Source organism: Limnohabitans sp. Jir72 (assembly GCF_003063575.1).
GTDB lineage: Bacteria > Pseudomonadota > Gammaproteobacteria > Burkholderiales > Burkholderiaceae_C > Limnohabitans_A.
Genome location: NZ_NESC01000008.1, coordinates 1 through 56159, shown reverse-complemented (window position 1 = coordinate 56159; position 56159 = coordinate 1). Strand labels below are relative to the sequence as shown.

Sequence of the window (56159 nt, the reverse complement as noted above, 5' to 3'; positions counted from 1 at the left end):
AACGGCGAGCCTTTGCGCTTTTATGATGCGGTGCTGAGTGGTTTGTCTGTGGGTGTGCCCGGCGCCTTGCGCATGCTCGAAGCGGCGCACCGCCAGCATGGCCAACTTCCTTGGGTGCAGCTGTTCACGCCCGCCATCACTTTGGCCGAGCAGGGTTTCAAGGTCAGCCCGCGCCTGCACACGCTGCTGCAAACCGACCCGCATCTGAAAAAAGACCCGCTGGCGGCCCGTTTTTTTTACAACGCCGAGGGCCAAGCCTGGCCGATAGGCCATGTGCTGCGCAACCTCGAATACGCCCATGTGCTGCGCCGCATTGCCGCCGAAGGCAGCCGGGCCCTGCACGAAGGCGCTGTGGCCCAGGCCATCGTGCAACGGGTGCAATCGCCGCCTCGCCCGGGCAGCCTGAGTCTGCAAGACCTGCGTGACTACCGTCCCCGCGAGCGCGAGGCGCTGTGCTTTGACCACATGGCACAGGCGCGGGCTTACCGCATTTGCGGCTTCCCGCCGCCGTCTTCGGGGCAGATCGCCATAGGGCAGATCTTGGGCATGATTTCCTCCGCGACCGCCCAAGGTCCCGAACTGGCTGATGGCCTGCCCTCCCCCAACTTTTTGCACCGCTACACCGAGGCGTCGCGGCTGGCTTTTGCCGACCGAGCGCAATACGTGGCAGACCCGGACTTTGTGAATGCACCCGCTGGGGACTGGCGCAGCCTGCTGGCCCCCGCTTATTTGGCGCAGCGCAGCCAACTCATCGGTGCGCAATCCATGAAGCTGGCCACACCGGGTCAGCCTTCGGGCAGCTCCACGTCGTGGGCACCCATGCCCGCACAAACCGAATACGGCACCAGCCACATCAGCGTGGTTGATGCCCAAGGCCGCGCTGTGGCCATGACCACCACCATTGAAGCGGCCTTTGGCGCACGCCGCATGGTGACGACCGACACTGCGCGCCCGGGCGGCTTTTTGCTCAACAACCAGTTGACCGATTTCAGCTTTACCCCAGCCGATGCGCAAGGGCGGCCGATCGCCAACCGGGTTGAGCCCGGCAAACGGCCCCGCTCGTCTATGTCACCCACGCTGGTGTTCGACAAAACCACCGGCCAGCTGCTCATGAGCGGCGGCAGCCCTGGCGGGGCGCTGATCATCCACTACACGGCCAAACTGCTCACCGGCACCTTGCATTGGGGCCTGAACGCCCAACAAGCGGTGAGTCTGCCCAACTTTGGCTCGCTCAATGGCCCCACCCTGCTCGAATCCAAAGGCTTTCCAAGCAGCACTGTAGAAGCCCTCAAGGCGCGTGGCCATGAGGTACGCGAAATGGAGATGACCAGCGGCTTGCAAGCCATTGAACGCACATCCACAGGCTGGTTTGGCGGCGCTGACCCACGGCGTGAAGGCGTGGTGCTGGGCGACTGAGCGGATCGACCCGCATGAAAAACGGCAGCCAAGGCTGCCGTTTTGCTTGGCAGCGGGCATACGCCCGCGCAGATCAGTAAGCCTGGCCCAGCTGGCCCAAGATCGCAGGGTTCTCAAGGGTGGAGATGTCTTGCGTGATCTCTTCACCTTTGGCCAACGAACGCAGCAGGCGGCGCATGATCTTGCCCGAACGGGTCTTGGGCAGGTTCTCGCCAAAGCGAATGTCTTTGGGCTTGGCGATCGGACCGATTTCTTTGGCAATGTGGTCGCGCAATTGCTTGGCGATGGCTTTGCCTTCGTCTGTGTTGGGCAGTGAGCGCTTGAGCACCACGAATGCGCAGATGGCTTCGCCGGTGGTGTCGTCAGGGCGGCCCACCACGGCGGCTTCGGCCACCAGCTCGGTGCAGCTGACCAAGGCCGATTCGATTTCCATCGTGCCCATGCGGTGACCGGAGACGTTCAGCACGTCGTCGATGCGGCCAGTGATGGTGAAGTAACCGGTTTTCTCGTCGCGAATCGCGCCGTCGCCCGCCAAGTAGTACTTGCCCTTGAAGTCTTCAGGGTAGTAGCTCTTCTTGAAGCGCTCAGGGTCGCCCCAGATGTTGCGGATCATGGAAGGCCATGGTCGCTTGACGACCAAAATGCCGCCTTGGCCATTGGGCATGTCGTCACCGGTTTCGCTCACGATGGCGGCCTGGATGCCGGGGAACGGCAGTGTGCAAGAACCTGGGACCATGGGCGTGACGCCAGGCAGCGGCGTGATCATGTGGCCACCGGTTTCGGTTTGCCAGAAGGTGTCCACAATGGGGCAACGGCTGCCGCCGACATGCTCGTAGTACCACTCCCAAGCGGCTGGGTTGATCGGCTCGCCGACCGAGCCCAGCAGGCGCAGGCTCGACAAGTCGTAGCTCTTGGGGTGCACGGCATCGTTGGCTTCAGCGGCTTTGATGAGCGAGCGGATGGCGGTCGGCGCGGTGTAGAAGATCGTGGCTTTATGGTCCTGGATCATCTTCCAGAAGCGGCCAGCGTCTGGGTAGGTGGGCACACCTTCGAACACGATCTCGGTGCCACCCAAAGCCAAGGGGCCGTAGGTGATGTAGGTGTGGCCGGTGACCCAGCCGATGTCGGCGGTGCACCAGAACACGTCATCCTGCTTCAGGTCAAAGGTCCACTTGGTGGTCAAAGCGGCATGCAGCAGGTAGCCGCCGGTGCTGTGCTGCACGCCTTTGGGTTTGCCGGTGGAGCCCGAGGTGTAGAGCAAGAACAGGGGGTGTTCAGCGCTCACCCACTCTGGCTCGCAGGTGGTAGCTTGCTGGTCAGCCACATCCTGCATCCACAGGTCGCGGCCTGCGGTCATCGCGATGTCAGCGCCCGAGCGCTTGACGACCAACACGTTTTTGATGGAGCCGCAGCCGCCCAAACCAATGGCTTCGTCCACGATGGATTTGAGGGGCAGCAACTTGCCGCCGCGCACTTGGTTGTCAGCGGTGATGACGGCCACAGCGCCGGTGTCTTCGATGCGATCGCGCAGCGACTGGGCCGAGAAACCACCAAACACCACCGAATGGGTCGCGCCAATGCGGGCGCAGGCTTGCATGGCGGCCACGCCCTCGATGGACATGGAGATGTAGATGACCACGCGGTCACCTTTTTTGATGCCCAAGCTCTTCAATGCATTGGCGTATTGGCATGTCTTGGCCAGCAACTGGCTGTAGGTGACCTTGGTCACTTCGCCGCCGTCGGCTTCAAAAATGATGGCGGTCTTGTCGCCCAGGCCTTTTTCGACGTTGCGGTCCAGGCAGTTGTAAGACACGTTCAGGGTGCCGTCTTCAAACCACTTGAAGAAAGGGGCGTTTGACTCGTCGAGCACTTTGGTGAAAGGTGTCTTCCAGGTGATCAGCTCATTGGCCAAGCGGCCCCAAAAACCCTGGTAATCGGTTTCTGCTTCTTTGCACAAAGCTTCGTAAGCAGCCATACCGGAGACGTTGGCGTTTTTAACGAAGTCTGCGCTGGGTTGGTAAATGTTGGAACTCATCAGATTTGTCTCCTCAATGACATGGCGTTTTTCAAACTGGTGCAAATGTCTGCTTTCGCTCTTACAAAGCACTGACTGACAGCAGTCTTGCACGAACTGGGGCGTGAAACACGGTTCTACCGCCTAAAATCCGAATTTGCCCGAAGCCTGTGGCTTCTGGAAAAACCACTCAATCCAAGCATGTCCTCACGCCCTCCTGCACGAAAAAGTTCTTTGAGCGCCTTGAACAAATTCATTTTTGCAAGCCGTTGGTTGCAACTGCCTTTGTATCTGGGCCTGATCGCAGCGCAAGCGGTGTACGTTTTTCATTTCTGGGTCGAGCTGGTGCATTTGCTCGAAGCTGCTTTTGGCAGCCAGACCGCGTTACAAGCCTTGATCAACAGCATTGGGTACAAAACCGATGCGCCCATCACAAAGCTGAATGAAACCGTGATCATGCTTGTCGCGCTGGGCTTGATCGACGTGGTCATGATCTCCAACCTGATGATCATGGTGATCGTCGGCGGCTACGAAACCTTTGTCTCGCGCCTGAACTTGGAAGACCACCCGGATCAACCTGAATGGCTGGACCACGTCAACGCCTCGGTGCTCAAGGTCAAGTTGGGCACGGCCATCATAGGCATCAGCTCCATCCACCTGCTGAAAACCTTCATCAACGCCGCCAATTACGACGAGAAAGTACTCATGTGGCAAACCCTCATCCACATTGCTTTTTTGCTCAGTGCACTCGCGATTGCCTATGCCGACCGCCTGATGTCTCGCCACGAAAAACCTGACCACTGAAACACCTTTCCGATTTTTTGTCTCTCTCCAGGATCACATCACCATGACCACTCTGATCAAACAAGACGACCTGATCGAATCCGTTGCCGCCGCGCTGCAATACATCAGCTACTACCACCCGGCTGATTTCATCTCTCATCTGGCCAGCGCCTACGAGCGCGAGCAAAGCCCTGCCGCCAAGGACGCCATTGCGCAGATCCTGACCAACAGCAAGATGAGCGCTTTTGGCCACCGCCCGATTTGCCAGGACACGGGCATCGTGAACGTGTTCCTCGAAGTCGGCATGGACGTGAAATTTGACGGTTTCACCGGCAGCCTGGAAGACGCGGTCAACGAAGGCGTGCGCCGTGGCTACAACCATGCCGACAACATGTTGCGTGCATCGGTCGTGTCTGACCCGCACTTCAACCGCAAGAACACCAAGGACAACACGCCCGCCGTGATCTTCACCAAGATCGTGCCCGGTCACCATGTGCATGTGACGGTGGCGGCCAAAGGCGGCGGCAGCGAAAACAAGTCCAAGTTGATCATGCTCAACCCCGGCGACAGCATCGTCGACTGGGTGCTCAAAACGGTGCCCACCATGGGTGCGGGCTGGTGCCCGCCCGGCATGTTGGGCATCGGCATTGGCGGCACAGCCGAAAAAGCCGTGCTCTTGGCCAAAGAAAGCCTGATGGACGACCTGGACATGTACCAGCTGCTCGAAAAATCGAGCAAAGGCGAAAAGCTCGACCCCGTCGAAGAAATGCGCCTGGAGCTGTACCACAAGGTCAACGCCCTGGGCATTGGCGCGCAAGGCCTTGGGGGCCTGACCACCGTGCTGGACATCAAGATCAAGATGTACCCCACCCACGCGGCCAGCAAGCCCGTGGCCATGATCCCCAACTGCGCGGCCACCCGCCACGCGCACTTTGTGCTCGACGGCTCAGGCCCCACTTACCTGGAAGCGCCATCGCTCGATCTGTGGCCCAACGTGAACTGGACGGCCGACACCGAAAAGAGCCAACGCGTGGACCTGAACACCCTCACGCCCGAACAAGTGGCCGCCTGGAAACCCGGCCAGACCCTGCTGCTCAACGGCAAGATGCTGACGGGCCGTGACGCTGCGCACAAACGCATTCAAGACATGCTGGCCAAGGGCGAGCCGCTGCCCGTGGACTTTAAGAACCGCGTGATTTACTACGTGGGCCCGGTGGACCCCGTGGGCGACGAGGCTGTGGGTCCCGCAGGCCCCACCACCGCCACCCGCATGGACGGCTTCACCGAGATGATGCTGGCCAACACCGGTCTGATCGCCATGATCGGCAAGGCCGAGCGCGGCCCGGTCGCCATCGAAGCCATCAAAAAGCACAAGAGCGCTTACCTGATGGCCGTGGGCGGTGCGGCTTACCTCGTGTCCAAAGCCATCAAGCACGCCAAAGTGGTGGGCTTTGCCGACATGGGCATGGAAGCCATTTACGAATTCGACGTGGTCGACATGCCCGTGACAGTGGCGGTGGATGCGGGCGGCACCAGCGCCCACATCACCGGACCTGCCGAATGGCAAAAGCGCATCGCCACGGGTGAGTTCAAAGGCATTGGCGTGACCGCTGCCTGAATGTGATGCGGCGGTGACCCGCAAGTCACCGCCCTTCCCCGATTCATGACCGAATCCCCCATCGGCGTTTTTGACAGCGGCATCGGCGGCCTGAGCGTACTGCAGGCGCTGCAAGCCGAGTTGCCGCACGAGCACTTTGTGTATTGGGCCGACAGCGGTCATGCGCCGTATGGTGAAAAAGGGGATCTCTTCGTACGCCAGCGCAGCCTGGCCATTGCACAGCATCTGATTGATCGCCACCACATCAAAGCCCTGGTGGTGGCCTGCAACACCGCCACAGCAGCCGCCATTCACACCTTGCGAGCGCAGCACCCGCATTTGCCCTTGATCGGCGTCGAGCCCGCACTCAAACCGGCCATCGCGCTGAGCCAAACCAAACGCATCGGCGTCATCGGCACCAGGGGCACGCTGTCCAGCGAAAAATTCCATCGGCTCCTCGCCAGCTTGCAAGACCAGGCCGACTTCGTGGTTCAGCCCTGCAATGGTTTGGCCCTGGCCATTGAGCAAAGCACACACGCTGCATCGGCCACACACGACGCTGACCAGGTCAGCGCATTGCTGCGGAACTACACAGGACAGATGGGCCGATTTGGCAAAACACCGGGCGAGATGGACACTTTGGTGCTGGGCTGCACGCACTACGTTTTTGCAGAAGACGCATTGCGCAAATGGCTCGGTCCGGATGTGCAACTGGTCTCAACTGGCGAACCTGTGGCCCGTCAAACCCGCCGCTTGCTGGAAGCATCGGGGCAATTGCGCAGCGGACCTGCACCCCATGCGGGTTCTGAACGCATGCGTTTGATGACCAATGGTGATCTCGGCGCACTGCAAGCGGCTGCACACCGTTGGCTGCGGCTGCCCCACTCGGTTTGCCACGAATCCGATCCGCAGGTCTGATCAGTGGTCGGTCTGGCCAAGCGCCATGCGTCGACCGCGCTCGACGCTCACCGGCATCAGCAGGACCAAGCCCAAGACAAACAGCAGCGATGTCGAGCCAATGGCCAGGCGTTGGTTACCGCCACTGAGCCAAGTGATGAGGCCATAGCTCAAAGGCCCAAGGATGCTGGCCAAGCGGATCGCAAAGGTCCAGAGGCCAAAAAACTCACCCAGCCGCGAAGGCGGCACCATCAAGCCCGCCATGGCCCGACCTGATGACTGGCTAGAACCCATGCATACCCCGGCCAGGGCCGCCGCCCACCAAAACACCTCTTTCGTGCTCGACAAGGCCGCGATCACGCAGGTCAATATCCAGCCCAGCAAGGTCAGAGCCAAAGCCAATTTGTGCCCGATCCGGTCTTGCGCATAGCCCAACACGAAGGCCCCCACAAAGGCCGCGATATTCAACACAAAGATGAGCACCATGGTTTCTTGAGGTTGAAAGCCAATCACCTGCTCGGCGTAAATCGCCGCTAACGAAATCGCCACTGCAACCCCGCCTTGGTAGGCCACGGCGCAGGCCATCAAGCGTGTGAAGTCCTTGTAAGGCCGAGCATCCCTGAAGGTCTGCTTCAACTGGCGCAGGCTTTGCAGCATGCCTACCATCGGTGCGTCGGGCTGCGGCGGCGAATGCTCTTTCAGCAAGGCAAAGGTCACGCAAGCGGATGCACCATAAACCAGCGCTGTGATCAACATGGTGACAGGCACAAACTGGCTGCCGCTTTCACCCCGTGCCTGCGCGGCCAGCACATACGCCAAGCACACGCCCAAGGTCAACATGCCGCCGATGTAGCCCAAAGCCCAGCCCCAGCCGCTGACGCGCCCCATGGCCTCAGGCTTGGCGAGTTCGGGCAAAAAGGAAGCGGTCAAAGACTCGCCAAACGAAAAGAAGGTGTTGGAGACGATGAGCAGGCAAAGACCCAAGGCCACTTGGCCGGGGCCGACCCAGGCCAGCGCGGCGGTGCTGAGCACGCACGCTGCGGTCACGGTCATCAGCAAACGTTTTTTGCCTGCCGTTCGGTCGGCCCACGCCCCCAAACCCGGCATGCTCAGCATGACGATGACGTAGGAAATGCTCAGGCCTACCGTCCAGGCCAAGGTGGCCCAAGATGCGCCTTGGGCCACACCGCCTACAAAATATGCCGCAAACACCGCCGTGATGACCACCGTGGTGTAACCGGAATTGGCGAAGTCGTACATCGCCCAGCCAAACACCTCGCGAAGTCGAACACCGGGATTGAGTGCATCGCTTGAGAAGAGGGCCTTCATGGCAGCATCTTTCAGTGCAGGTGTCGGGGTCGGCGATTGCCACCGCCATGGCCATTGCCACCCGAGCCTTTGGGTGGCTTGCCAATGTCCAACGAGCTGACCAGGCTGTCAAAACGCTGGCTGAACAATTTGTCGATTTCTGCCACCACGCCGCCCAATTCAGCGCCGTCGAAATGGCGCTCCATCATGTTGATCACGTCATGCACCAGCAAATCACGCTGAGCTTGCATGATGGCACCAGGATCGGGTCCGACGAACAGCATCACGAAATCGTCGCGTGACTCGCCGCCGTTGGCCTCGTCTTCGTCGTCGAAATCGGTGTCATAGAAAGTGACCTCAATCTGGGTACCAGCGGCAGACAGTTCATTGAGGTTCATGCAAAGATCGTCCAGCACCATGCGGAAATCATCATCGCCGCGCACCGTCCAACACATGTGCAGGCGATGGGTGTTCACGTCAAAACGGATGCCGGGTTCTTCCTCGTACAGGCTGGGCGATCCCTCGCTCAAAGTGCGTGCACCGGCGTAATGCCAAAGCGGCTTGAGCGCTTCTTGCACAGCCTGGAGGTCGGTGCCGGGTTTGATCGGCACATCACCATGCACGTGGATCTCAAACGGTGCGTTGTCTTGGTTCATGATGATGTTTTTCTAACTGTGGTGCCTCGGGCCGGAATCGAACCGGCACGCCCCTGTTACGGAAGCAACGGATTTTAAGTCCGGTGTGTCTACCAGTTTCACCACCGAGGCTGGAGCTCTATTGTGCCCTGATATAGCGCATTTTCTGCGCTCAGCCGATCTGTAAATTCAGCATGGCCAAGACGTACAACGCCAGCACGGCGATGTATCCCACAAGCCAGAACAAGGATCGAAATCGAGCTTTGTCTTGAAGGTAGCAGGCCACATAAGCCACGCGTGCGGCCATGAACAGCACACACAGCGAATCCACAACCACTGGCTGCACGCCCGTCAACAAGGCGAGCACGACACCCACTGCAAAAAATGGAAATGCCTCCAAGCAATTGGCTTGCGCCGCATTCGCACGTGCGCGGTAGCCGGTTTGCTGAGCCATCCATTCACGCGGATTGTGGTTGTCATACCCCTTCGCACCAGCTTTGGAGATGCCTGCGCAGATCACAGGCATCAGACCTGCCACCAAAATCGCCACATAAGAAATCACCATGCTTGTCTCCTTTGAAGAACCTCAAAACGCCAACAAAAAAGCCACTGAAGGTTCAGTGGCTTGTGATCAAAATGGACTGATCGTCACATCTTGAACGATCAACCGCCTTTTTTGGAGCGTTTGCCGGGGTTTTTCTTGCTGCGAGTCGCCACGCCACGCTCCAAGCTCACGCGCTGGCCACGGCCATGTGTGCGCAATGTCACGCCGGGCAGTGCGGGCAGTGGTGCTGTGAATTTACGATCTGCTTCAGTAACGATTTTGTTGCCCATCTGTGGCTCCAGGAAAATAATGCAAACCGTTATTAAGCCACAAGAATGGGCCATTTTGGTGGTGTGCGTCGATCAAACTGCACAACTCGCCTGCTACCAGCTCGGCCATGCAGTCGCAGCCATGCTGGACAAAACAACACATGCTCGGCCAAGATGGGCTCTTTCAATCCCGCCATCACGTTCACAACGTAGCACGCACCATGAGCACACCGACATTTGACACCTTTTGCAAACAGGCCCTCGACGAAGGTTTCGATGAAATCATCACCAGGGAGTGGGCACCGCAACTGCACCTGGACACGCACACCCACCCTTTTGATGTCAGCGCGTATGTCGCCCGAGGTGAATACTGGTTGACCACCGGTGACGAAGTGCGACACCTGAAAACTGGTGACAATTTCCGTCTGGCCCGCAATGTGCCGCATGCCGAGTTGTATGGACCTGAAGGTGCCACTGTGTGGGTTGCTCGCGCCAACTGAACCACATTGGACACGCACCATAAAAAAAGCCACTTCAACATGCATTGAAGTGGCTTTTGGAGTGGAGGCGCGACCCAGAGTCGAACTGGGCTAAACGGATTTGCAATCCGTTGCATAACCGATTTGCTATCGCGCCAAATTTTTAAAATTCTACAAAAAAGGGAAGCAATTGCTTCCCTTTTTTGATGAAAGAGGTTGGCACTTCTTTCAATGTTTGGAGCGGGAAACGAGATTCGAACTCGCGACCTCAACCTTGGCAAGGTTGCGCTCTACCAACTGAGCTATTCCCGCGTTGAAGCCTCAAATTATACATCGACAAAACCTCTTTTTCAGCGCGCTCAGCTTGAATTCGGATTTTTTGTTGGCCAAGTACAGCAATGACCTTCTTCGTCCGTGGCAAGCGGGCTGTCAGTGGCTCAGTGTCAGCGGCTGCACGCAAGCTCAGTTGGGCAAAGTCGTGCGGTTTGGGGTGCAGATCGAGCCTGCGTCCGGCCTTGCGGTTCTGGCTTGGCACATCATGGCCAATGAGTGCCGTCAGTTGGCTGGCCGCAGCCAGCAAGCCTAACAAGGCTACGCCCGTGTCGTAACCCATCAGGGCCAGCGCATGCACAATGTCACAAAGCGTCACACCGTCGGCCCCAACTCCTCAACAAAGTGGCGGCACCATTCGAGCACCACGGGCACCGGCACGTCGCTTTCCATGGGGCAGCCAAAGGTGCAAGACAGCGACAAGTTGATGGTCACACCGGTGCCCTGCACTGCTTTGACAACCTCAGCCAGTCCTGCAAAGGACTGTTCGAGGGCGATCTTGTCTTCGGTCGGCACAAAAGCCGATTCGGCCTGCAGACCGTCTAGGGTGCCGACTTCTTGCATGTGGATGCACGCACCCTGCCCCTTGCCAAACGGCATTGTCCGTTTTCATGCGACCACCTTTTTGTCACGGAATTGGCGGATCTGTTCTGCGCTCATGCCCAGCTCGGTGAGCACAGCGTCGGTGTCATCGCCCAGCTTGGGGGCCGAGGACCTCACCCGACCGGGTGTACCCATCAGCTTGGGCACGATGCCGGGCACTTCGATGTTGTGCCCGTCGCGGGTCTGCTGCTGGAGGATCATGTCTCGGACGCGGTAGTGCGGATCTTCCACGATGTCCTTGGCGGTGTAAACCCGACCGGCGGGCACGCTGGCTTGGGCAAGGACCTCCAGCACGTCCACCACAGTGCGGCTTTGCGACCAGGCTTCGATGGCCGAGTCCAGTGCCTTGACACGGGCCACACGCCCAGCGTTGTCGGCCAACTCGGGATCATTGCCCAAGTCTTCACGACCGATGACCTGCATCAGCCGCTTGAAAATGCTGTCGCCATTGCCCGCGATCAACACCACCCCGTCAGCGCAGCGGTAAGCGTTGGACGGGGCGATGCCGGGCAATGCCGAACCCGCGGGTTCGCGGATGGTGCCGAATGCGCTGTATTCGGGCACCAGACTCTCCATCACATTGAGGACCGCCTCGTTGAGCGCCACGTCAATGACCTGCCCCTGGCCCTCGTTGACTTTGCGATGGTAGAGCGCCATCAGCACACCGATGGTGCCGTGCAATGCGGCCAGTGTGTCGCCAATGGAGATGCCGCAACGCACTGGCACGCGGTCGGGCTCGCCCGTCAGGTGGCGCAGGCCGCCCATGGCCTCACCGATCACACCAAAGCCAGGCAAGTCGCGGTATGGCCCCGTCTGACCGTAGCCAGAGATGCGCAGCATCACCAAGCCCGGGTTGGTATGAGACAGCGTCTCGTAGTCCATGCCCCAGCCTTCGAGCGTGCCGGGACGGAAATTTTCAATCAGCACATCGGCCTGGGCGATCAACTGCCGCGCGATGTCTTGCCCTTCGGCGCTGCGCAGGTCAATCGCAATGGAGCGTTTGTTGCGCGACTGCACTTGCCACCAGACGGAAGTGCCGTCTTGCAACATGCGCCAGTTGCGCAGCGGGTCGCCCGCACCAGGGGGCTCGATCTTGATGATGTCGGCACCAAAGTCACCCAGCGTCTTGGCTGAAAAGGGACCAGCAATCAGCTGGCCCATCTCGACCACGCGCAGGCCTTTGAGTGCACCGGGTGTGAGTTGCGGCATGTTCATGGAGATGTTCCTCAGTCGATGGTTGCACCGGATTCTTTGACGGCCTTGGCCAATAAGCGCACCACCCCCATCAAGCCTTTGGCGTGACCGGACAAATCATCGCTCATCTGGTCCACATTGCTCTGGATGCGATGCACATGGCGGTGCAATGTCTCGCCAGCCAAAGTCAGCTTAACCCCCCGCGAGTGTCGCGCCTGCAAAGCCACACCAAAGGCCTGCTCCAAGTCGGTCATCCGTTTGCTGGCCGCGCCCACAGCCAACTTGGCCAACTCAGCCCCTTGGCTGATGCTGCCGGTGCGGGCCGCCAGTTGAAACAAATACAGAGATACAAGATCAATACGATGCAGGTTCATGAATCTGGTAGAGGTTGAACGCTGGAACGCGTGCCATCAAAGCATAAGGCATCGGTCGCAAAAAAGCCCGCTGACAGCGGGCCAAGTGATGTGGGAGGTTTAAAGAATTCTGGAGGCGCGGGCCGGAGTCGAACCGACCTACACGGATTTGCAATCCGGTGCATAACCGCTTTGCTACCGCGCCCAGTTCCAAGACGCGAGCCCTGGAAAATTCCGACAAAAAAGGGAAGCAGTTGCTTCCCTTTTTGATGAAAGAGGTTGGCACTTCTTTCAATGTTTGGAGCGGGAAACGAGATTCGAACTCGCGACCTCAACCTTGGCAAGGTTGCGCTCTACCAACTGAGCTATTCCCGCACATCAGTGAATTCAGCATTATATGCTTTGTTCGCTGCGATAGAAGAATTATAGCGCCATTTCCGGGGCATTTCGAGAGGACCCCGGAAATTTTGCATCAATGTTTCACGGCCTCGACCTTGGGCGTCGCCGTGACAGCCGTGACCGCAGCGGCGGCCATTTCTTCTTCGCTCAACGGCACCGGCTTGGCTTCCAACGCCACATCCAACACCTGGTCGATCCACTTGACAGGCACGATCTCGAGCCCGTTTTTGACGTTCTCAGGAATGTCCTGCAAATCCTTGACGTTGTCTTCAGGGATGAGCACTGTCTTGATGCCACCACGCAAAGCGGCAAGCAGCTTTTCCTTCAAACCCCCAATGGCCGTGACCTCACCGCGCAAGGTGATCTCGCCGGTCATGGCCACATCGGCACGCACCGGGATACCGGTCATGGCCGAGACCATCGCGGTGGTCATGGCTGCGCCTGCACTGGGACCGTCTTTAGGGGTGGCGCCGTCAGGCACGTGGATGTGCAGGTCTTTCTTTTCAAAGACCTCATCCTTGATGCCCAACAAGCGTGAACGGCTGCGCACCACCGTGCGCGCAGCTTCTACCGACTCTTTCATCACATCGCCCAACGAGCCAGTGCGGGTGATGACACCCTTGCCGGGCATCAAGGCCGCCTCAATGGTCAGCAGATCGCCGCCCACTTCGGTCCACGCCAGACCCACCACTTGACCGACCTGGTTCTTTTGCTCAGCACGGCCATAGCTGTACTTGCGCACGCCCAGAAATTCATTGAGGTTGTCCACCGTCACCTGCACCTGTGGCTTCATTTGCTTGAGCAACAAGGCCTTGACGACTTTGCGGCAAATCTTGCCCAGTTCGCGCTCGAGCGATCGCACACCGGCTTCGCGGGTGTAGTAACGCACCACATCGCGCACGGCATCTTCGGTCACATTCAGCTCTTCGGGTTTGACGCCGTTGTTGGCCAATTGCTTGGGCAACAGGTACTTCATGGCGATGCTGGTTTTTTCGTCTTCGGTGTACCCCGACAAACGAATGACCTCCATCCGGTCCAGCAATGCCGAAGGGATGTTCATCGAGTTGGATGTGGCCACAAACATCACATCGCTCAGGTCGAAATCGACCTCCACGTAGTGGTCACCAAAGGTGTGGTTCTGCTCGGGGTCGAGCACTTCCAGCAAGGCGCTCGATGGGTCGCCACGAAAATCGGTACCCAGCTTGTCGATCTCGTCGAGCAAGAACAAAGGATTCTTGGTACCCACCTTGTTCAGGTTTTGCAGGACTTTGCCCGGCAAAGCGCCAATGTAAGTGCGGCGGTGACCGCGGATCTCAGCCTCGTCACGCATGCCGCCCAAGGCCATGCGCACGTACTTGCGGCCCGTGGCCTTGGCAATCGATTGACCCAGCGAGGTCTTGCCCACACCGGGTGGGCCAACCAGACACAGGATCGGTGCCTTGACCTTGTCCACGCGTTGCTGCACAGCAAGATATTCCAGAATACGGTCTTTGACTTTGTCCAAGCCGAAATGGTCCTGGTTCAGCACCTCTTCGGCATTGCCCAAATCGTGTTTGAGCTTGGTCTTTTTGCTCCATGGCAGACCCGTCAAGACTTCGAGGTAGTTGCGCACCACCGAGGCTTCGGCCGACATGGGGGACATCAGCTTGAGCTTCTTGAGCTCACCGTCGGCCTTTTTGCGGGCCTCGGCCGACATCTTGGCGGACTTGATCTTTTTCTCGATCTCTTCAATGTCTGCGCCTTCTTCGCCCTCGCCCAATTCTTTTTGGATGGCTTTGACCTGTTCGTTCAAATAGAAGTCGCGCTGGTTCTTTTCCATCTGACGTTTGACACGGCCACGGATGCGCTTATCAACGTTGAGGATCTCAACCTCGTGCTCCAGCTGGGCAAACAGGTTTTCCAAGCGCGCCTTGATGCTGGCCAAGTCAAGCACTTGCTGCTTGTTTTCGAGCTTGAGGGGCAAGTGAGCCGCGATCGTGTCGGCCAAGCGCCCCGCATCATCGATGCTGGAAATCGAGGTCAGGATTTCGGGCGGAATCTTCTTGTTGAGTTTGACGTACTGGTCAAACTGCTGCATGACAGCACGGCGCAGGGCCTCGATCTCGCTGCTGGGCTCAGACTGCTCAGCGGCGGTATCCACGGGCGTGACGCTGGCCACAAAGTGGGCTTCGCCATCTGCGATGGATTGAACCGTCGCACGCTGCTGGCCTTCGACCAGCACCTTGACGGTGCCATCGGGCAGCTTGAGCATTTGCAAGATGGTCGAGACGCAGCCCACATCGAACATGTCATCGATGGCAGGTTCGTCTTTTGCGGCTGTTTTCTGAGCCACCAGCATGATGCGGCGCTCGGCCGCCATGGCCGACTCCAAGGCCTTGATGCTCTTGGGGCGTCCCACAAACAACGGAATCACCATGTGAGGGAACACGACCACATCGCGCAAAGGCAACATGGGCAGTTCAATCGGGGTGGGCGGCAAAGGTATGTGTCCAGACATGGTGTGTCCCTTGGTTCAATTCAGCTTCACATGGATGCTGCACCGGCGATTTCAACCCAACGATGAGAAGGATTATTGATCGCCGGGCCACACATGGGGGTCAGGCCTGTTTGGCCGACTCGCGGTAAACCAGCAGCGGCGGCTTGTTGTCATCGATGGCGGACTCGTCCACCACCACTTTCTCAACGTTGACCGCATTGGGCAATTCGAACATCGTATCGATCAAAGCTTGCTCCATGATGGAACGCAAGCCACGGGCTCCGGTCTTGCGGGCCAGGGCCTTTCGGGCAATGGCCGTCAGGGCATTGGGGCGCACTTCCAGCTCCACGCCTTCCATGGCCAGCAGTTTGGTGAACTGCTTGACCACGGCGTTCTTGGGCTCGGTCAGGATTTGCACCAAAGCGTCTTCGGTCAGCTCTGCCAACGTGGCGACCACGGGCAGACGACCGACCAACTCGGGGATCAAACCAAACTTGATCAGATCTTCCGGCTCGACTTCATTGAAAACATCCGTGAGAGAGCGCTGCTTCTTGCTCTTGACCGTGGCACCGAAACCAATGCCGCCCGACTCTGTGCGGCTTTCAATGACCTTTTCGAGGCCTGCAAAAGCCCCACCGCAGATGAACAGAATGTTGGTCGTGTCGATCTGCAGGAAATCCTGGTTGGGGTGCTTGCGCCCGCCTTGTGGCGGCACGCTGGCCATGGTGCCTTCGACCAGCTTGAGCAGCGCTTGCTGCACGCCCTCGCCCGACACATCTCGGGTGATGGACGGGTTGTCTGACTTGCGCGTGATCTTGTCGATCTCGTCGATGTAGACGATGCCGCGCTGGGCACGCTCCACGTCGTAATTGCAGGTCTGCAACAACTTGGCGACGATGTTTTCCACGTCTTCACCCACATAACCGGCTTCGGTCAAGGTGGTGGCATCGGCCATGACAAAAGGCACATCGAGCATGCGGGCCATGGTTTGGGCCAGCAATGTCTTGCCCGATCCTGTGGGGCCAATCAGCAAAATATTGCTCTTGGCCAGCTCAACATCGTCTTTTTTGGCACCGTCTTTGTGCTTGAGACGTTTGTAGTGGTTGTACACCGCCACAGCCAGACTGCGCTTGGCTTTTTCCTGGCCAATCACGTAATTGTCGAGGTTGTTTTTGATGTCCAGCGGCGTTGGCAAACCATCTTTGGCGGCATCGGCCACGGTGGTTGTGGCCAGCTCGTCACGCACGATGTCATTGCACAAGTCAATGCACTCATCGCAAATGAAAACCGATGGACCTGCAATCAGCTTTTTGACCTCGTGCTGACTCTTCCCGCAAAAGGAGCAGTACAGGTTTTTCTCAGTGGTGGAGCCTTTTTTGTCGGCCATAAAAGTTGCCTCGGAATCCGGATATTCGTCAATGATAGCGAAAGAAAAACGGCGCTCACCTCGGGAGGTAAACGCCGTCAGATATTGGGCCGGTTGAACCGGCTTGCATCAGCTGCGCTTGGCGATCACCTGATCGACCAAACCATAGTCTTTGGCCTCATCGGCAGACAGGTAATAGTCGCGCTCAGTGTCGCGCTCAATCTTCTCCAGCGGCTGGCCCGTGTTTTCTGCCAGGATGCGGTTCAGGTGCGCACGTGTCTTGATGATCTCGCGGGCCGCGATCTCGATCTCGGTGGCCTGACCACGCGCACCGCCCAGAGGCTGGTGAATCATGATCTTGGAGTTGGGCAGCGAAAAACGCTTGCCCTTGGCGCCCGAAGACAGCAAGAAAGCGCCCATGCTGGCGGCCATGCCGTTGCACAGCGTGGACACGTCGGGCTTGATGAAGTTCATGGTGTCGTAAATCGCCATGCCAGCGCTGACAGAACCGCCGGGCGAATTGATGTACAGCGAGATGTCCTTTTCAGGGTTTTCGCTCTCCAGAAACAGCAGCTGGGCCACGATCAGGTTGGCCATGTGGTCATTGACCTCGCCCACCAAAAAAATCACGCGCTCCTTGAGCAGACGCGAATAGATGTCATAGGCGCGCTCGCCACGGCCCGATTGCTCGACGACCATGGGCACCATGCCCAAATTTGTGATGTCCAGTGCGCTCATCTTTTCTCCAAGAATTTCTAAGGTGACTTTAACCCGAGTTTCAAACCCACCAATGAGATGGGGCTTGTCTGCCAGACTGCAAGCCCGGCACAAGCCCCATTCTTCAGGGATTCAAAGATCCGATCAGCCTTGTTGGCCCATCAGCTCTTCGAAAGAGATGGCTTTTTCCGTGACTTTGGCTTGCGCCAGCACGAAATCGGACACATTGCTCTCGATGACCACGGCTTCCACTTCGGCCAAACGCTGGTTGTCGCTGTTGTACCAACGCACCACGTCCTCAGGACGCTCGTAGCTGGCAGCCAGCTCTTCGATGTGGGCCTTGATCTGCTCAGGCTTGGCGTGCAAGGTGTTGCCACGCACGACTTCGGCCACCACCAGCCCTAAGCGCACGCGCTGCTCGGCTTGAGGACGGAAGATGTCATCAGGGATCGGAGCCTTGTCAGCGTCCTTGATACCGCGTTGCTTCAAGTCGGCACGGGCACCTTCTTTCAGACGCTCGATCTCGGACTGGATGATGGCCTGGGGCAGGTCCAGCTCGGCCTTGGCCACCAGGGCGTCCATGGCGGCTTGCTTGTTGCGGGCCAGCAAGCGGAATTTCACTTCGCGCTCGAGGTTTTTGCGGATGTCAGCGCGCAGGCCTTCCACGGTGCCGTCGGCGATGCCCAAGGACTTGGCCAAGGCATCGTTGACTTCGGGCAGGTTGGCCGCTTCGAGCTTCTTCACGGTGACCAAGAAGTCAGCGGTTTTGCCAGCCACGTCTTGACCGTGGTAGTCGGCAGGGAAAGCCAGGGGGAACGTCTTGCTTTCGCCCGACTTCATGCCTCGCACGGCGTCTTCGAACTCTTTGAGCATTTGGCCGTCGCCCAGAATGAACTGGAAGTCTTCGGCTTTGCCGCCAGAGAACACTTCACCGTCGATCTTGCCTTCGAAGTCGATGGTGGCGCGGTCGCCGTCTTGGGCAGCAAGGTCTTGTGCGCGTTGCGCGAAGGTGCGGCGCTGCTTGCGCAGGATGTCCAGGGTCTTGTCGATGGCGGCATCGGAGACTTCAGCAGTCAACTTCTCGACTTCGGTGTCAGCCAGATTGCCCAGCTTGACTTCAGGGTACACCTCGAAGATGGCTTCGAAGTTCAGCTCGCCTTCAGGCGCACCTTCTTTTTCAGAAATGCGGGGCTGACCGGCCACGCGCACTTGGGCTTCGTTGGCAGCCACAGCGAAAGCTTCGCCGACTTTGTCGTTGAGCACTTCGTACTGCACCGAGTAGCCATAGCGCTGGGCCACGACGTTCATGGGCACTTTGCCGGGACGGAAACCGTCCATCTTGACCGTGCGGGCCATTTTCTTCAGGCGTGCATCGACCTCGGACTGGATGGCCGTCACAGGCACAGTCAGGGTGATCTTGCGTTCCAGCTTTTCAAGGGTTTCAACAGTCACAGTCATCGTCGTTCTCGGTTAAATGAATTTCTCTCATGCCGCAGGGTTGCCCCATTGGCCCAAAGTCGGTTGGTGCGCGGGGCGGGACTCGAACCCGCACAGTGTTGCCACCGTCAGGACCTAAACCTGGTGCGTCTACCAATTTCGCCACCCGCGCGGGTCCAAACAAAAAGGGCGAACAGGCCGTGATGGGAGCCATCCACAGGCCTGACCGCCCGTTTGAAATCGGTCAACTTTCTATTTTAGCTGCTCCGGACCCCGTTTTCGGGTCCGGGCGGTGCTGGTTTTCCCGTCTGCGACGCTGGTTTTCAAGCCGCCTGAGCAGCATGTGTCGGGCGCGGCACGCGGAACCAGGCGGCATACATGGCAGGCAAAGCGAGCAAAGTCAGCGCGGTGGCGACGATCAATCCCCCCATGATGGCCACGGCCATCGGCCCCCAGAACACACTGCGCGACAGCGGGATCATGGCCAACACCGCAGCGGCCGCCGTCAGCACAATGGGCCGTAAGCGACGAACCGCCGACTCGACAATCGCGATCCAAGGCTCGACCCCGGCAGCGCGGTCCTGCTCGATCTGGTCGATCAAGATGACCGAGTTGCGCTGGATCATGCCCATGAGCGCGATCACGCCGAGCAAGGCCACGAAGCCGAAAGGCCGGTTGAGCGCCAGCAAAGCGGCTGCCACACCGGCCATGCCCAAAGGCCCGGTCAGGAACACCAAAACCGAACGGCTGAAGCTTTGCAACTGCAGCATCAACAAAGTGAAGGTGATGAACAGCATGATCGGCACGCCCGCCGCAATCGATGCCGAACCCTTGGAGCTTTGCTCCACAGCGCCCGCCACTTCAATGCGGTAATCGGATTGCCCCTGAGCCAACCATTGCGTCTGCAGCTTTTTAAGCTCAGGCTGCAACTGCGCCGTCACCGTCGCACCCTGCACGCCTTCGGAAATGTCCGACTGCACCGTGATGGCGTATTGGCGACCTTCGCGCCACATCACGCCCGGCTCCCACCCCAACACAGGCTTGGCAATTTGCAACAGGGGGATGGACTTGCCCGAAGCGGTCGGCACATAGGCTTGGCCCAAGTCCGACAAAGCGTCCCGTTCATTGAGCGGCTGGCGCAAGACGATGTCGATCAATTTGTCGCCATCGCGGTACTGCCCCACCGGCGCGCCAGAGAGCAAAGTGCGCGACGCTTGCGCGATCGACTGGCTGGTCACGCCCAAGGCACGGGCCTTGGCTTGATCCACTTCCAAGCGAACGGTTTTGACCGACTCGTTCCAGTTGTCGTTGACACCCCGCGTGCTGTCGCTCTGGCGCATCACGGCCTTGACCTCTTCGGCCTTTTGGCGCAGCACCGCAGGTTCGGTGCCCACCACGCGGAACTGCACCGGATAAGGCACAGGTGGCCCGTTGGGGAGCAACTTGACGCGGCCACGGATCTCCGGGAATTCTTGCGCCAGCAAAGCAGGCAGTTTGACCCGCAGGCTCTCACGCGTCTTCAAGTCCTTGGGCAAGACGATCAGCTGCGAGACGTTGGTTTGCGGAAAGACCTGATCGAGCGGCAGGTAAAAACGCGGCACGCCCGAGCCCACCCAGGTCGTCACCGAGCTCACGCCCTCTTCTTGCGCCAGGCGCTTTTCCACCCGCTTGGCCACTTCTTCGCTGGCCGCAAAAGGCGCGCCCTCGGGCAGCCACAGGTCCACCAGGATTTCCGGGCGGCTCGAATCGGGGAAGAACTGCTGCTGCACCTTGCCCATGCCCACAATGCCCAAAGCGAACAAGGCGATGGTGATGCCGATCGTCTTCCAGCGGTGGGTGACGCACCAAGTCACCCACTGGCGAAAGTGGCGGTAAAACGGCGTGTCGAACATCTCGGCCGAATCGTGGTGAGCACCGGCCACCGCATGCGCTGGCGGCTTGAGCAACCAGGCCCCCAGATAAGGCACAAAGTAAACCGAGGCCACCCAGCTGACGATCAAGGCGATCACCGTCACCGCAAAAATGGCGAAGGTGTATTCACCCGTGACCGACTTGGCGATGCCAATCGGCAAAAAGCCTGCAGCCGTGATCAGCGTGCCCGTGAGCATGGGCATGGCCGTCAGCTCGTAAGCGAAGGTGGCCGCGCGGAATTTGTCGTAGCCCTCTTCCATCTTGCGCACCATCATCTCGACCGCGATGATGGCGTCGTCCACCAGCAAGCCCAGCGCGATGATGAGCGAACCCAGCGAAATCTTGTGCAGGCCGATGCCAAAGTAGTTCATGGCCAAAAAGGTCACTGCCAGCACCAGCGGGATGGTGATGCCCACCACGAGCCCAGGGCGGATGTCCAGCGTCCAGCGCTTCCACAGGGGGTGGTGTCCGGGGCGCTTGTGCAAGCCCAGCGCCAAAAAGCTCACCGCCAGCACAATCACCACCGCCTCGATCAGCACCTTGATGAACTCGTTGACGGATTTGGACACCGCAGAGGGTTGGTCCTGAATCTGGGACAGCTTCAAGCCGACCGGCAAACCCACTTCGATCTCTTTGACGCTGGCTTGCAAGGCATGGCCCAAGGCGATGATGTCGCCGCCCTTGGCCATGCTCACGCCCAAGCCAATGACCTCTTGCCCCTCATGGCGGACCTTGACCGATGGCGGATCCACATAGCCACGGCTGACCTGGGCGATGTCCGACAAGCGCAGTTGTGCGCCCGAAGCCCCGCGGATCGGCATGGCGCGCAGATCGTCCAAATTTTGGAACTGCCCACCCACACGCACCTGCACCACATCGTGGGGTGACTGCAAACTGCCGGCCGACTCCACCGCGTTTTGCTGGCCCAGCTGCGCGAGCACAGCGCCCATGTCCAGACTCATCTGCGCGAGCTTTTTCTGCGAAATGTCGATGAAGACTTTTTCATCTTGCACCCCGAACAGCTCCACCTTGGCCACATCGCGCACACGCAACAGCGTTTGGCGCACGCGATCGGCCTGGAACTTGACCTCGGCCGAGCTGAAGCCATCGCCGCTCAGTGCATAGATCACCCCGTACACATCGCCAAAATCGTCGTTAAAGAACGGACCCTGCACGCTCTGTGGCAAGGTGGCGCGCATGTCGCCGACCTTCTTGCGCACGGTGTACCAAACCTGCGGCACCTCGCCAGGCTTGGAATAGTCTTTCAGCTCCAAAATGATTTGCGACTCGCCGGGCTTGGAGTAGCTGCGGATTTTGTCGGCGTAAGGCACCTCTTGCAGGGTGCGTTCGAGCTTGTCGGTCACCTGCTCGGCCACCTGTTGCGCCGTGGCACCGGGCCAATAGGTGCGCACCACCATGGCCCGGAAGGTGAACGGCGGGTCTTCATCCTGTCCCAATTGAAAGTAAGACGCCATGCCCAGCACCATCAGCGCCACCATCAGGTAGCGGGTCAGGGCCGGGTGCTCCAGCGCCCAGCGCGAGAGGTTGAAACGGGTGTTGTCGGTCTCTTGCATGGCCATCACCGCTGCGCTGCGTTGGCTACTGCAGGTGCTGCAGGCTTGGCATTGGCACCGTATTCAGAGACTTTCTGGCCTGCCGTCAACACATGTACACCGGCACTGACCACCTTCTGCCCGGCTTTCAGGCCCGAGGCAATGACCACCTGGTTGCCATCGATGGGCCCGATCTGAACGGTTTGCGAGCGCACCGTCATGCTGGCCTCGTCCAGCACCCACACCGCCGTGGCTGCACCGTCCTGGCGCAAAGCGCTGGTGGGCAATTTGATCGCTGCGGCCTGACTGCCCGGCAGATGCCCTGCCAGCACATTCACCGTGGCCCCCAAAGGCCATTGCTCGGCTTTTTCCAGCGCCAGCTTGACCAGATAAGTGCGCGTCACCGGATCGGCACTGGCGCCCACTTCGCGCACACGGCCCTTGAAGCCTTGACCGGTGCTGCCCAGCTGGGCCTGCATTTCCTGCCCCACCTTGAAAACCAAAACCGCCTGCTCGGACACCGAGAACACCGCATCGCGTGGCCCATCGTGCGCCAAACGCACCACCGGTTGCCCGGCCGAAACGACCTGACCGATTTCGGCTTCCACCGCAGTCACCACACCTTGCGCGGTCGCGTTCAACCGGGTGTATGCCGCCTGGTTGGCCTGGGCCTGGGCTTGTGCCTTGGCTTGGGTCAAAGCAGCCTCTGCGGCTTTGAGTGTGGTTTCGCGGCGCTCCAGTTCAGCGCCGCTGATGAAGTTTTGCGCCTTGAGTGACTCGTAGCGCTTGAAGTCAGACCCAGCCAGATCGCGCTGGGTTTGCGCTGCTGCCACTTGGGCCACCGCGGCTTGAGCCCCCAATTGGTAATCCTGCGCGTCGATTTGGGCAAGGGCCTGGCCGGCACTCACCCTTTGGCCCACTTCGGCCTGGCGCTGAACCAGCTTGCCGCCCACCCGAAAACCCAGGCGCGATTCCACGCGGGCACGCACTTCGGCCGAATACTCGCCCTGCAAATTCAAATCCGAACCACCCACCGTCAACACCTTGACCGCGCGCACCGGCTCCTGAACAGCCTCTTGGCGGGAGCAGCCCGACAGCACCAGCGCTGCGGTGACGGCCGAAACGGCACTCAGGCGAAACGCCCAGCGCCCTGCCTCTGCGGGCAAACTGAAATGGAACATGGAAAGGATCCCTGAAATTAATGACTGACTGGTTAGTAATCTAAGCAAAGCCATGACATCTGTCAAGCGACAATAGCGATGACCATGCCCGAAAACGCCCTTTTGCCCCCCATCTACATGCCTGTTTTGACAGCGGCGCAGCTGCGGCTGTTGCGCGGGGTGTCGCGTTCTTTTTACCTGTCGATCCGGCTGCTGCCCGGCCCCTTGCGTGGCCCCATCGCCATCGGCTACCTGCTGGCCCGCGCCACCGACACGGTGGCCGACACCACCGCACTGGCCCGCGCCGAACGGCAAGCCCTGCTGGCCCAACTGCTGGCCGCCATCGAAACGCCGCAGACCGCCACCCAAGAATTGAAAGCCGCGCTCACCCGCTTTGCCGCCCAGCAAAGCGATCCTCACGAACGCGCCTTGATGCTGGCACTGCCCGAGGGGCTGAGTCTGCTGCAAACCCTGTCGCCTGCCGACCAGACCAGCGTGCGCTGGGTGCTGGGCCACATCACCCAAGGCCAAACGCTGGACGTGAGCCGCTTTGGCAGTGGCCCGCAGGCCTTGGACAACGAAGCCGAGCTGGAGGACTACACCTGGCTCGTGGCAGGCTGCGTGGGCGAGTTCTGGACCGCGCTGTGCGCACGCCACCTGCCCGGCTTCGCCACCTTGCCCAACGAAGAGATGCATGCGCTGGGCCGCGCTTACGGCATGGGCCTGCAGCGCCTGAACATCGTGCGCGATGCCGGAGCCGACTTGGCCCAAGGCCGCTGCTACTGGCCAGCGCAGCAGCTCCATACTTGGGGGCTGAGCCCTGAAAGCCTGAGCCAAGCCGTCCTTGAGGGCCAGGCCCACACACTGGCACAGCTGACACCGCTGTACCAAAGCTACCTGCAACAGATCCAGACACAACTGGCCGCCGGCCTGCGCTACAGCTGCGCCGTGCAAAGCCGCCGCTTGCGGCTGGCCAGCGCCTTGCCCGCCTTGATCGGGGCACGCACCGTGGCCCTGCTCTTGCAAGCCGGACCGGCATCACTGACCCAACGCGTCAAAATGCCCCGCCGAGAAGTGCAAGGCCTGCTGTGGCGCTTGCTGCTGCGCGGGGTGTCCGTGCAAGCGCTGAGCCACGAATTTGAAAGGCTGTCTGCGCAGACAGCCCATTCAAGTCGCTGAACACCAATGCGAGAATCCCAACCCATGAGCCCGCAAGACTACGTCCAGCAAAAAGCCGCCGCCTCGGGCAGCAGCTTTTATTACGCCTTCCTCTTTCTGCCCGCAGAGCGTCGCGCAGCGATCACGGCCTTTTACGCGTTTTGCCGCGAAGTGGACGATGTGGTCGACGAAATCAAAGACCCCAGCGTGGCCGCCGCCAAATTGGGCTGGTGGCAAAAAGAAGTGCTGCAAGCCTATGCAGGCCAGCCGACCCACCCGGTCATGCACGCGCTGATGCCCTTGGCTCCTACCTACGGCATCGAAAGCCACCACCTGATGGCCGTGATCGAAGGCTGCCAGATGGACCTGAACCAGACCCGCTACCTGGACTTTGCGGGCCTGACCCAATACTGCCACCTGGTGGCCGGCGTGGTGGGCGAAGTCGCCGCCCGCATCTTTGGCCAGACAGACGAGGCCACCACCCAATATGCGCACAAGCTGGGCCTAGCCTTTCAGATGACCAACATCATCCGCGACGTGGGCGAAGACGCCATGCGCGGACGCATCTACCTGCCGCTGGATGAACAGCAACGCTTTGGCGTCAAAGCGCAAGACCTGATGCAGCGCACGTATTCAGACAACTTCACAGCGCTGATGAAGTTCCAGACCGAACGCGCCCACGCCCTGTACGACGAAGCCCTGGCCCTGCTGCCTGCGGCCGACCGCCGCGCCCAAAAACCCGGCCTCATGATGGCCAGCATCTACCGCACCTTGCTGCGCGAGATAGAAGCCTCGGGCTTTCAGGTGCTGCACCAGCGCATAGCGCTCACGCCGCTGCGCAAGCTGTGGCTGGCGTGGAAGATGCAGGCGCTGGGGCGGTTTTGAACTACTCCTATCACTCTCTATTACGATAAAAATTTAATACAAAACAATAAATTTTTATTGATTAAATTTTATTTTTGAGTTCCAATGCACTCCTTTCACAAGGAGGCATTGCATGAACACATCGATCACCCCATCCACAGAGCGTCACGCCCAACTGCGGCGCAAAGTCGCCACGGTCATCTGGACCCTGAGAGTCCTGGGCAGCATCTACACACTCTGGGTGCTGCTTCACATTCTTCACCCCTTGCGAGACCCCTCGGAATTTCTGCACAAGGTCGGCAGTTATTGGCAACGCGATCTCAACGCTGGTGCGAGTTGGCAACTGGGCAGCGCCGTTGGCCTCAATCTGTCCCTGTGGTTCCTGTTGTTGGCCGCTGTCATTTGTTTGTGGCAAGCCACACAACATTTGCTGCGCGACATGGGCTTGAGCACCATCACCAGCAGCTGGCTGCAACGCGGTGCCTGGGCAGGCTTGGGTTGTGCCGTGCTGGGCATCGTGACCCGCCCACTCTGGAGTTATCTGGTCACCCTGCACCTGCCCCCTCAATCTCAGCTCTGGAATTGGGAAATACACCCCAGCGACTTGCTGGGCCTGTTGATTTGCGGCGTCTTACTCATGCTGTCTTACCTCATGGCCTGGATGACGGAAATCGCCGAAGAAAACAAAGCGTTTGTCTGATGCCCATCGTCGTCCACCTCGACCTGATGCTGGCCCGCCGCAAGATGCGCTCACGCGACCTGGCCGCCGCCGTCGGCATCACCGAAGTCAACATCTCCCTGCTCAAGTCCGGCAAGGTCAAAGGCGTGCGCTTTGACACGCTTGAGCGCATTTGCGAAGTCTTGCAATGCCAACCGGGGGATTTGTTGGTACATGAACCTGAAGCTCCGAAGACCACATGATCCGACTGCGCACCCTCACACTCCTTTTAAGCTTGGCCCTCTTAAGTGGCTGCGGCATGCTGCACAGCGTGGCGCAAAGCGGCAAATTGCTCGCCCCTGAAAGTTTTGGCCTGATCCCCATTGCACCCCATCTGTATGTCGAGGCCGGAACCGATGAAGCCACCCGGGACCGACTGCGCTCAGACATGGCCCGGGCCAAAGCGGCCATTAACAAGGCCTACGGCAGCGTCAGCGCACGCCCCATCGTGCACGCCTGCATCACCGAAAAATGCTATGCCGCCTTCGGCGGGCGAAGCGACGCTGCCAAGGTTTTCGGCCAACGCATCTTGCTGTCGCCGCGTGGATTGAACTGGCACTTTCTGGCGCACGAATGGTCACACGCCGAAATGAGTACCCGCCTGAAACTACTGGCCTGGAAACGCATGCCCCAGTGGTTTGACGAAGGTCTGGCCGCGACCATCAGCGAAGCGCCCGAGCACTCAGAAAACCAATGGCAATTTCTGATCCACGCCCACATCCCCCGGCCCACACGCGATGAGTTGCTGACCTATCAATCCTTGCAGCAATGGCAGGCTGGCGTTCACCGCTTCGGTGACGACAAGAACTTTGAACGCGTGGCCCAAGGCCAGCCCTCCCTCAGCCCCGTGTATGCCGCTGCTGGGCACGAAGTGCGCCCCTGGTTGGCCAAAGTGGGCAGCACTGGCTTGCTGCACTTGATTCAGCGGATGAATGAGGGCGCGGATTTTGAATCTGCATATGCACACCAAACGCAAATCCCATAAACACCGACATTAAAATCGTATCCCAATTGATACAATCAGCCATGAAGACGATTTACACCACCGAAGTCTTTGATGTGTGGTTTGAGTCCTTGAAGGACCGACAAACGGCCAGACGAATTCAGGCTCGCATCGATCGAGCCGAAGAAGGCAACTTCGGTGACCACAAGGCTGTGGGTGAAGGCGTGGAAGAAATGCGAATTCACTTTGGCCCGGGCTTTCGCGTGTATTTCACACAGCGCGGGATGCAAATCGTGATTCTTTTGGCGGGGGGCGACAAATCCAGTCAAACCCAAGACATTGCAACGGCGCACGCACTCGCGCGCCAATTGAAGGAGTAAGCACATGGGCACACTCAAGCTCCGAAAATGGGACAGCGCCGAACACCTCAAAACCGAGGAAGACATGGCGCTTTATCTGGAGGCCTGTCTTCAAGAAGCTGGTGACGATGCGGCATTTATTGCCAAGGCGCTGGGCCACATTGCCCGCGCCAAGGGCATGTCTCAACTTTCGCGGGACACGGGCCTTGGCCGAGAAAGCCTTTACAAAGCCCTGTCGGGCGAAGGCAATCCCAGCTTTGCAACGATTTTGAAAGTCACCTCGGCCTTGGGCATCCGGCTGCACGCTCAAGCAATTCAAGCTGCGTGATCATTGACGAGGCCCAAGCCTCGGTCAGTTTGATGAAGGGCCTTACTTCATCCCCCGCGCCTGAGCCTGCGCAGGCCGGTCCACACAGGCTTTGAGCCAAGCGGCCACCGCCGGGTATTGCGCCAGCAGCGCAGCCGCTGGGCGCACCCAGCTGGCGACGCTGGCCACGCAGACGTCGGCCACGGTGAAGCGGTTAGCGGCCAGGTAGGCTTCGCCTTGGGCATGTTGGGCTTGCAGGTGGGCTTCCAGCACGGCCAGTGGCACTTTCAGGCGGCTTTCGGCTTTGTCGGCCAACTCGGGTTTGCGCTGGTCTTCGGGCATGGCCATGCGGTGCATCAGCACGGTGAGCGCGTCACTCTCCAGCTCGGACACGGTCCAAAAGCTCCAGCGCAGCGCCTCGGCTTCTTCGCGGGGCGTGGCAGGCGCAATCGTTTGGCCATCGGCTTGGCCGTGCACGCGGGCGATGTACAGGGCACAAGCCATGCTTTCCCACACGGTGATTGCACCATCGGCCCGCTCGTCGATCAGCACCGGAATGTGCCCGTTGGGGTTGATGGCCAAAAACTCGGGCGTGCGCGTCGCGCCACCGGCGTAGGGTGTGGAAATAAGTTCAAACGGCACCCCCAGCTCCAACGCCGTCCACAAGGGGCGTTGTGCACGGGATGCGCCAATGCCGTAAATTTTCAAGGTCATTTCGATCTCCTCAAGGTTTGTATTCAGGCCAGCGGGCACACAGCGCGTGCAAGTCTCGCACCTCCAAGTGCGGGCGCGTGTCGCCATGGGTCCACTCGTGGCCTTCGCGGTTGAGCCAGGCCACTTGCATGCCAGCGGCCAGCGCCCCCACACAGTCGGCGTGGGCGTCGTCGCCAATGTGCAGCACCTCGTGCGGGGCCACACCTGCGGCCTCGGCACCGGCCACAAAAATGCGCAAATCCGGCTTGGCCACCCCCAGCGACTGGGCGCTCACGCTGGCGTGAAAGTGCTGGCCAATGCCCACGCGGTGCACATCGGCGTTGCCATTCGACAAGGCCACCACCGGGTAGCGCTGGCTCCAAAAGGCCAAGGCGGGCAGCGCATCGTCAAACAAGTCCACCCGCTGGCGTTCGGCAAAAAAGGCCTCAAACGCAGGCTCGGCCAAGTGCACCGGGTCCCCGGCTTGCTGCAACAAGGCGCGAATCGACTGCAAGCGCAAAAACGACAAATCGTGCGCCCGGTCGGCATGGCGGGCGTTGATCTCGGCGCGAACGGCTTTTTTGAGCTCGGCATCGGCCGACAGCGCCGCCGTGCTGGGGGCATGCGCGGTCAGCCATGCGGTCAACACGGCCTCGGCCCGGCCAATGGTGGGCCAGACGGGCCACAAAGTGTCGTCCAGATCGAGGGTAATGGCTTTGATTCGGGGAATGTCAATCATGGTGAGGGAGAATACCCCACATGGCATTTCAAAAAGAACCCTCCTTCCAGCATGGTCAGGCCGCCAAAACGGCTGTTCTGTACTGCAACCTCGGCACCCCCAGTGCCCCCACCGCCCCTGCCCTGCGCAAGTACTTGGCCGAGTTTTTGGGCGACAGCCGCGTGGTCGAGATCCCCAAACCCATCTGGTGGCTGATCCTGCACGGCATCATCTTGCGCGTGCGCCCGGCCAAATCAGCCGCCAAATACGCCAGCATCTGGACCGAGCAGGGCTCGCCCCTGAAAGCCTTCACAGAACAACAAGCCCAGTCACTGGGCACCGCCATGCAAGAGCGCGGCCACCAAGTGGCCGTGCGCTACGCCATGCGCTACGGCCAGCCGTCCATCCCGGCCCAGCTGGACGCCTTCAAAGCCGAGGGCGTGCAGCGCGTGCTGATCGTGCCTGCCTACCCCCAATACAGTGGTACCACCACGGCCAGCGTGTTCGACGCCGTTTACCGCTGGGGCCTGAAAACCCGGCTCATCCCCGAGATGCGCTTTGTCAACCGCTACCACGACGACCCGCGCTACATCGCCGCGCTGGCGCGCACGGTGCGTGAACACTGGGCGGCCAACGGCCAGGCCGAGAAGTTGGTGATGAGCTTTCACGGCGTGCCAGAACGCACCCTGCAACTGGGCGACCCCTACCACTGCGAATGCATGAAAACCGGCCGCCTGCTGGCCGAGGCACTGGGCCTGTCCAAAGACCAATACAAACTCACCTTCCAGTCACGCTTTGGCAAAGCCAAATGGCTGGAGCCCTACACCGAGCCCACGCTGATCGCCATGGCGCAGCAAGGCGTGAAAAAAGTCGACGTGATCTGCCCGGGCTTTACCAGCGACTGCCTGGAAACGCTGGAAGAAATCCAGCAAGAAGCGCAAGAAGCGTTTTTGCACGCAGGCGGCGAAAGCTTCAGTTACATCCCCTGCCTGAACAACCATGCACAGTGGATCGAAGCGCTGGCCGATATCAGCCTGGGGCACATGCAGGGCTGGGATTTGTCAGCGCCAGATGCCAAGGCCCTGGCCGCCAGCCGGGAGCGGGCTTTGGCGCATGGGGCGAAAACTTAATCTGACGCAGGTCGAAACTGACAATCGGCCTTTCAGAGGTCAAACCGCCAACCACCCCCGCCCCACCAAGTCCCCCCTCACCTGCTCCGGCGTCTCAAAGCGGATGCCCTGCCAGCCGTGCCGCTCGGCGGCATCAATATTGTGTTGCACGTCATCAATGAACACTGGCTGACCACGCAGGGGCCAACGCGCCTGAGCGGTGGCAAAGATGTCGGGCAGCGGTTTGATCTGCTGCACATGGGCTGAAAAAATGCCATCTTCAAACTGCGCAAAAAAATCGTTGACGCGCACCAAGTGGTCGGCATAGCCCGCAGGCATGTTGGACAAGAAATACAAACGGTGGCCATGCGCCTTGAGCGCATGGATCAAATCCACCGTGCCCGGGATGGGCTGCAGGTGCGCGGGGATGTGGGCAATCAAGTGCCGCAAATCGGCCTCGGCCAAACCGGTGCGGGCGGCGATGCGTTGGGCCAGCGGCTCGGGCTCGATGCGGCCCAGGTCAAACAGCGCCCAGTCGGCCTCGGGGTGAAAGGTTTCAAAAATCTGGCTGGCCCATTGGCGGGCCTCGGCCTCGCTGCGCACTTGCGTGGGAAACAGCTCTTGCAGCAGCATCAGCGGCTGCCAGCGGAACACCACACCGCCCAAATCAAACACCACGTCTTGGCTCATGGCATGTCTTTCTTTTCTGTGTCATGTCGGGTTGGACCCCAACTTCAAATCATTGTGGCGTGTTGAACAGCAAACATCGCCCGCAGGAGTGGGCTCCTACAAGTCATTTCGGGCGCGGCATCTCTGGGACATTCACACCGCAACCGCTGCGATGCTGCGGCCGGGCAGGCTCAGGGCCAGCAATTGGCCGATGCGCCAGTCGCGGCCCACCTCGGGGGACACCACAAACACCGGACCCAGTTCGGTCTCGAATGTCAGCTCCATGAAGCTGCCCAAATAGGCACACTGCTTGAGCAATCCACGCAAAACCTGCTGAGGCTGTTCGCCCCCCGCCAGCTCACGCCCCACCAACCAAGCCTCGGGGCGCACCGCTGCACGCACCGCACCGGGGGCGACCAGGTGGCGCGGCACCAGCCGCAGTGGCCCCAGCTGCACCATGCCATCGCTGAGCGATTGGCCGTCAAACAACACCGCCTCGCCCATGAACCCGGCCACAAAAGCCGATGCGGGCCGTTCGTACAGGTCTTGCGGCGTGCCCGCTTGGGCGATGCGCCCGGCCTCCATGACGATGATCTGGTCGCTCACGGCCAGGGCTTCGCTTTGGTCGTGCGTGACATAGGCCACCGTCAGGCCCAGGCGCTGCTGCAGGTGGCGGATTTCGTCGCGCATGGACCGGCGCAGGCGGGCGTCCAGGTTGGACAATGGTTCGTCAAACAGCAAGACCGAGGGCTCCAGCACCAGCGCACGAGCCAGCGCCACACGCTGCTGCTGACCGCCCGACAGTTCGCTGGGCAGGCGCTCTTCGTAGCCCGCCAGCCCCACCAGAGCCAGGCTTTTGTGGGCACGCTCCAAGGCTTCGGCTTTGTGCACACCGCTCACGTCCAGCCCGTAGCGCACGTTGCCGATCACGTTCATGTGAGGGAACAGCGCATAGCTTTGGAACACCATGCTCACATTGCGCTCGGACGGGCCCAGGTGCGTCACGTCCACGCCGTCGATCAAAATCTGCCCGCCCGTGGGGGCTTCCAGCCCCGCGATCATGCGCAAGGTGGTGGTTTTGCCGCAGCCCGACGGCCCGAGGATGGTGGTCAGGCTGCCCTTGGGCACAGCAAAGTCGATGCCCTTGACCACCAACGGCGAATCTGCCCCGCCATAGCGTTTGGTGACTTGTTTGAATTGAATACCCATACTGTTGAATCCTTGTCTCAAGCCGGTGTGACCACAGTGGCCCGCCGCCCCAACTGCCGCTGGCCCACCAGCTTTTGAATGCCCCAGGTGATGGCCGACATGAGCACCATGAGCACCGTGCAATACGCCAGCGCCACGCCATAGTCGCCATTGCCCACGCGGCCAATGATGTAGGTGGTGGCCAGCTCGTATTGCGCCGTGACCAGAAAGATCACCGCCGACACCGTCGTCATGGAGCGCACAAAGCTGTACACCAACGCCGCCACCAGCGCGGGCTTGAGCAGCGGCAACACCACCCGGCGCAGCGTGGTCAGCGTGCTGGCCCGCAGCATTTGAGAGGCTTCGTCGAGAGACCGGTCCAGCTGCTTGAAGGCCGCCGTGCCCGCCCGCACGCCCACCGGCAAGTTGCGGAACACGAAACACAACACGATGACCAAGCCAGTGCCGGTCAGCTCTACCGGCGGCACATTGAAGGCCAAGATGTAGCTCACGCCCAGCACCGTGCCCGGAATGGCGAAGGTCAGCAGTGCAGAAAACTCGAACGCTGCCTTACCCCGAAACTCGGTGCGGGCCAGCAGCCAGGCCATGAGCAAGCCCACGCCCGCGCAAATGGGTGCGGCCATGGCCGAGAGGCTGAGCGTGGTGAAGAGTGACTTCCAGGCCGTGCCGGCAAACACCCAGCCAAACTCGCCCATCTGCACATCGAACGCGGTTTTGAAGTGCGCCAGTGTGAAGGTGAAGTCACGCCCCCAGGTCTGCACAAAGCCGCCTGCAAAGGCAAACAGGTACACCACCACGGTGAACAAGAGCCACGGCCCCGCCACGCTGCGGCACACGCGCAGCACCGCAGGCGGCAAGGCCATGGCCACGCCCGCATCGCCCTTGCCAGAGACGGTGGTAAAGCTGCTGCCCGAGAGCACCTGGCGCTGCACCAAAAACACCGCCAGCGCAAAGGCCGTGAGCACCAGAGCCAAAGCTGCGGCCATGCCCGGGTCCAGTGCTGCGCCCACGATGGCAAAGAAGATTTCGGTGGACAGCACCGCGTACTGCCCACCCAAAATGATCGGGTTGCCAAAGTCGGCCATGCTCTCGATGAAGCCCACCAAAAACGCATTGGCCAGACCGGGCTTGAGCAGGGGCAGCGTCACCGTCCAGAAGGTTTGCATGCGGCTGGCGCGCAGGGTTTGTGCGGCCTCCTCCATGCTCGGGCTCACGCCCTGCACCACGCCGCGCATGATCATGAAGGCGATGGGCGTGAAGGCGAACATCTGCGCCAGCCAGATGCCAAACACGCCATAAAACCAGCGCCCGGGCTCGATCCCGAAGGCCCACTCCAAGCCTTGGTTGAACAGGCCGGCACGACCAAACAACAGAATCAAGCCCAGCCCCACCACAAAGGGCGGCGTGATGATGGGCAGCATGGCCAAAATATTGAGCGGTTTGGACAATCGCGTGCCGCCCCGTTCAGCCCACAAGGCCAGCAAAGTGCCCATGACGGTGGTGCCGGTGGCGGTGATGAAGGCCAGCCACAAGGTGTTCCAGGCCACGCCACAGCGCCCCTCGCCCTGCACGCAGCCCAGGCCCCACACGCGTTCGGTGGCCACGCGGTCCAGCAGGTGCACCCAGGCATAAGCGCCCGCATCGTCCACCCAAGCGGCCACCAAGGAGCGCAGCACCGGGTAGACCACAAACAGCGCCAGCAGCGCCGTGCAGCCGACCACCGCCACGGCCACAAACACATCGCCCCGAAAACCGCCCAAACGCGCCAGCGCAGCACCAAAAAGCACCAACAAACTGAGCAGGACCACGGCAGCGCCCCAGCCCATGCCGTATTGGCCGGTGGGCAAGGCGCCCCAAACGGATTCCAGCGATGCAAAGGCCCAGCCTGTAGCCCCAATGGCAAAGCCACTGGCCAGCAGGCCCAACAGGCCGATCAAGCTGCCGACCAGCAGCAGACGGCCTTGTGCGCGGGCAGGCCAAGGCCGCGCCACGGCCGCACCGCACACCAACAAGCCCGCCAGACCCGACCACAACCAGGGGCGGCCATGCTGCAGCGCTTGCGCGGCGGCGCTGGCCGTTTCAGCGCCCGCCCAGATGCCGGGCAGTGCCTCGGCCAAAGACATTTGTTGCAGGAAATACCAAGGCAGCAGCGCAAAGCCGAGCAGGCCGAACACGACCCACCCTTGCAAAGCCCGCTGCAAACGCAACGCAGGATTCATCTCAGGCTTTCACTCAACGGGGCAGCGAATTGACGTCTTTTTCCCAGCGCTGGATCAGGCGTTTGCGCTCGGCCGTCTGCCCGTATTTGGCGTAGTCGTAGTTGATCATCTTGATCTTGCGGAAGTCCGGCACACGCGGGTCCACCTTGGCCTCTTTGTGCGAAGGCAGCTGAAACTGCAAGGTGGCCGCAGCCAGTTCTTGTGCCGCCGGGGTCAAGGCCCACTCGTAAAACTTCTTGGCTGCCTCTAAGTTACGGCTGCCGCGCACGATGGACATGGAGCCTATCTCGGCTCCCGTGCCGTCGGCCGGGGTGATGGTTTCAATGGGAAAGCCCTGGGCTTTTTCTCCGGGGCCGTCGTGCACAAAGCTGATGGACACTGCCGTCTCGCCCCGCGCCACAGCCTTGATGGGGCCGGTGCCCGAGCGGGTGTAGGTGCCAATGTTTTTGTGCAAACCCTTGAGGTACTCAAAGGCTTTGTCTTCACCCATCAGCTGCACCAAGGTGGCGATCATGGTGTAAGCCGTGCCACTCGACGCCGGGTTGGCCGACTGGATCTCGCCTTTGTATTCGGGCTTGAGCAAGTCCCCCCAAGTCTTGGGCACGGGCAGTTTTTTCTTCGCCAGCAGCTCGGTGTTGTAGCCAAAGCCCAGCGGGCCGGAATAAATGCCCACTGTTTTATAGCCCGACTGCGCGGCTTGCTTTTGAGCCCAGTCGTGCAGCTTGGGCAGCGTGGGCGATTTGTATTCGAGACTCAGATTTTGTTCGGCCGCTTGCAAGTGCGGATCGCCCGTGCCACCAAACCAGATGTCGGTCTTGGGGTTGGCTTTTTCAGCGGCCAACTGGGCAATCGCTTCGCCCGAGCCTTTGGCCGTCATGTTGACCTTGATGCCCTGGCTTTTCTCGAACGTGACGGCGATCATGCTGCACCAAGCCGCCTGGGCCGAGCAGATGATGTTCACTTCGCGGTTTTGGGCTTGTGCACCTGTGGTCAACAAGACCAAAACAGGCGCAAATTTCAGAATATTCATGGGTCAAGTTCCACTGATGGTTTGAGCCATTTTCTCTGCAAAACCGCAGCTCAGACAGCGTGAAAACCCATGTTCAAAGAGCGCCAATGAACTCGGTCACCCATTCCAACTGCTGCAACACATTCAGGGCGGGCGCATGACCGCATCCGGGCACTTCAATGATTTTGAGCAAGCCCAGGGCACCCGGTCCACGGCGGCGCATCTCGTTGACGGTTTCGGGCAACACCAGATCGGATTCCGCCCCGCGCAACAGCAAGACGGGCAATTTCAAAGCATCGTAGTGCGGCCAGATCAAATAGTCGTTGGGGTGCGCCGTGAACTGGGCCACCATGGCCGGGTCGTAGTGCGGCGTGACGCGGCCGTCGGGCAAGCGGCGGGTGGACGTTTCGGCCAGGCGTCGCCATTGCGCGTCGCTCAGCCAACCATAGGGTTTGTAGACCTGGCGCAAAAACGCTTCGAGTTCGGTCACGGTGGCAAAAGCCGGGGGCGTGCCCGCATAGGCCTTGATGCGGTCGATGGCCGCTTGCGCCAGTTCAGGGGCGTTGTCGTTGAGCGTGAGGCTCAGGATGCGGTGCTTCAAAGTCGGCTCAACCAGACCCGCCGCGCACAGCGTGCCGATCGCACCGCCCATGGACGTGCCCACCCAGTGCACGGCGCGCAGTTGCAGACCGTCCATCAGTTCGCGGGCGATGCGGGCATAAAAGGCCAGGCAATACTCCTGCTCAGGGGCGCTGCTCCACTGCGACAGACCACGGCCCACCGTGTCGGGGCAGATCACGCGCCAGCCCCGAGCGCTCAAGTGCGCGGCCAGCTCGTCCATGTCGCGGCCTGTGCGGGCCAGGCCGTGCCAGGCGATGACCGTGCCTTTTTCGGCCTTGCCCCAGTCTGTGTAGTGGATTTCAAGCCCAGCGCAGGTGATGTAGTTCGATGTGAAAGTCATATCCACCTCAAGCCTGTTTCGTCGAAGCCAATGCCCGCAGTGCGGCCCGGCTGCGCAAGCGCCCCACCACCCCGGTCGGGAAGTAATAGACCGACAGCACAAAGAGCAGTCCCAGCCACAGCAGCCAACGGTCGGGCGAGAGCAGCGACGACAGCAAAGGCACGGCAGCCGTGGCCTCGCTGGTCAGTCGCAGCAAATCTTGCAAATAGCTTTGCGCCAACAAGAACAGCACCGAGCCGATGGCCGCACCATAGATGGTGCCCATGCCGCCAATCACCACGATCAACAACACGTCCATCATGATTTCAAAGCTCAGCGAGGTGTCCGGCCCGTTGTAGCGCAACCAAAGCGCCAGCATGGCACCGGCCACACAGGCGTAGAGCGCAGACAGCACGCTCGACAGCGTGCGGTACACCACCACGCGGTAGCCAATGGCCTCTGCGCGAAACTCGTTTTCGCGAATGGCTTGCAGCACGCGGCCAAAGGGCGAGTTGACGATGCGCAGCAGCGACAAGAGCATGCCCACGGCCAAAAAAAACAACAGGTAGTAACAAAGCAGGCGGCCATCCAGCGACACGCCCAGGAAAGGCTCTTCGCTGAACTCGGTGCTGGGCAAAAGCAGCTCAGGCAGCTTGAAGCTCAGGCCGTCTTCACCACCAGTGAAGTCTGAAAGCTGAGACGCCAAGGTTTGAAAGGCCGCCGCCACGGCCAACGTGATCATGGCGAAAAAGATCGCCCGCACGCGCAGCGAAAACAAACCAATGGCCAGTGACAGCACCAGCGTGAGCGCCAATGACAGCGCAAAGCCAGCGGCCAATGCGCCCCAGGTCGGTCCCCAGGTGTTGGACGAGATGGCGATGCCATAGGCCCCGATGCCAAAGAACATGGTGTGCGCAAAGCTCACGATGCCGGTGTAGCCCAAGAGCAGGTCAAAGCCCGCCACCAGCACCACAAAAATCAGCACCTTGGCCGCAACCGACAAGGCCTTGACACCCGGGAACAGGAAAGGCGCAAAAGCCAAACCCAGCAAGGTGAGGACCAGCAAGACGGCCAGCAGTCGGCTGCGGGGCTGGTCATTGGAAATCAAACGATTGAGCATGTCCTGACTTTCAACGGTTGGCCACGGGATAGACACCCTGCGGACGCCACAACAACACACCCGCCATCAGCGCGATGTTGGAAAACAGCGCCAGCTTGGGCGCCAGAAAGCCGGTGTAGTTGGCCATCAGACCCACCAGCAAGGCACCGATCAGCGCACCACCCGTGGAGCCCAGCCCGCCGATGATGATGACGATGAAGATCAACACGTTGACCTGCGCCCCCATCTGCGGCACCACGTTTTGCTGGTACAGGCCCCACATGACACCGCCCAGCCCGGCCAGCGCGCTGCCCACCACAAACACGCCCACAAACAGGCGGCGGATGCGGTAGCCCAGCGACTCGACCATCTCGCGGTCTTGCACACCCGCGCGAATGAGCAGGCCGATCTTGGTGCGGCCCAGCACCCACATTTGCGCGGCGAAGACGGCCAGGCCCACAGCCACGGCCAGCAAGCGGTACTTTTCTATCGCAGCGTCCCCCCAGAGCACCGAGCCACGCATGGCTTCGGGCAAAGGCAAGGCAATCTGCAGCGGGCCCCAAATCACCTTGATGAGTTCTTCGCCAATGATCATGCCGCCCATGGTGATCAGGATCTGCTTGAGGTGCTGGCCATACACAGGCCGCACGATGAAACGCTCAAACGCCAAGCCCACCGCGGCGGCCACGGCCATCGCGATCAACATGGCAGGCAGCACCGCCACCATGTTGCGCCACCACTCGCCCGAGCCGGTCCAGTCGCCCATGGCGCCCAGCACGCTGGTGGCTACAAAAGCGCCCAGCGCAATGAACAGTCCGTGGCCAAAATTCAGCACGTCCATCAGGCCAAACACCAGCGTCAGGCCCGAGGCCATGATGAAGATGATCATGCCCATGGCCAGGCCCGCCACGGTGAGGGTGAGCCAGGTCGAACCTGAGCCGATCAGCGGAAATGCCAGCAAAGCCAGCACCGGCACCAGCAGCAAGGGGCGCACATCCAGATCGCCGAAGAGTTTGTTCATGGTGCTCATAAAGCCAGTCCCAACAAGGATTGCTGCAAAGCCGTGTCTTCGGCCAGCGCCTGCATGTGGCCCGCGTGCACCACGCGGCCGTTGTCCATCACGGCCACGGTATCGCCCAGTTGTTGGGCGAAGTGGATGTTTTGCTCCACCAGCAAGATGGTCACGCCGCTGGCCTTGAGCTGCTGAAAGGCCTCGATCATGTTTTGGATGATGGCCGGGGCCAAGCCCTTGCTGGGCTCGTCGATGATCAGCAAATCACGTGGCTCCACAATAGCCCGCGAGACGGCCAGCATCTGCTTTTGTCCGCCAGACAATTTGCCCGCCGGGTGGTTCCAAAACTTTTCCACCGCCGGAAAGAGTTTAAAAATCCACTGCAGCCGCGCCTCGTCCATCTGCGATGCATTCTGTGCGCTGCGAGCGGCCAGCAGCATGTTTTCTTTCACGGTCAGGTCCGAGAAGATGCCCATGTTTTCCGGCACATAGGCGATGTTTTTTTGGGCAATGGCGGGCGTGTTGAGTGCCGTGATGTCTTCACCGCCAAAGGTGATTCGCCCTTGCGAGGCTTGCCACAGGCCCATGATGGTGCGCAGCGTGGTGGTCTTGCCGGCGCCGTTGCGCCCCAGCAGCATGGTCAGCTCGCCACGCGGCACGACCAGGTCGACCCCGTGCAGGATGTGGTAAGCCCCAATGTGCGTGTGCACGCCGTCGAGGGTCAGCAAATTTGTGTTCATGTCAGGCTTGTTCATGCGGCCACCTTCGCTTTGCCCAAATAAGCCTCTTGCACGATGGGCGAAGCAATCACCTCGTTCGGCTCGCCATCGGCCACCAACTGGCCGTTGTGCAGCACGATGATGCGATCGGCCAGCTCGCGCACCACGTCCATCTTGTGTTCGACCAGCAAGATGGTTTTGGTTTTGTCTTTTTTGAGCTGGCGAATCAGGTCGAGGATCACCGGTGCTTCGTCATGGCTCATGCCTGCGGTGGGCTCGTCGAACATGTAAACCGAAGGCTCCAGCGCCATCAACAACGCCACCTCCAGCTTGCGCTGGTCGCCGTGCGGCAGGCTGGCCACCGGAGCGTCTTGCTGTGCGGTCATCGACACGGATTGCAAAATCTCCAAAGCGCGATTCGTCAAAGCCGCGTGGTCGCTCCAGATGCTCCACAGGTTCAGGCCCCGGCGGTGTGCGCCCTCTTTGGTGGCCTGCACGGCCAGGCGCACGTTTTCCAGCACCGACAAATTAGGAAACAAATTGGTCAACTGAAACGCCCGGCCCAAACCTGCGCGGGTGCGTGCGGATGCGGGCAAACCCGTCAGCTCGCGCCCGTTCAGGTGTACCGTGCCATCGGTCGCAGGCAGCTGCCCCGAGATCAGGTTGAAGTACGTCGTTTTGCCCGCCCCGTTGGGGCCAACGATGGCCGTGAGCGTGCCGGGTTCAAAGCGGCACGAGACCGCATTCACGGCCACATGACCGCCAAACCGCACGGTCAGGTTTTGGGTTTCAAGCATGAGATCAGTTCAAAAAATGGGCGAACCCGTCAATGCAAAAGAACGTGATTTTTTGTAGGTCGGAGCTTCAGCTCCGACACAGACCTTTGCTCAACCTGCATGTCGGGGCTGAAGCCACCGACCTACATTGAGACCATCAACGTTTGTTGCGGATCGGCACATTCATCTCTTCGGGCTTGATCTCGCGGATCAGCTCGGGCACGCCCCAGGCAAAAGCGGGGTCGATCTTGATCTTGAAGTGGTACATGCTCTGCATGGCCTGGTGGTCTTCCTTGCGGAAGGTCATCTTGCCCTTGGGCGTGTCAAAGCTCATGCCTTCCAGGGTGCTGATGAGCTTGTTGGTGTTGGTGTCACCGTTGGTCTTTTTGAGGGCTGTGACCAAGGCCATGGCCGACGAGAAGCCGCCAGCGGTGAAGAAGTCTGGCGGTGTCTTGAACTGTTGGTAGTGCGAGGCCACCATGGCGTCGTTGACCGGGTTCTTGGGCATGCCGAAGTAATAGTAGGCCGCGCCTTCCATGCCGGGGAACTGCTTGTAAGCCACCATGGCGGGCAGGATGTTGCCACCTGTGGCGATCTCGATGCCGTAGCGCTTCAAGTCCATGTCGGCAATCTTGAAGGGGTTGCCACCGGCCCAGATGATGAAAATGATTTTGCGGCCGGGCAAACCCTTGAGCTTGTCGATCATGCGCTGCGCACCGGCCGTGAAGTCGGTGGTGGCGGGCGGCAGGTACTCTTCGTGCACCAGCCTGGATTTTTTCAACGCCTCCTTGAAGGCCTTGACCCCGTCACGGCCAAAAGCCGAGTCTTGCGCCATGGTGACAATGCTCACGCCCTCTTTGTCCACCGCCACGGCGTTGGCAATCGCGTCCTGGCTGCTGTTGCGGCCGGTGCGGAAGATGTATTTGTTCCACTTGTCACCGGTGATGGAGTCGGCCACAGCGGGCTCGACCAGCAAAATCTTTTTGTACTCTTCGGCCACGGGCAGCATGGCCAGGGCCACGGGCGAGGCGGTCGGGCCGACAGCCAGGTCCACTTTGTCGTCGCCATAAGCGGCGGCCAACAGGTTTTTGCCCAGGTCTGGCTTGCCCTGGTCGTCTTTTTCGATCACCACAATATTGCGGCCAGCCACTTCCATGGTGCCGCCGGTGGCATAGCTCAGGCCCATCATCAAACCGGTCTGGGTCTGTTTGCCGTAGGCCTCCAGCGGACCGGTCTTGCTGTAGATGTGGGCGATCTTGATGTCTTTGCCCTGGGCCATGGCGGCGGGGGCCAGCAAGGCACAAGTGCTCAATGCGGCCAGAGAAATGAGGTGTCGACGGATCATGCGGGGCTCCTGATGAATGGTGTTGCCCATCATCTTTGCACAAGCCATGCCAGACTGGTAGTCCCCAACGCGATGGCCGAAAGTCCCTGCGCCACAGCCTTGTCGCAGGACAGGCCACCATCGCAGCGCAACGGCTTCAGCGCATGACCGCGCCAAAGTTGGGCGCTCTTAAATCATTGATAAAAAAGCACCCAAAGATAGATTCTTTAGAATTAACTTAAAGAAACCATTATCATATTGCGTACTCCAACTGGCGTACGTGTAGCAACACGCCATCAAACACCGTACTTTATGAATTTCGATGATTTCAGAGGCCATATTTACCTGATCGATGATGATCCATCCATTTGCAGAAGTCTTGCATTCAGTCTCAGCTCGTCTCACTATTCTGTTCAAACTTTTGACGGGCCTCGCGCCTTTTTGAAAGACTCTCTGCCCATCTCTCCTGCCGTGATTTTGTTGGACATGCGCATGCCTGAGATGACTGGCATTGAGCTGCAAAACAAGCTTTTGCTCAGTGGACGAGAAACTCCCATCATTTTCATCAGTGGAGAGAGTCTGGCAACCGAGATCATCGAAGCGATGAAACGTGGTGCCATTGACTTCTTGCTGAAACCGTTCAGCATGGGTGCACTCATCGTTACCATTGAGAATGGTCTGAAAAGAGACCGTGATCGCCAAAACAACTTGGTCAGGCACATGGACGTCAGCCAACGCTTTAATAGATTGACCGATAAGGAACAAGAAATATGCCGCCTGATCATCAAGGGCTACGGGAACAAGGAAATTGCGGAGCTCAATGGCTCAGCACCTTCAACTGTGAAACTGCATCGCAGCCGCGTATTGGACAAAATGGGCTGCGCAAATCTGCCAGAGTTGATCCAACTGACGGTAGATGACAAACACAAACTGATTGAAATTTTCAACTAGACATGGCATGACCCATGCGTGCACGACTCACGTCGTAACCAAACCATTTCTCTGAAATCACCTTGAATGAACCATCGCCAAGCATGGTTTTGACGGCGTCTGACAACTTCGCTTGCATGTCTCGCTGTCCTTTGCGAACCGCCAGACCCACGGGGATCGGCGAAGCAAATGGTGCGGTCACTTTGACAGGCAGGGTGTCACGCTCGATGTAATACTCTGCGATCAAGTTTTCTTCAAGAACCACATCCAGTTTTTTATCTGCCAAATCCTTCAACGCGTCTTCAATGCGCGCGTAAGCCATAACCGACTTGCCCAAGGCACCTCGAGCCTGGTCTTCTATGCCAGTTTTGGCCAAGACACCCAGCTTCTTGCCAACCAAATCATCCAAACTCAAAAAGTCACGGTTGTCGTCCTCATGCTGGATGCTTGTTAACTGAATGGATGCGTAAGAAGGCCGCACAAAGTCAAACTCCCGCCGATTTTCTGGCGTGGTCAACAGTTGATTGCCAATCCAGTCAATTTGGCCTGCGCGCAACTTTTGTGAGAGTGTTGCCATACCCTCAGGGACACGCACCAGATTCACGCCCATGATCGTGCACAGTCGCTGCATCACATCCAGATCAAAACCCTTGAGCGTGCCGTCACGGTCACTGAAACTGAAAGGCGGGTAATGGCTCAAAAACCCAACGGCTACAGAACCCGTCGATTGAGCAAATGCTTTCGGAACTTGATGAGAAGAAACAAACGCAGCAACGGCTTGTACGACCCAGCGTCGTCGACTGATCGGGCGTGTCAGAGGTGCTTTTTCAGAATCAGTCATGAAAGCTCCCCTCAAAACAATGTCTCAATTCATGCCCCAGATAGTTGTAGCCAGTCTCCTGCGGCGTGACGATGGTGCACTCCTTGCGACGAGTATTCCAAAAAGCGCACGCCATCGGGCGCGATGTGGGCGTCACGGGTATGCCCGTGATTCGTGCGCAATATTCATAGCCATCTTGCCTGACCAAATATTTGATTTTAGGTTCGGGAATGATCCGGTTGGGTATTTGTCCTGGCACGAATCGAACCTGATCAACCGCCGGCGGCTGAAAGGTTTGACAAGCCGTCAAAACCATGACGAGGGCCGCCACAACGGCGCCCCGCCAACAACGCAAAAGGTACCGAAAAAGTGAATGCAAGGCCATGTCATTGCCCCTGCATGCAGTGCACAAGCAAATGACCCAGTTGCGAATGGGTCGTACTGTTTGTGGTCACGATGGTGCAAGTGGAGGACTTGCGGTGCCAGTAAACACAACCATCTTGCCTAGAGTGATACCCGTCCTTGGGCTGCGCTTGCTCACAAAATGTTTGCGCATCGGGCTTGACCAACCAACTGACGACGGGCTCCGCTATCTGCCGCTGCGCTGCGCTTGGTGGATTAAACAAGGTGAAATCGAGCAAAGCATCGGCACGCACAGCCGAACACCCAAAGGCAAGCCCCAGGAACCATGATCCAAGAACTGGGATAGGCATTGATGTGCGCATGGATTTGATTAAACCCAATGGTGATTCTTAAATATTTGTCATGGCGCAATAAATGTGCAGAACAATTTACCGCTTCTCATCAAACGATGGTTACTTTAACGTTCTGATCGATCAACAAATCAACTTGCAAACCTAGAGCATTGCCTGAATAGTGGGTGTAAGTGTGTCCACTGTCCGTCAGGGTTTCATGCGCAGTCCAACCTGCAGGGTTGCCCAAATTGTTGGTCAAACGCACCTGATCCCCGGTGAGATCGCCATCAATTTTGAATTGCGGGTGAACCCCAAGATTGAGCTTTAACACGTCGAGAACGCCGTGATTGAGGACATCAAGCAAGTCCACATTGAGTTTATTGAACTGACCATCTGCCAGGCTGATGGTCTTGATGCTTTGAGTGGTGACGTTGCCGATGTAAAGACTGCTATCCGAGTTGGCAAGCAATCCGCTCACACTCAAGTTACTGGGGGTACCCGATGAATTCAGATTGGTATAGCCGACACTTGAACTTGTAATGGTGGTTGGGTTGCCTACCGCATACACGTTCATGTTGCCGGCGTTGTCCGCCAGTTCAAAACTACCCGACACGTTGGCACCATTCGGGTAATGTATGGAGGCTGCACCAGCAGCGACCTTCCACATGCCCTGAGGATCACTCTTGTAGGCAAAATTTTCTGTTGTGACTTTAAAAGAATCGTACTGTAAAGACACGTCTCCAACAATTTGGGTGTCCACCAGCGCACTGTCATTCGCCAATGCAGTGGCGTTGCCATAAGGATCTTTGAGGACCGCGGTCACATTCAAAGTCCCGCCCTCAGTTGGCAGACTCCAACCGGAACTCATCACCCTCCCGGCGTTGACAGCGGCTGCATCCAAAGTCACCTGCTTGCTGGTGTTGGTCGCTGAATCATTGAAAGTGATGATGTCGCCCACTGCCACAAAGTTCTTGTCAAAAGTGGCGGTCAGGCTTGTGGTGGTGGACTTATTGGTGCCGCCGATTTCGGTGAAGTTGATCGCACCATCATTCCCGGCGTCCAGGTCAATGGTCAAGCCCACCGCAACGCCACCATTGGGCGCTGTCGTATCCAGCTTGGCGGCATCCATTGCCGTCTGGGTGGCATTGGCCGCCGGATCTTTCAGAACTGCGGTGACATTCAGCGTGGCACCTTCAGCGGGCAAGTTCCACCCGGCACTGGTGACTTTGCCCTGTGTCAGGTCTGCTGCAGTCAAGGTAACCGACTTGGTGGTGGTGCCATCACTGAAGGTCACGGTGTCACCCGCATTCACTTTGGTCGGGTCAAAGCTTGCCGTCAGGCTTGTGGTCTTAGCGGCACCTTTATCGCTGGCGTTGATCGTGCCGTCATTACCGACATCCAAGTCAATGGTCAGACCCACCGCCGCGCCGCCGTTGGGGACCGCGGTGTCCAGCACCGCATTGTCTAAAGTCACCGGCGACACATTGCCAGCCAGATCCTTGACTGTTGCAGTGATGTTCAAAGCTTGACCTTCTGCCGTGGGCAGCGGCCAACCTGTGCTCACAACTTTGCCCGTACCGATGTCGGCATCCGTGAGGGTCAGGGTCTTCGTATTTGTGCCGTCCGACAAAGTGATGACATCGCCTGCCACCATTTTGGCTTTGTCCAGCAACGCAGTGATGCTTGTCGTAGTGCCCAATGCTTTTTCAGCGGCATTGATGTACCCGTCGTTGTTGGCATCAGCATCGATCAGCGCAGTCACTGCGGCCGCCCGGGTATCCACCGTAAATGGCGTGCCGTCAGCTGTACTGCTGTTGCTAGCAGCATCCGTCACCTTGATCACAGGGGTGTATAGGGTACCTTTTGTGTCTACAGATGCATCCACCAAGTCATTGGGTACCTGCAAGGTGTAATTGCCATTCGCATCGAGTGACGTGGGCTTGTAGGGGCCTGTGAGTTTGCCTGCCGCGTCACGAAATGACACCTCCACGGCAGCGCCAGCCTCAGCTTTTCCAATGATCGTGGGCTTGGTGATGTTGGTGATGTTGTCTTTAGCGCCTGAATCACTGGCAGCCGCCAGAGCGCCCGTCTGCCCTGATGGTGGCGTTGTATCCGCCACACCGCCCTTGCCTGCACCTGCCGCAGCAGCGGCCACAGCACCAGCCCCCAGCAGCCACGGACTGAACAAGCCCGCAGCCAGCACACCGACCGCCGCACCGGCCGGCGCAACTTCTGCGCCCCCCAAAGCCATGCCCACCAACTGACCAGAGTCAGCCAGCATGGGCACACTGGCCATGCCTGAAGCGCTTTCAGGGATGTATTCGTAAAACTTGCCTGACTCCGTCTCACCAACCAAGCCGTTGTAGCCTTCTTGACTGACTTTGTAATAGTCTTGAATGACCAAGTCAGAGGTCGTACTGCCTTCAAAGCTGACCTTGAGGTCTTTGCCTTGGCGAGTGGCGCGGATGTTCTCTGGTGCAAAGCCCGTTTCTGGATCAATCAGTTGGTATCGAGCGCCAGCGACCGCATTCACGGTCACCGGCTGACCTTTGGCACCAGCCTGTGGAACGTCCAAAGCTTTGGCATCTTTACCCTGATTGATCTTGATTTGGTATGTCTTTGTCATTGTGAAGGCCCTTTAACAAGTAGCAAGAAATGAAATGGCTTGGATTTAAAACATCAGTTTCGAATGCCAAAAACGACCACCTCAACACGACGATTGGGGGCATGACATTGTTTGTTTTTGGGTGTGGGTTGGTTAGCGCAATCTGTTTTCGCCAATTCAGCGGCACCCCGGCCTTCGGTTTGCATGCCTTTGGTCGGATGGACACCACCAAGACGAATTTGCTCAGCCACAGTCATGGCCCTGTCTTCGGAAAGCTTGCGATTGAGTTTCACAGGGCCAATCGCATCGGTATAGCCAATCACTCGGATACGCTCAACCACGCGGTAATCCATTTTGACTTTGTGAAGCATGATTTCAATAGCGTTGTAACCTGCAGCCCTCATTTCGGCCTTGCCGAACTCAAACAAGGCATCTGTTTCCAGTGCAAATTTTTGCTCCGGCTTGGGTTTTTCTGCAGGCGTAGGCGCTGCAGCCACATTGATCTCATCCATACACTCCCTGACGCTCTTCGCACGCGACACCGTGTGAATTTGTCTGCGAATGTTTGTCAACTCTTTTTGAGCCACCGTTGCAGGCACTGCCTGCAAAATGGGTGGAGCGTAGGTCGTCTCTTGCAGACGCAGGTAAATGGTTTTGCCCGCATCAAACTGCAAGCGCTGGCCAGCGTCTTGCTTACCCAAATGCTGGCGACTGGCGTCATCAAGCACGGATTGAACCGCCATGGCCCCTGGAACCACGCAGGTCTCTGAAAATCCGCCTCGCAGCAAAGATGTGTGATAACGGCCATCCAAGTAAATGTTGACCGGATGTGGTGCCAGCACCGACGTCGGACGGTAGAAAAACACCTTGCTCAGTTGGGCGCTGACGGGCTTAGTCGAGGCGAACAATTCACCATAAGCCTCAATACTCACGGAACTGCCAGCGGTCGCAGCATTGTCTTTGCTGACTTGAGCATATGAGGCCGCAGCAAACATGAGCGACAGGGCAACGATCAACTTCAAACACTGCAGGGTACGAACTGCAATATGAGAATCCCACTTTGTCATAACTTTTTTCCTCATCCTTTGTTTAGTAACAAAGACTTAACGCGCATTTTTAAAAACTTGATGAGGTATCTTGCTTGAATTATTTGGTTTTAGAATCCACCAAAGAGACTATACAAAAACAACAAAAATATTAATCTTATGGTTGAGCAGCCATGTTGGCTTTCCCAGATCATGGGCGACCTGCGCAGCGTACCCAGATCGTTCTAGATTGACCTTCTGTGATCACAGCAAAAACAAAGCGCAAAAGAAAAAACCCCGTAAGTCAAAGACTTACGGGGTTTATCTTGGCGGAAACGGAGGGATTCGAACCCTCGATGAGGCTCTACACCCCATACTCCCTTAGCAGGGGAGCACCTTCGGCCACTCGGTCACGTTTCCAGTGGGTCAAATTATAGCTTACGCTTGATCCAGATCGAAGGCTTTGTGCAAAGCACGCACGGCCAATTCCATGTATTTTTCATCGATCACGACCGAGGTCTTGATTTCGGATGTGGAGATCATCTGGATGTTGATGCCCTCTTCGCTCAAGCTGCGGAACATCTTGCTGGCCACGCCCACATGGCTGCGCATGCCGATACCGACGATCGACACTTTGCAGATCTTGGCGTCGCCGCTGACTTCTGTGGCGCCCAGACCGGGCAGGACTTTCTCCTTGAGCAAGTCGATGGTCTTGGCGTAGTCATTGCGGTGCACAGTGAAGCTGAAGTCGGTTTTGCCGTCTTTGCTCAGGTTCTGGATGATCACGTCCACTTCGATGTTGGCGTCCGCCACGGCGCCCAAAATTTGGTACGCAATGCCGGGCTTGTCAGGCACGCCCAACACGGAAATTTTGGCTTCGTCGCGGTTGAAAGCGATGCCGGAAACGACGGCTTGTTCCATTTGTTCGTCTTCCTCAAAAGTGATCAGGGTGCCAGAGGCGGCTTCTTCGTTGATGTCGATGTCCCAGGGCGTGAAGCTCGAAAGCACGCGCATGGGCACTTTGTATTTGCCTGCAAATTCGACCGAGCGGATTTGCAAGACCTTGGAGCCGAGCGATGCCATCTCCAGCATCTCTTCAAAGCTCACGGTCTGCAAGCGACGCGCTTCGGGCACCACGCGGGGGTCGGTGGTGTACACGCCGTCCACGTCGGTGTAGATCAGGCACTCGTCAGCCTTGAGGGCTGCAGCCACTGCCACGGCCGAGGTGTCGGAGCCGCCACGGCCCAAGGTGGTGATGTTGCCTTGCTCGTCCACACCCTGAAAGCCGGTGATGATCACGACTTTGCCCGCGTTCAAATCGCCGCGCACACGCACATCGTCGATCGACTCGATGCGGGCTTTGGTGAAAGCGCTGTTGGTCTTGATGGGCACTTGCCAGCCCGCGTAACTGACCGAAGGCTGGCCTTCGGATTGCAGGGCAATCGCCAGCAAGGCCGACGACGCTTGTTCGCCGGTCGAGGCCAACATGTCCAGCTCGCGGCTGTAAGAGGTGTCGGGTTTGGCGGGTGCCAATTCCTTGGCCAGGCCCAGCAAGCGATTGGTCTCGCCGCTCATGGCGCTGGGCACCACCACGATCTGGTGGCCGGCACGCGTCCATTTGGCCACGCGCTTGGCGACATTGCGGATGCGCTCGGTCGAGCCCATCGAGGTGCCGCCGTATTTGTGAACGATCAAAGCCATGTGTAGTTCTGATGAGGGGAAATTTGCGCTGAAATGACTTCCAGCAAAGCCCTAGATTGTAGCAATCGCTCAACCCACGCCGGGCGTTGCGGCGCAAGGCGCCATCGTCAGCGTGGCGACCAGCTGAGCACGGTGCCTTGGCGAAGCACATGGCCCTGCCCCACTTTGAGGTGTAGGCGGTGGCCTCGGGTGTTGCAGTCGGCCACTTGATCGAGCAGCTCGTTCAGCTGCGCAGTAGACGGCGTGGTGGCGTGAATGGTGCGCAGCCAATGGCGCAAAACCAGCGCCTGCCGTGCTCGGCTCAATGCTTGCAAGGCGGTGATCCGCGGCGGGATACCCACATGGGCCAAGTCATGGGCTGCGACCTCATCGAGCACCTCTTGGGCTTGCGCAGCATGGGCGGCACTGCGGGCAAAGGTGTCTCGAAAGGCCGGAAAAGCCTCTGCCAGGACAGGCAACAGGCGGGCGCGGATGCGGTTGCGGGTGAATTGTTCGTTGCTGTTGGTCGGGTCTTCCACCCAGGCTTGCCCGCGTTCGCCCAGCCAGTCGCGCAAGGCGGCACCGGGCACAGTCAAAAAGGGGCGGTGCCAGTTGAGCCCGCTGCGTTGCCACTGTGCGGGCATGCTGGCCAAGCCGGGCAAGCCTGCACCTCGCGACAGGGCAATCAGCAAGGTTTCGACCTGATCGTCGGCATGCTGGGCCACGGCCACATCACGCACATCGGGCCATTCGGTTTGCACAGACTCGGCCAAGGCTGCATACCGGGCCTGTCTGGCCGCGTCTTCGGGGCTTTGCCCGGGGGCGTGACCGGCCTGCACATGGCACACCAACAATGGCACACCCAAATCTTCACACATTGCGCGGCAATGCGCTGCGAAGTCATCGGCGGCGTGTTGCAAACCGTGGTGGATGTGCACCGCCCTCACCTGTCCGGGCCAACGCTGCACGCAGGCCAGCAGCAAGGCTGTGGAATCGGCACCGCCGCTCAGGGCCACCGCAAAAGGAAGGCCCGGGCAGAAATCAGCCAGGGCCTGGTCGAGGTTTTGCGACATGTGCGAAGGCCTTGCGGCTCGCCTGTTGGGTTTTACTTGCCCGCTTTGGTGTCGGTGAAACGTCCGTAGCTGTTCAGGCGCTCATAGCGACGCTCTTGCAACTCTTTGGGCTTGAGGTCGGCCAATTGACGCCAGGCATCGCCCAGCGCACGTTTGAGCAAAGAGATCATTTGTTCATGATCGCGGTGTGCACCGCCCACAGGCTCGCTGACGATCTTGTCGATCACATTCAAAGCCTTCAGACGATGGGCCGTGATACCCAATGCCTCAGCAGCCACTTCGGCTTTTTCGCCGGTTTTCCACAGAATCGAAGCGCAACCCTCGGGGCTGATCACGGAATACACCGAGTACTGCAGCATCAGCACCTGATCGGCCACCGAGATGGCCAAGGCACCGCCCGAGCCGCCTTCGCCGATGATGGTGGTGATGATCGGCACTTCGAGCTGGGCCATTTCAAAAATATTGCGGCCAATGGCTTCGGACTGGCCGCGCTCTTCGGCGTCGATGCCGGGGTAAGCGCCGGGCGTGTCCACAAAGGTGAACACAGGCAGCTTGAACTTCTCGGCCGTCTTCATCAGGCGCAAGGCCTTGCGATAGCCCTCGGGCTTGCTCATGCCAAAGTTGCGCAAGGTGCGCTCTTTGGTGTCGCGGCCTTTTTGGTGGCCCAGCACCATGCAGGCCTGCCCATTGAAACGGGCCAAACCGCCCACGATGGACAGGTCGTCTGCAAAGTGGCGGTCACCGTGCATTTCCACAAAGTCCGTGAAGATGCCGTTGATGTAGTCCAGTGTGTACGGACGCTCGGGGTGACGCGAAATTTTGGTGACCTGCCAAGGGGTCAGGTCGCTGTAGATGTCTTTGGTCAGTTGCTGGCTTTTCTTGCTCAGCTGATCAATTTCCGAGGTGATGTCCACCGCGGATTCACTTTGCACATAGCGCAGCTCTTCGATCTTGGCTTCGAGTTCGGCAACGGGTTGCTCAAAGTCGAGAAATGTTCTTTTGGCCAAGTTTTACTCCTCTGTTCATCAGCGGGCGGACAGGTGTGTCCAGCCCTCAATACGCCACCGGAACCGGGTCCAGCGAGCGCCAAATATACCAAGTTGCCACCGTGCAATACGGACTCCAGGCCTGAGCCACCTCACGGGCATCGCTGCGGCTGACCGGCTCGCCCGAGAAATAGTTGCTGCTGATGCCGTTGATCAGGCCTACATCGTCAAGCGGCAACACGTTAGGCCGCATCAGGTGGAAGATCAAGAACATCTCGGCCGTCCAGCGGCCAATGCCGCGAATGGCAACCAACTCGTCGATGATGGCCTCGTCGTCCATGGCCTGCCAATCCTTGACATGCACCGCGCCATTGCTGAAATGCAGGGCCAGATCGACCAGGTATTCCACCTTGCGAACCGACAGACCGGCTGCGCGCATGTCGTCCACCTTGAGCTTGAGCACCGCCGCAGGCGTGAGCTTTTTGGTCAACAGAGAGAACTTGTCCCACACCGACTGCGCCGCTTTGACCGAGATTTGCTGACCCACAATCGAGCGAGCCAAGGTCACAAAGGCATCGCCGCGCGTCTCCAAAATGGCGTTGCCAAATTGGGGGATCAGCTTTTTCATGACCCGGTCTTTTTTGGCCAAGTGCGCGCAGGCCAGCGCCCAGTATTCGGGCGTGACAGGAACCACGTCTTTGGGAACTTCTTTGGACGCCACGCTCACTGCGCCGCCTCCCAAGTGGTGCCCGTGGCCGAGTCCTTGAGCACGATGCCCTGCGCCAGCAGCTCGTTGCGAATGCGGTCGGCCTCGGCAAAGTTCTTGGCTTTTTTGGCGTCCGCACGGGCCTGAATTTGGGCCTGAATGGCGGCGTCATCCAAGCCCGCACCAGACTGCAGATACGTGGTGGGATCGGTTTGCAACAAACCCAGCAAGCCCCCCAGCGCCTTGAGCAAGCCAGAACGCTCGGCCGACTGGCTGCGGTTGACCTCGCTGGCCAGCTCGAACAGAACGGCCACCGCATCGGGCGTGCCAAAGTCTTCGTCCATGGCCGCTTTGAAGCGCGCGGCCATCGGATCAGCCCAGTCGATGGTCACATCGGCCGGCGGCACGGCCTGCAAGGCGGTGTACAGGCGCTTCAAGGCGCCTTTGGCGTCGTTCAAATGCACATCGCTGTAGTTCAGCGGGCTGCGGTAATGGCTGCGCACCACAAAAAATCGCACAGTTTCGGCATCAAACGACTTGAGCACATCACGGATGGTGAAGAAATTGCCCAGGCTCTTGGACATTTTTTCGTTGTCCACATTGATGAAGCCGTTGTGCATCCATGTGCGGGCAAAGGGCTGACCGCTGGCACCTTCGCTTTGGGCGATCTCGTTTTCGTGGTGCGGGAACTGCAAATCGGCACCGCCGCCGTGGATGTCAAAGGTCTGGCCCAACAACTCGCAGGCCATGGCCGAGCACTCGATGTGCCAGCCGGGACGGCCCGAGCCAAAAGCACTGTCCCATTTGCAATCGGCAGGCTCGGTGGGCTTGGCGCTTTTCCAAAGCACAAAGTCCAGCGGATCGTGTTTGCCACCCGCGTCGGTGTTCACGGCCACGCGCTCACCGGCATTCAACTCGTCCAGTGATTTGCCGGACAACTTGCCATAACCAGGGAACTTGCGCACGGCGTAGTTCACATCGCCATTGCCCGCGCGGTAAGCCAGCCCTTTTTGCTCCAGCGTGCCGATCATCGACAGCATTTGCGGCACAAAGTCGGTGGCGCGGGGTTCGTGCTGGGGTCGCTCAATGCCCAAGGCATCGGCATCCTGGTGCAGTGCATCGATCATCCGGTCGGTCAAGTTGCGGATGGTCTCGCCGTTTTCCAGGGCACGCTTGATGATCTTGTCGTCGATGTCGGTGATGTTGCGAACGTAGGTCACCTTCAGGCCACTGGCCTTGAGCCAGCGCTGCACCACGTCGAACGCGATCATCGAGCGGGCATGGCCCAGATGGCACAGGTCGTACACCGTCATGCCACACACGTACATGCGCACATGGCCTGGCTCGGCAGGCGTGAACTCGGATACCGCACGGGTGAGTGTGTTGAAAATGCGCAGACTCATGTCAAATCAGGAAACATTCAAAGAAACAAAAAAACGCCATGCCGCGCCAAGAAGCGCAGCCAAATCAATACAGGAAATCGGTCACAAAGGCGGCTGTCGCACACATGGACAGCGGGGAGAGCTGGCGAGTCCGAAAAAAAGGCCTCCGCTACAATGGACCTCAGTATAGCCCCGTCAGGCCTGCCCTTGTGGGCCAAAACCTCCCCCAGACCCGATACCCATTGCCGCATGCGCCTTCTCATTTCGTTCGCTTTGTCTTGCGCCCTGATGGTCCTCAGTGCGGGTGCACGGGCAGACATTTACAGCGATGTGAACCGACTGATCCAGGGTGGCCAACTGGAAAAAGCCCGCCAACAGGTCGACCAACGCCTGAACACCGCCCCCACCGACCCGCAAATGCGTTTGCTGCTCAGCCGCATCCAGGACGCACAAGGCCAAACCCAGGCCGCCATGGACACCTTGCAGGCCCTGACCCAATCGTTTCCCGAACTGGCTGAGCCACACAACAACCTGGCCGTTTTGCTGGCCCGAGAAAACCGCCACACCGATGCCTTGGTTTCGCTGCAAGCGGCCATTCAAGCACGTCCTGACTACGCCATCGCACTGGAAAACATGGGCGATGTGTATGCCACACTGGCCAGCAATGCTTACGCCAAAGCCTTGCAGATCATCCCCCAACAACGCCGCATCTTGAACAAGCAGCTGAGCATCGATCAAATGCTCAAGGCTACCCCTTGAACATCACTTTTATACGCCCATGAACACTTCACGCTTTATTGCCGCTTGCACCCTCCTGGCATCCCTGAGCACCGGTTTGCTCTTTCCTCCGAGCGCACATGCACAGAGCAATGGCATCAGCAAAGTTCGCATCAGCACCTCAATGGGTGACATTGAAGCCGAGCTTTACGCAGACAAGGCTCCGCGCACCGTGGCCAACTTTTTGCAATACGTTAATGACAAGCACTACGATGGCACGGTCTTTCACCGCGTGATTTCAAGCTTCATGGTGCAAGGTGGTGGTTACGACGCCAAATACCAGCAAAAGCCCACACGTGCGCCCATCGAACACGAAGGCCGCAAGGCCCTGGCTGCCGGTCTGAAAAACACCACCGGCACTTTGGCCATGGCCCGCACGGGTGACCCGCATTCGGCGTCATCGCAGTTTTTCATCAACGTTGTGGACAACGCTTTTCTGGACCCCACCCCCATCCCCGATGGCGACCCGGTGGCCAAGTTTGAATACCAAGGCCGCGTCTACGAAAACGTTGCTCGCTCACAACTGGTCAACGCACCACAGCTGTTTGGCTACACCGTTTTTGGCAAAGTCACGTCCGGCATGGACGTGGTCCAAAAAATCAGGTCCACCCCGACTGGTGCGGGTGGTCCTTTTCCTTCCGACGTTCCCAAAACGCCGGTCCTCATTCAATCCGTTACTTTGTTGAAATAAACCATGAGCAACCCCCAAGTAGAACTGCACATCACCGGCTACGGCGTCATCACGCTCGAACTGGACGCTGAGAAAGCCCCCAAGTCCACCGCCAACTTCCTGGCTTATGTGAACAAGGGTCACTACAACAACACGATTTTTCACCGTGTGATCCCTGGCTTCATGGTCCAAGGCGGCGGCTTTGAACCCGGTATGTCGCAAAAGCCCACCGATGCCACCATCGAGAACGAAGCGAACAACGGTCTGAAAAACAACGAGTACACCGTGGCCATGGCCCGCACCTCAGCCCCTCACTCGGCTTCGTCACAGTTCTTCATCAACGTGGCGGACAACGGCTTCCTGAACCACACTGCGCCTTCGATGCAGGGCTGGGGTTACGCCGTGTTCGGCAAAGTGGTCAAGGGCACCGAAGTGGTGGACCAGATCAAAGGCGTGAAAACCGGCAACCGCGGCGGCCACGGTGACGTGCCCAAAGAAGACGTGGTGATCGAAAAGGCTGTCGCCCTGTAAGGCCAGCCCTGCCATGAACGCGCTGCCTCAGACGCCGCCCATCGGCCAACTGCAAGCACCCGCGTCATGGCAAGTTGTGGACCTGATCTCGGACCTGCACCTGCAAGCATACGAGCAGGCTACTTTTGAGGCGTGGCGCCATCACATGGCCACCACACCCGCCCAGGCCGTGTTGATTCTGGGAGATTTGTTTGAAGTCTGGGTGGGCGACGATGCCGTGGCCCACGACCCTTTTTTGCAGCAATGCGCTGACGTCTTGCGCCAGACCGCACAGCGCTGCCATGTGGCCTTCATGCCCGGCAACCGGGACTTTCTGGTGGGCACCGAATTTTTAACCGACTGCGGCGTTCAAGCCCTGATCGACCCGACCCTTTTGAATTGGGGCCAACAACGCATTTTGCTCAGCCATGGCGACGCCCTGTGCCTGGACGACACCGACTACCAAGTCTTTCGCCAACAAGTGCGATCAGCGCCATGGCAAGCCGAGTTTCTGGCCAAGCCCTTGAACGAGCGTCTGGCCTTGGCGCGGTCCATGCGTGCGCAAAGCACTGCCCAAAAAGATGCCGGTATGGTCTACGCCGATGCCGATACCGCACTCAGCCTGCAGTGGCTCCATGCTGCTGGGGCCGATCGGCTGGTCCATGGGCACACCCACCGCCCAGCAGACCACCCTCTGGGCTCGGCCACGCGGCAGGTGCTCAGCGACTGGTCACTCGACCACGCCCCCCTTCGGGCCGAAACTCTGCGACTGCATGCGGATGGGCGATCCGAACGCTTGCGTTTGAGCTGACACAAGCGACACCCACAAAAAAGCCGCTCCATTGAACTGACCCCAATAAGTTGGACGGTTTAAAAAGCTGATTAGGCCATAGAGGGCTGAGTTCTGTACTGCACAGGACTCAGCCCTTTTAGTTTGATCTTGATCCGATCGTTGTTGTAGTAGTGGATGTACTCCTTCAAGCCCATCTCAAGCTCTTTCACATTCTCGAATTT

54 protein-coding genes, 7 tRNA genes and 1 pseudogene (1 of these 62 running past the window's edge) are annotated in these 56159 nt (G+C 59.0%); 19 read left to right on the top strand and 43 right to left on the bottom strand.

Annotated features, from left to right (window positions below; translation table 11 throughout):
- Positions 1–1416: the 3' portion of a gamma-glutamyltransferase family protein gene (locus B9Z52_RS12390; protein ID WP_108414166.1), read on the top strand. Its footprint begins 390 nt before the window's first position; only the last 1416 of its 1806 coding nucleotides appear in the window; its start codon lies off the left edge, out of view; the stop codon is at positions 1414–1416.
- 73 nt (positions 1417–1489) lie between these two features.
- Here the strand turns inward: B9Z52_RS12390 and acs are convergent, their stop codons facing one another.
- On the bottom strand, positions 1490–3451 hold the full coding sequence (gene acs, locus B9Z52_RS12385; RefSeq protein WP_108414280.1) for an acetate--CoA ligase: 1962 nt from the start codon (positions 3449–3451) through the stop codon (positions 1490–1492).
- A 180-nt stretch (positions 3452–3631) separates the two neighbouring features.
- On the opposite strand from acs, the gene B9Z52_RS12380 reads away from it, so the two are divergent.
- From B9Z52_RS12380 to murI, 3 genes are read left to right on the top strand one after another with little or no spacing between them, the layout of a single operon-like run.
- Positions 3632–4234: a TIGR00645 family protein gene (locus tag B9Z52_RS12380; RefSeq protein ID WP_108414165.1), complete on the top strand. Its 603-nt coding sequence runs from the start codon at positions 3632–3634 to the stop codon at positions 4232–4234.
- A 43-nt stretch (positions 4235–4277) separates the two neighbouring features.
- Positions 4278–5831, top strand: coding sequence for a fumarate hydratase (locus B9Z52_RS12375; RefSeq protein WP_108414164.1), 1554 nt, complete (start codon positions 4278–4280; stop codon positions 5829–5831).
- Positions 5832–5876: 45 nt separating this feature from the next.
- Positions 5877–6728: a glutamate racemase gene (murI, locus tag B9Z52_RS12370; RefSeq protein WP_108414163.1), complete on the top strand. Its 852-nt coding sequence runs from the start codon at positions 5877–5879 to the stop codon at positions 6726–6728.
- Here the strand turns inward: murI and B9Z52_RS12365 are convergent, their stop codons facing one another.
- From B9Z52_RS12365 to B9Z52_RS18005, 5 genes are all read right to left on the bottom strand, one after another.
- Positions 6729–8036, bottom strand: a complete 1308-nt coding sequence (locus B9Z52_RS12365; protein WP_108414162.1) for an MFS transporter — start codon at positions 8034–8036, stop codon at positions 6729–6731.
- Between the two features lie 11 nt (positions 8037–8047).
- Positions 8048–8671, bottom strand: a complete 624-nt coding sequence (locus tag B9Z52_RS12360; RefSeq protein WP_108414161.1) for a DUF6806 family protein — start codon at positions 8669–8671, stop codon at positions 8048–8050.
- Positions 8672–8690: 19 nt separating this feature from the next.
- A tRNA-Leu gene (locus B9Z52_RS12355) sits at positions 8691–8782 on the bottom strand.
- Positions 8783–8822: 40 nt separating this feature from the next.
- Positions 8823–9215 (bottom strand): MAPEG family protein, encoded by a 393-nt coding sequence (locus B9Z52_RS12350; protein WP_108414160.1) that lies wholly within the window; start codon positions 9213–9215, stop codon positions 8823–8825.
- A gap of 98 nt (positions 9216–9313) precedes the next feature.
- Entirely contained in the window at positions 9314–9484 is a 171-nt protein-coding gene (locus tag B9Z52_RS18005) for a hypothetical protein (protein ID WP_167394290.1), read from the bottom strand.
- A 200-nt stretch (positions 9485–9684) separates the two neighbouring features.
- Here B9Z52_RS18005 and B9Z52_RS12345 point away from each other — a divergent pair, with 200 nt between their 5' ends.
- Positions 9685–9963 (top strand): cupin domain-containing protein, encoded by a 279-nt coding sequence (locus B9Z52_RS12345; RefSeq protein WP_108414159.1) that lies wholly within the window; start codon positions 9685–9687, stop codon positions 9961–9963.
- Between the two features lie 62 nt (positions 9964–10025).
- On the opposite strand, the gene B9Z52_RS12340 is transcribed toward B9Z52_RS12345, so the two are convergent.
- From B9Z52_RS12340 to B9Z52_RS12275, 14 genes and pseudogenes are all read right to left on the bottom strand, one after another.
- Positions 10026–10099: transfer RNA gene (locus tag B9Z52_RS12340), tRNA-Cys, on the bottom strand.
- Positions 10100–10178: 79 nt separating this feature from the next.
- Positions 10179–10254: transfer RNA gene (locus B9Z52_RS12335), tRNA-Gly, on the bottom strand.
- Positions 10255–10387: 133 nt separating this feature from the next.
- Positions 10388–10885 (bottom strand): annotated as a pseudogene (locus B9Z52_RS12330) (hypothetical protein); the annotation flags it as partial.
- Positions 10882–12090 carry a CaiB/BaiF CoA transferase family protein gene (locus B9Z52_RS12325; protein ID WP_369907914.1) on the bottom strand — a complete coding sequence of 403 codons (1209 nt, stop codon included), beginning with the start codon at positions 12088–12090 and terminating at the stop codon, positions 10882–10884. The gene B9Z52_RS12325 and the pseudogene B9Z52_RS12330, both read right to left, overlap by 4 nt.
- 11 nt (positions 12091–12101) lie before the next feature.
- On the bottom strand, positions 12102–12443 hold the full coding sequence (locus B9Z52_RS12320; RefSeq protein ID WP_108414158.1) for a LysR family transcriptional regulator: 342 nt from the start codon (positions 12441–12443) through the stop codon (positions 12102–12104).
- Between the two features lie 110 nt (positions 12444–12553).
- Positions 12554–12627: transfer RNA gene (locus tag B9Z52_RS12315), tRNA-Cys, on the bottom strand.
- A gap of 94 nt (positions 12628–12721) precedes the next feature.
- A tRNA-Gly gene (locus B9Z52_RS12310) sits at positions 12722–12797 on the bottom strand.
- Between the two features lie 97 nt (positions 12798–12894).
- Positions 12895–15318, bottom strand: coding sequence for an endopeptidase La (gene lon, locus B9Z52_RS12305; RefSeq protein WP_108414157.1), 2424 nt, complete (start codon positions 15316–15318; stop codon positions 12895–12897).
- 100 nt (positions 15319–15418) lie between these two features.
- Positions 15419–16684 carry an ATP-dependent Clp protease ATP-binding subunit ClpX gene (gene clpX / locus B9Z52_RS12300; protein WP_108414156.1) on the bottom strand — a complete coding sequence of 422 codons (1266 nt, stop codon included), beginning with the start codon at positions 16682–16684 and terminating at the stop codon, positions 15419–15421.
- Between the two features lie 108 nt (positions 16685–16792).
- A complete protein-coding gene (gene clpP / locus B9Z52_RS12295) occupies positions 16793–17401 on the bottom strand; it encodes an ATP-dependent Clp endopeptidase proteolytic subunit ClpP (RefSeq protein WP_108414155.1) in 609 nt (202 codons plus the stop codon).
- Positions 17402–17524: 123 nt separating this feature from the next.
- The gene (tig, locus tag B9Z52_RS12290) at positions 17525–18838 is read right to left on the bottom strand and encodes a trigger factor (protein WP_108414154.1); all 1314 of its coding nucleotides are present in this window, start codon (positions 18836–18838) and stop codon (positions 17525–17527) included.
- Positions 18839–18902: 64 nt separating this feature from the next.
- Positions 18903–18989 (bottom strand) — tRNA-Leu (locus tag B9Z52_RS12285).
- A gap of 151 nt (positions 18990–19140) precedes the next feature.
- Positions 19141–22302, bottom strand: a complete 3162-nt coding sequence (locus B9Z52_RS12280; protein ID WP_108414278.1) for an efflux RND transporter permease subunit — start codon at positions 22300–22302, stop codon at positions 19141–19143.
- Between the two features lie 5 nt (positions 22303–22307).
- A complete protein-coding gene (locus B9Z52_RS12275) occupies positions 22308–23462 on the bottom strand; it encodes an efflux RND transporter periplasmic adaptor subunit (protein ID WP_108414153.1) in 1155 nt (384 codons plus the stop codon).
- Between the two features lie 78 nt (positions 23463–23540).
- Between B9Z52_RS12275 and B9Z52_RS12270 the strand changes: the two genes are divergently transcribed.
- From B9Z52_RS12270 to B9Z52_RS12240, 7 genes are all read left to right on the top strand, one after another.
- The gene (locus tag B9Z52_RS12270; RefSeq protein WP_233251948.1) at positions 23541–24620 is read left to right on the top strand and encodes a squalene/phytoene synthase family protein; all 1080 of its coding nucleotides are present in this window, start codon (positions 23541–23543) and stop codon (positions 24618–24620) included.
- Between the two features lie 24 nt (positions 24621–24644).
- Positions 24645–25484, top strand: a complete 840-nt coding sequence (hpnD, locus tag B9Z52_RS12265; protein ID WP_108414152.1) for a presqualene diphosphate synthase HpnD — start codon at positions 24645–24647, stop codon at positions 25482–25484.
- 112 nt (positions 25485–25596) lie between these two features.
- Positions 25597–26163: a hypothetical protein gene (locus B9Z52_RS12260; protein ID WP_108414151.1), complete on the top strand. Its 567-nt coding sequence runs from the start codon at positions 25597–25599 to the stop codon at positions 26161–26163.
- Positions 26163–26384, top strand: coding sequence for a helix-turn-helix transcriptional regulator (locus B9Z52_RS12255; RefSeq protein ID WP_108414150.1), 222 nt, complete (start codon positions 26163–26165; stop codon positions 26382–26384). The genes B9Z52_RS12260 and B9Z52_RS12255 overlap by 1 nt, the downstream gene beginning before the upstream one ends.
- A complete protein-coding gene (locus B9Z52_RS12250) occupies positions 26381–27166 on the top strand; it encodes a hypothetical protein (protein WP_146182853.1) in 786 nt (261 codons plus the stop codon). The genes B9Z52_RS12255 and B9Z52_RS12250 overlap by 4 nt, the downstream gene beginning before the upstream one ends.
- Before the next feature lie 41 nt (positions 27167–27207).
- Positions 27208–27504 carry a type II toxin-antitoxin system RelE/ParE family toxin gene (locus B9Z52_RS12245; protein WP_108414148.1) on the top strand — a complete coding sequence of 99 codons (297 nt, stop codon included), beginning with the start codon at positions 27208–27210 and terminating at the stop codon, positions 27502–27504.
- 4 nt (positions 27505–27508) lie between these two features.
- Positions 27509–27811, top strand: coding sequence for an addiction module antidote protein (locus B9Z52_RS12240; protein WP_108414147.1), 303 nt, complete (start codon positions 27509–27511; stop codon positions 27809–27811).
- Positions 27812–27853: 42 nt separating this feature from the next.
- Here B9Z52_RS12240 and B9Z52_RS12235 read toward each other — a convergent pair whose 3' ends face one another.
- On the bottom strand, positions 27854–28504 hold the full coding sequence (locus B9Z52_RS12235; RefSeq protein ID WP_108414146.1) for a glutathione S-transferase family protein: 651 nt from the start codon (positions 28502–28504) through the stop codon (positions 27854–27856).
- A 10-nt stretch (positions 28505–28514) separates the two neighbouring features.
- Positions 28515–29222 carry an HAD family hydrolase gene (locus tag B9Z52_RS12230; RefSeq protein ID WP_108414145.1) on the bottom strand — a complete coding sequence of 236 codons (708 nt, stop codon included), beginning with the start codon at positions 29220–29222 and terminating at the stop codon, positions 28515–28517.
- A 20-nt stretch (positions 29223–29242) separates the two neighbouring features.
- On the opposite strand from B9Z52_RS12230, the gene hemH reads away from it, so the two are divergent.
- Entirely contained in the window at positions 29243–30331 is a 1089-nt protein-coding gene (gene hemH / locus B9Z52_RS12225; protein WP_108414144.1) for a ferrochelatase, read from the top strand.
- 39 nt (positions 30332–30370) lie between these two features.
- Here the strand turns inward: hemH and B9Z52_RS12220 are convergent, their stop codons facing one another.
- The 10 genes from B9Z52_RS12220 to B9Z52_RS12175 form a co-directional block, all read right to left on the bottom strand.
- Positions 30371–31000, bottom strand: a complete 630-nt coding sequence (locus B9Z52_RS12220; RefSeq protein WP_108414143.1) for an HAD-IA family hydrolase — start codon at positions 30998–31000, stop codon at positions 30371–30373.
- A 132-nt stretch (positions 31001–31132) separates the two neighbouring features.
- Positions 31133–32188 carry an ABC transporter ATP-binding protein gene (locus B9Z52_RS12215; RefSeq protein ID WP_108414142.1) on the bottom strand — a complete coding sequence of 352 codons (1056 nt, stop codon included), beginning with the start codon at positions 32186–32188 and terminating at the stop codon, positions 31133–31135.
- A gap of 17 nt (positions 32189–32205) precedes the next feature.
- A complete protein-coding gene (locus tag B9Z52_RS12210) occupies positions 32206–34407 on the bottom strand; it encodes an iron ABC transporter permease (RefSeq protein ID WP_108414141.1) in 2202 nt (733 codons plus the stop codon).
- Positions 34408–34420: 13 nt separating this feature from the next.
- Positions 34421–35437, bottom strand: a complete 1017-nt coding sequence (locus B9Z52_RS12205) for an ABC transporter substrate-binding protein (RefSeq protein ID WP_108414140.1) — start codon at positions 35435–35437, stop codon at positions 34421–34423.
- Positions 35438–35510: 73 nt separating this feature from the next.
- Positions 35511–36377, bottom strand: a complete 867-nt coding sequence (locus B9Z52_RS12200) for an alpha/beta fold hydrolase (RefSeq protein ID WP_108414139.1) — start codon at positions 36375–36377, stop codon at positions 35511–35513.
- Between the two features lie 7 nt (positions 36378–36384).
- The gene (locus tag B9Z52_RS12195) at positions 36385–37476 is read right to left on the bottom strand and encodes a branched-chain amino acid ABC transporter permease (protein WP_108414138.1); all 1092 of its coding nucleotides are present in this window, start codon (positions 37474–37476) and stop codon (positions 36385–36387) included.
- A gap of 10 nt (positions 37477–37486) precedes the next feature.
- Entirely contained in the window at positions 37487–38476 is a 990-nt protein-coding gene (locus tag B9Z52_RS12190; RefSeq protein ID WP_369907918.1) for a branched-chain amino acid ABC transporter permease, read from the bottom strand.
- Positions 38477–38481: 5 nt separating this feature from the next.
- Positions 38482–39207 carry an ABC transporter ATP-binding protein gene (locus tag B9Z52_RS12185; protein WP_108414276.1) on the bottom strand — a complete coding sequence of 242 codons (726 nt, stop codon included), beginning with the start codon at positions 39205–39207 and terminating at the stop codon, positions 38482–38484.
- 11 nt (positions 39208–39218) lie between these two features.
- Positions 39219–39983, bottom strand: a complete 765-nt coding sequence (locus B9Z52_RS12180) for an ABC transporter ATP-binding protein (RefSeq protein WP_108414136.1) — start codon at positions 39981–39983, stop codon at positions 39219–39221.
- 136 nt (positions 39984–40119) lie between these two features.
- Entirely contained in the window at positions 40120–41307 is a 1188-nt protein-coding gene (locus tag B9Z52_RS12175) for a substrate-binding domain-containing protein (RefSeq protein WP_108414275.1), read from the bottom strand.
- 291 nt (positions 41308–41598) lie between these two features.
- Between B9Z52_RS12175 and B9Z52_RS12170 the strand changes: the two genes are divergently transcribed.
- Positions 41599–42237 (top strand): response regulator transcription factor, encoded by a 639-nt coding sequence (locus B9Z52_RS12170; protein ID WP_108414135.1) that lies wholly within the window; start codon positions 41599–41601, stop codon positions 42235–42237.
- Here B9Z52_RS12170 and B9Z52_RS12165 read toward each other — a convergent pair.
- From B9Z52_RS12165 to B9Z52_RS12155, 3 genes are all read right to left on the bottom strand, one after another.
- Positions 42230–43057, bottom strand: a complete 828-nt coding sequence (locus tag B9Z52_RS12165; protein ID WP_108414134.1) for an ABC transporter substrate-binding protein — start codon at positions 43055–43057, stop codon at positions 42230–42232. The two genes, B9Z52_RS12170 and B9Z52_RS12165, sit on opposite strands and share 8 nt — an antisense overlap.
- A complete protein-coding gene (locus B9Z52_RS12160) occupies positions 43050–43421 on the bottom strand; it encodes a hypothetical protein (protein WP_108414133.1) in 372 nt (123 codons plus the stop codon). Before B9Z52_RS12160 ends, B9Z52_RS12165 begins: the two co-directional genes overlap by 8 nt.
- A gap of 419 nt (positions 43422–43840) precedes the next feature.
- Positions 43841–46012 carry an Ig-like domain-containing protein gene (locus tag B9Z52_RS12155; protein WP_146182852.1) on the bottom strand — a complete coding sequence of 724 codons (2172 nt, stop codon included), beginning with the start codon at positions 46010–46012 and terminating at the stop codon, positions 43841–43843.
- A 111-nt stretch (positions 46013–46123) separates the two neighbouring features.
- Between B9Z52_RS12155 and B9Z52_RS17685 the strand changes: the two genes are divergently transcribed.
- Entirely contained in the window at positions 46124–46390 is a 267-nt protein-coding gene (locus B9Z52_RS17685; RefSeq protein WP_146182851.1) for a hypothetical protein, read from the top strand.
- Between the two features lie 20 nt (positions 46391–46410).
- On the opposite strand, the gene B9Z52_RS12150 is transcribed toward B9Z52_RS17685, so the two are convergent.
- The 7 genes from B9Z52_RS12150 to cysS all read right to left on the bottom strand — a co-directional run bounded on the left by B9Z52_RS12150 (position 46411) and on the right by cysS (position 53209).
- Complete coding sequence (locus tag B9Z52_RS12150; RefSeq protein WP_158270562.1) at positions 46411–47403, bottom strand: OmpA family protein; 993 nt, start codon at positions 47401–47403, stop codon at positions 46411–46413.
- A 285-nt stretch (positions 47404–47688) separates the two neighbouring features.
- Positions 47689–47781 (bottom strand) — tRNA-Ser (locus B9Z52_RS12145).
- A gap of 18 nt (positions 47782–47799) precedes the next feature.
- Positions 47800–49062 (bottom strand): aspartate kinase, encoded by a 1263-nt coding sequence (locus B9Z52_RS12140; RefSeq protein ID WP_108414130.1) that lies wholly within the window; start codon positions 49060–49062, stop codon positions 47800–47802.
- A gap of 107 nt (positions 49063–49169) precedes the next feature.
- Entirely contained in the window at positions 49170–50114 is a 945-nt protein-coding gene (tilS, locus tag B9Z52_RS12135; protein WP_108414129.1) for a tRNA lysidine(34) synthetase TilS, read from the bottom strand.
- Positions 50115–50146: 32 nt separating this feature from the next.
- Positions 50147–51121, bottom strand: coding sequence for an acetyl-CoA carboxylase carboxyltransferase subunit alpha (locus B9Z52_RS12130; protein WP_108414128.1), 975 nt, complete (start codon positions 51119–51121; stop codon positions 50147–50149).
- Positions 51122–51167: 46 nt separating this feature from the next.
- Positions 51168–51827 (bottom strand): DNA-3-methyladenine glycosylase, encoded by a 660-nt coding sequence (locus tag B9Z52_RS12125; protein WP_233251947.1) that lies wholly within the window; start codon positions 51825–51827, stop codon positions 51168–51170.
- The gene (gene cysS / locus B9Z52_RS12120; protein WP_108414127.1) at positions 51824–53209 is read right to left on the bottom strand and encodes a cysteine--tRNA ligase; all 1386 of its coding nucleotides are present in this window, start codon (positions 53207–53209) and stop codon (positions 51824–51826) included. Before cysS ends, B9Z52_RS12125 begins: the two co-directional genes overlap by 4 nt.
- 228 nt (positions 53210–53437) lie before the next feature.
- Here cysS and B9Z52_RS12115 point away from each other — a divergent pair, with 228 nt between their 5' ends.
- Genes B9Z52_RS12115 through B9Z52_RS12100 form a run of 4 tightly spaced genes read left to right on the top strand, consistent with a single transcriptional unit; the run spans position 53438 to position 55956 of the window.
- Positions 53438–53947 carry a tetratricopeptide repeat protein gene (locus tag B9Z52_RS12115; RefSeq protein ID WP_108414126.1) on the top strand — a complete coding sequence of 170 codons (510 nt, stop codon included), beginning with the start codon at positions 53438–53440 and terminating at the stop codon, positions 53945–53947.
- A 19-nt stretch (positions 53948–53966) separates the two neighbouring features.
- A complete protein-coding gene (locus B9Z52_RS12110) occupies positions 53967–54656 on the top strand; it encodes a peptidylprolyl isomerase (protein WP_108414125.1) in 690 nt (229 codons plus the stop codon).
- 3 nt (positions 54657–54659) lie between these two features.
- Complete coding sequence (locus tag B9Z52_RS12105) at positions 54660–55166, top strand: peptidylprolyl isomerase (protein ID WP_108414124.1); 507 nt, start codon at positions 54660–54662, stop codon at positions 55164–55166.
- Positions 55167–55179: 13 nt separating this feature from the next.
- Positions 55180–55956, top strand: coding sequence for a UDP-2,3-diacylglucosamine diphosphatase (locus B9Z52_RS12100; RefSeq protein ID WP_108414123.1), 777 nt, complete (start codon positions 55180–55182; stop codon positions 55954–55956).
- 71 nt (positions 55957–56027) lie between these two features.
- Here the strand turns inward: B9Z52_RS12100 and B9Z52_RS12095 are convergent.
- Positions 56028–56159, bottom strand: a 132-nt coding sequence (locus B9Z52_RS12095; RefSeq protein WP_146182808.1) for an IS3 family transposase, incomplete at its 5' end; no start/stop codon positions are given.

Coding starts and splice junctions, on each gene's coding strand:
- acs (WP_108414280.1), bottom strand. CDS start 3,451: ATGAGTTCCAACATTTACCAACCCAGCGCAGACTTCGTTAAAAACGCC.
- B9Z52_RS12380 (WP_108414165.1), top strand. CDS start 3,632: ATGTCCTCACGCCCTCCTGCACGAAAAAGTTCTTTGAGCGCCTTGAAC.
- B9Z52_RS12375 (WP_108414164.1), top strand. CDS start 4,278: ATGACCACTCTGATCAAACAAGACGACCTGATCGAATCCGTTGCCGCC.
- murI (WP_108414163.1), top strand. CDS start 5,877: ATGACCGAATCCCCCATCGGCGTTTTTGACAGCGGCATCGGCGGCCTG.
- B9Z52_RS12365 (WP_108414162.1), bottom strand. CDS start 8,036: ATGAAGGCCCTCTTCTCAAGCGATGCACTCAATCCCGGTGTTCGACTT.
- B9Z52_RS12360 (WP_108414161.1), bottom strand. CDS start 8,671: ATGAACCAAGACAACGCACCGTTTGAGATCCACGTGCATGGTGATGTG.
- B9Z52_RS12350 (WP_108414160.1), bottom strand. CDS start 9,215: ATGGTGATTTCTTATGTGGCGATTTTGGTGGCAGGTCTGATGCCTGTG.
- B9Z52_RS18005 (WP_167394290.1), bottom strand. CDS start 9,484: ATGGGCAACAAAATCGTTACTGAAGCAGATCGTAAATTCACAGCACCA.
- B9Z52_RS12345 (WP_108414159.1), top strand. CDS start 9,685: ATGAGCACACCGACATTTGACACCTTTTGCAAACAGGCCCTCGACGAA.
- B9Z52_RS12325 (WP_369907914.1), bottom strand. CDS start 12,090: ATGAACATGCCGCAACTCACACCCGGTGCACTCAAAGGCCTGCGCGTG.
- B9Z52_RS12320 (WP_108414158.1), bottom strand. CDS start 12,443: ATGAACCTGCATCGTATTGATCTTGTATCTCTGTATTTGTTTCAACTG.
- lon (WP_108414157.1), bottom strand. CDS start 15,318: ATGTCTGGACACATACCTTTGCCGCCCACCCCGATTGAACTGCCCATG.
- clpX (WP_108414156.1), bottom strand. CDS start 16,684: ATGGCCGACAAAAAAGGCTCCACCACTGAGAAAAACCTGTACTGCTCC.
- clpP (WP_108414155.1), bottom strand. CDS start 17,401: ATGAGCGCACTGGACATCACAAATTTGGGCATGGTGCCCATGGTCGTC.
- tig (WP_108414154.1), bottom strand. CDS start 18,838: ATGACTGTGACTGTTGAAACCCTTGAAAAGCTGGAACGCAAGATCACC.
- B9Z52_RS12280 (WP_108414278.1), bottom strand. CDS start 22,302: ATGCAAGAGACCGACAACACCCGTTTCAACCTCTCGCGCTGGGCGCTG.
- B9Z52_RS12275 (WP_108414153.1), bottom strand. CDS start 23,462: ATGTTCCATTTCAGTTTGCCCGCAGAGGCAGGGCGCTGGGCGTTTCGC.
- B9Z52_RS12270 (WP_233251948.1), top strand. CDS start 23,541: ATGACCATGCCCGAAAACGCCCTTTTGCCCCCCATCTACATGCCTGTT.
- hpnD (WP_108414152.1), top strand. CDS start 24,645: ATGAGCCCGCAAGACTACGTCCAGCAAAAAGCCGCCGCCTCGGGCAGC.
- B9Z52_RS12260 (WP_108414151.1), top strand. CDS start 25,597: ATGAACACATCGATCACCCCATCCACAGAGCGTCACGCCCAACTGCGG.
- B9Z52_RS12255 (WP_108414150.1), top strand. CDS start 26,163: ATGCCCATCGTCGTCCACCTCGACCTGATGCTGGCCCGCCGCAAGATG.
- B9Z52_RS12250 (WP_146182853.1), top strand. CDS start 26,381: ATGATCCGACTGCGCACCCTCACACTCCTTTTAAGCTTGGCCCTCTTA.
- B9Z52_RS12245 (WP_108414148.1), top strand. CDS start 27,208: ATGAAGACGATTTACACCACCGAAGTCTTTGATGTGTGGTTTGAGTCC.
- B9Z52_RS12240 (WP_108414147.1), top strand. CDS start 27,509: ATGGGCACACTCAAGCTCCGAAAATGGGACAGCGCCGAACACCTCAAA.
- B9Z52_RS12235 (WP_108414146.1), bottom strand. CDS start 28,504: ATGACCTTGAAAATTTACGGCATTGGCGCATCCCGTGCACAACGCCCC.
- B9Z52_RS12230 (WP_108414145.1), bottom strand. CDS start 29,222: ATGATTGACATTCCCCGAATCAAAGCCATTACCCTCGATCTGGACGAC.
- hemH (WP_108414144.1), top strand. CDS start 29,243: ATGGCATTTCAAAAAGAACCCTCCTTCCAGCATGGTCAGGCCGCCAAA.
- B9Z52_RS12220 (WP_108414143.1), bottom strand. CDS start 31,000: ATGAGCCAAGACGTGGTGTTTGATTTGGGCGGTGTGGTGTTCCGCTGG.
- B9Z52_RS12215 (WP_108414142.1), bottom strand. CDS start 32,188: ATGGGTATTCAATTCAAACAAGTCACCAAACGCTATGGCGGGGCAGAT.
- B9Z52_RS12210 (WP_108414141.1), bottom strand. CDS start 34,407: ATGAATCCTGCGTTGCGTTTGCAGCGGGCTTTGCAAGGGTGGGTCGTG.
- B9Z52_RS12205 (WP_108414140.1), bottom strand. CDS start 35,437: ATGAATATTCTGAAATTTGCGCCTGTTTTGGTCTTGTTGACCACAGGT.
- B9Z52_RS12200 (WP_108414139.1), bottom strand. CDS start 36,377: ATGACTTTCACATCGAACTACATCACCTGCGCTGGGCTTGAAATCCAC.
- B9Z52_RS12195 (WP_108414138.1), bottom strand. CDS start 37,476: ATGCTCAATCGTTTGATTTCCAATGACCAGCCCCGCAGCCGACTGCTG.
- B9Z52_RS12190 (WP_369907918.1), bottom strand. CDS start 38,476: ATGAACAAACTCTTCGGCGATCTGGATGTGCGCCCCTTGCTGCTGGTG.
- B9Z52_RS12185 (WP_108414276.1), bottom strand. CDS start 39,207: ATGAACACAAATTTGCTGACCCTCGACGGCGTGCACACGCACATTGGG.
- B9Z52_RS12180 (WP_108414136.1), bottom strand. CDS start 39,983: ATGCTTGAAACCCAAAACCTGACCGTGCGGTTTGGCGGTCATGTGGCC.
- B9Z52_RS12175 (WP_108414275.1), bottom strand. CDS start 41,307: ATGATCCGTCGACACCTCATTTCTCTGGCCGCATTGAGCACTTGTGCC.
- B9Z52_RS12170 (WP_108414135.1), top strand. CDS start 41,599: ATGAATTTCGATGATTTCAGAGGCCATATTTACCTGATCGATGATGAT.
- B9Z52_RS12165 (WP_108414134.1), bottom strand. CDS start 43,057: ATGACTGATTCTGAAAAAGCACCTCTGACACGCCCGATCAGTCGACGA.
- B9Z52_RS12160 (WP_108414133.1), bottom strand. CDS start 43,421: ATGGCCTTGCATTCACTTTTTCGGTACCTTTTGCGTTGTTGGCGGGGC.
- B9Z52_RS12155 (WP_146182852.1), bottom strand. CDS start 46,012: ATGCTGGCTGACTCTGGTCAGTTGGTGGGCATGGCTTTGGGGGGCGCA.
- B9Z52_RS12150 (WP_158270562.1), bottom strand. CDS start 47,403: ATGACAAAGTGGGATTCTCATATTGCAGTTCGTACCCTGCAGTGTTTG.
- B9Z52_RS12140 (WP_108414130.1), bottom strand. CDS start 49,062: ATGGCTTTGATCGTTCACAAATACGGCGGCACCTCGATGGGCTCGACC.
- tilS (WP_108414129.1), bottom strand. CDS start 50,114: ATGTCGCAAAACCTCGACCAGGCCCTGGCTGATTTCTGCCCGGGCCTT.
- cysS (WP_108414127.1), bottom strand. CDS start 53,209: ATGAGTCTGCGCATTTTCAACACACTCACCCGTGCGGTATCCGAGTTC.
- B9Z52_RS12115 (WP_108414126.1), top strand. CDS start 53,438: ATGCGCCTTCTCATTTCGTTCGCTTTGTCTTGCGCCCTGATGGTCCTC.
- B9Z52_RS12110 (WP_108414125.1), top strand. CDS start 53,967: ATGAACACTTCACGCTTTATTGCCGCTTGCACCCTCCTGGCATCCCTG.
- B9Z52_RS12105 (WP_108414124.1), top strand. CDS start 54,660: ATGAGCAACCCCCAAGTAGAACTGCACATCACCGGCTACGGCGTCATC.
- B9Z52_RS12100 (WP_108414123.1), top strand. CDS start 55,180: ATGAACGCGCTGCCTCAGACGCCGCCCATCGGCCAACTGCAAGCACCC.